The sequence below is a fragment of the Streptomyces sp. NPDC057445 genome (assembly GCF_042802855.1).
Taxonomy (GTDB): domain Bacteria; phylum Actinomycetota; class Actinomycetes; order Streptomycetales; family Streptomycetaceae; genus Streptomyces.
The window spans coordinates 56,127-112,051 of sequence record NZ_JBHVDH010000022.1 but is presented as its reverse complement, the minus strand read 5'-3'; the positions used below and the strand labels follow the sequence as shown (position 1 = coordinate 112,051).

The 55,925-nt window shown below is 71.4% G+C and carries 53 protein-coding genes, 3 tRNA genes and 1 other RNA gene (2 of these 57 cut by a window edge); 26 read left to right on the top strand and 31 right to left on the bottom strand.

What is annotated here, in order from left to right:
- Positions 1-118, bottom strand: the start of a protein-coding gene (locus tag ACFU5O_RS31455; protein WP_384245602.1) for an enoyl-CoA hydratase/isomerase family protein. Its footprint begins 722 nt before the window's first position; only the first 118 of its 840 coding nucleotides appear in the window; its start codon is at positions 116-118; its stop codon lies beyond the left edge, outside the window.
- A 72-nt stretch (positions 119-190) separates the two neighbouring features.
- A complete protein-coding gene (locus tag ACFU5O_RS31450; protein ID WP_384245601.1) occupies positions 191-1,453 on the bottom strand; it encodes a PucR family transcriptional regulator in 1,263 nt (420 codons plus the stop codon).
- Positions 1,454-1,960: 507 nt separating this feature from the next.
- Between ACFU5O_RS31450 and ACFU5O_RS31445 the strand changes: the two genes are divergently transcribed.
- The 9 genes from ACFU5O_RS31445 (at position 1,961) to ACFU5O_RS31405 (ending at position 11,589) form a co-directional block, all read left to right on the top strand.
- A complete protein-coding gene (locus ACFU5O_RS31445) occupies positions 1,961-2,845 on the top strand; it encodes a DUF2797 domain-containing protein (RefSeq protein ID WP_384245600.1) in 885 nt (294 codons plus the stop codon).
- Between the two features lie 130 nt (positions 2,846-2,975).
- On the top strand, positions 2,976-3,311 hold the full coding sequence (locus ACFU5O_RS31440; RefSeq protein WP_384245598.1) for an antibiotic biosynthesis monooxygenase family protein: 336 nt from the start codon (positions 2,976-2,978) through the stop codon (positions 3,309-3,311).
- Complete coding sequence (locus ACFU5O_RS31435; RefSeq protein ID WP_384245597.1) at positions 3,268-4,188, top strand: amidohydrolase family protein; 921 nt, start codon at positions 3,268-3,270, stop codon at positions 4,186-4,188. Before ACFU5O_RS31440 ends, ACFU5O_RS31435 begins: the two co-directional genes overlap by 44 nt.
- 78 nt (positions 4,189-4,266) lie before the next feature.
- Positions 4,267-5,010, top strand: coding sequence for a response regulator transcription factor (locus tag ACFU5O_RS31430; RefSeq protein WP_384245596.1), 744 nt, complete (start codon positions 4,267-4,269; stop codon positions 5,008-5,010).
- A gap of 118 nt (positions 5,011-5,128) precedes the next feature.
- Positions 5,129-6,649 (top strand): sensor histidine kinase, encoded by a 1,521-nt coding sequence (locus tag ACFU5O_RS31425; RefSeq protein WP_384245594.1) that lies wholly within the window; start codon positions 5,129-5,131, stop codon positions 6,647-6,649.
- A gap of 26 nt (positions 6,650-6,675) precedes the next feature.
- The gene (locus ACFU5O_RS31420) at positions 6,676-8,067 is read left to right on the top strand and encodes a glycosyltransferase (RefSeq protein WP_384245593.1); all 1,392 of its coding nucleotides are present in this window, start codon (positions 6,676-6,678) and stop codon (positions 8,065-8,067) included.
- A complete protein-coding gene (locus ACFU5O_RS31415; RefSeq protein ID WP_384245591.1) occupies positions 8,064-10,511 on the top strand; it encodes an ArnT family glycosyltransferase in 2,448 nt (815 codons plus the stop codon). The genes ACFU5O_RS31420 and ACFU5O_RS31415 overlap by 4 nt, the downstream gene beginning before the upstream one ends.
- A 29-nt stretch (positions 10,512-10,540) precedes the next feature.
- A complete protein-coding gene (locus ACFU5O_RS31410; protein ID WP_384245590.1) occupies positions 10,541-10,687 on the top strand; it encodes a hypothetical protein in 147 nt (48 codons plus the stop codon).
- Positions 10,688-10,812: 125 nt separating this feature from the next.
- Entirely contained in the window at positions 10,813-11,589 is a 777-nt protein-coding gene (locus ACFU5O_RS31405; protein WP_384245588.1) for a TetR/AcrR family transcriptional regulator, read from the top strand.
- Positions 11,590-11,724: 135 nt separating this feature from the next.
- Here the strand turns inward: ACFU5O_RS31405 and ACFU5O_RS31400 are convergent, their stop codons facing one another.
- From ACFU5O_RS31400 to ACFU5O_RS31385, 4 genes are all read right to left on the bottom strand, one after another.
- The gene (locus ACFU5O_RS31400; RefSeq protein ID WP_384245587.1) at positions 11,725-12,183 is read right to left on the bottom strand and encodes a PPOX class F420-dependent oxidoreductase; all 459 of its coding nucleotides are present in this window, start codon (positions 12,181-12,183) and stop codon (positions 11,725-11,727) included.
- Positions 12,184-12,192: 9 nt separating this feature from the next.
- A complete protein-coding gene (locus tag ACFU5O_RS31395; protein ID WP_384245585.1) occupies positions 12,193-13,005 on the bottom strand; it encodes a YceI family protein in 813 nt (270 codons plus the stop codon).
- Positions 13,006-13,115: 110 nt separating this feature from the next.
- Positions 13,116-15,584 carry an MFS transporter gene (locus tag ACFU5O_RS31390; protein ID WP_384245584.1) on the bottom strand — a complete coding sequence of 823 codons (2,469 nt, stop codon included), beginning with the start codon at positions 15,582-15,584 and terminating at the stop codon, positions 13,116-13,118.
- Positions 15,585-15,608: 24 nt separating this feature from the next.
- Complete coding sequence (locus ACFU5O_RS31385) at positions 15,609-16,085, bottom strand: MarR family winged helix-turn-helix transcriptional regulator (protein ID WP_384245583.1); 477 nt, start codon at positions 16,083-16,085, stop codon at positions 15,609-15,611.
- A gap of 205 nt (positions 16,086-16,290) precedes the next feature.
- Between ACFU5O_RS31385 and ACFU5O_RS31380 the strand changes: the two genes are divergently transcribed.
- Complete coding sequence (locus ACFU5O_RS31380) at positions 16,291-16,512, top strand: hypothetical protein (protein ID WP_384245582.1); 222 nt, start codon at positions 16,291-16,293, stop codon at positions 16,510-16,512.
- A gap of 304 nt (positions 16,513-16,816) precedes the next feature.
- On the opposite strand, the gene ACFU5O_RS31375 is transcribed toward ACFU5O_RS31380, so the two are convergent.
- From ACFU5O_RS31375 to ACFU5O_RS31335, 9 genes are all read right to left on the bottom strand, one after another.
- Complete coding sequence (locus ACFU5O_RS31375; RefSeq protein ID WP_384245581.1) at positions 16,817-17,584, bottom strand: hypothetical protein; 768 nt, start codon at positions 17,582-17,584, stop codon at positions 16,817-16,819.
- Between the two features lie 152 nt (positions 17,585-17,736).
- On the bottom strand, positions 17,737-18,621 hold the full coding sequence (locus ACFU5O_RS31370) for an RNA polymerase sigma factor SigF (RefSeq protein ID WP_384245580.1): 885 nt from the start codon (positions 18,619-18,621) through the stop codon (positions 17,737-17,739).
- Positions 18,622-18,855: 234 nt separating this feature from the next.
- Positions 18,856-19,689 carry an RNA polymerase sigma factor SigF gene (locus tag ACFU5O_RS31365; protein WP_384245578.1) on the bottom strand — a complete coding sequence of 278 codons (834 nt, stop codon included), beginning with the start codon at positions 19,687-19,689 and terminating at the stop codon, positions 18,856-18,858.
- Between the two features lie 199 nt (positions 19,690-19,888).
- The gene (locus tag ACFU5O_RS31360) at positions 19,889-20,182 is read right to left on the bottom strand and encodes a Dabb family protein (protein ID WP_384245577.1); all 294 of its coding nucleotides are present in this window, start codon (positions 20,180-20,182) and stop codon (positions 19,889-19,891) included.
- A 21-nt stretch (positions 20,183-20,203) separates the two neighbouring features.
- Positions 20,204-20,368 carry a hypothetical protein gene (locus ACFU5O_RS31355; RefSeq protein WP_361280882.1) on the bottom strand — a complete coding sequence of 55 codons (165 nt, stop codon included), beginning with the start codon at positions 20,366-20,368 and terminating at the stop codon, positions 20,204-20,206.
- A gap of 585 nt (positions 20,369-20,953) precedes the next feature.
- Positions 20,954-21,038: transfer RNA gene (locus ACFU5O_RS31350), tRNA-Ser, on the bottom strand.
- 48 nt (positions 21,039-21,086) lie between these two features.
- The gene (tadA, locus tag ACFU5O_RS31345; protein ID WP_384245575.1) at positions 21,087-21,575 is read right to left on the bottom strand and encodes a tRNA adenosine(34) deaminase TadA; all 489 of its coding nucleotides are present in this window, start codon (positions 21,573-21,575) and stop codon (positions 21,087-21,089) included.
- A 125-nt stretch (positions 21,576-21,700) separates the two neighbouring features.
- Positions 21,701-22,240: a hypothetical protein gene (locus tag ACFU5O_RS31340; protein WP_384245574.1), complete on the bottom strand. Its 540-nt coding sequence runs from the start codon at positions 22,238-22,240 to the stop codon at positions 21,701-21,703.
- A 158-nt stretch (positions 22,241-22,398) separates the two neighbouring features.
- Positions 22,399-22,596: a hypothetical protein gene (locus ACFU5O_RS31335; protein WP_384245573.1), complete on the bottom strand. Its 198-nt coding sequence runs from the start codon at positions 22,594-22,596 to the stop codon at positions 22,399-22,401.
- Between the two features lie 99 nt (positions 22,597-22,695).
- Here ACFU5O_RS31335 and upp point away from each other — a divergent pair, with 99 nt between their 5' ends.
- Positions 22,696-23,331, top strand: a complete 636-nt coding sequence (upp, locus tag ACFU5O_RS31330) for a uracil phosphoribosyltransferase (RefSeq protein WP_384245571.1) — start codon at positions 22,696-22,698, stop codon at positions 23,329-23,331.
- Positions 23,332-23,422: 91 nt separating this feature from the next.
- On the opposite strand, the gene ACFU5O_RS31325 is transcribed toward upp, so the two are convergent.
- On the bottom strand, positions 23,423-24,046 hold the full coding sequence (locus tag ACFU5O_RS31325) for a LytR C-terminal domain-containing protein (RefSeq protein ID WP_384245570.1): 624 nt from the start codon (positions 24,044-24,046) through the stop codon (positions 23,423-23,425).
- A gap of 192 nt (positions 24,047-24,238) precedes the next feature.
- Positions 24,239-24,535 (bottom strand): type II toxin-antitoxin system VapB family antitoxin, encoded by a 297-nt coding sequence (locus ACFU5O_RS31320; protein WP_006377352.1) that lies wholly within the window; start codon positions 24,533-24,535, stop codon positions 24,239-24,241.
- Positions 24,536-24,631: 96 nt separating this feature from the next.
- On the opposite strand from ACFU5O_RS31320, the gene ACFU5O_RS31315 reads away from it, so the two are divergent.
- Positions 24,632-26,251 carry a helicase HerA-like domain-containing protein gene (locus ACFU5O_RS31315; protein ID WP_384245569.1) on the top strand — a complete coding sequence of 540 codons (1,620 nt, stop codon included), beginning with the start codon at positions 24,632-24,634 and terminating at the stop codon, positions 26,249-26,251.
- 48 nt (positions 26,252-26,299) lie between these two features.
- Here ACFU5O_RS31315 and ACFU5O_RS31310 read toward each other — a convergent pair whose 3' ends face one another.
- The 7 genes from ACFU5O_RS31310 to ACFU5O_RS31280 form a co-directional block, all read right to left on the bottom strand.
- The gene (locus ACFU5O_RS31310) at positions 26,300-27,841 is read right to left on the bottom strand and encodes a M28 family metallopeptidase (RefSeq protein WP_384245631.1); all 1,542 of its coding nucleotides are present in this window, start codon (positions 27,839-27,841) and stop codon (positions 26,300-26,302) included.
- A 161-nt stretch (positions 27,842-28,002) separates the two neighbouring features.
- Complete coding sequence (locus tag ACFU5O_RS31305) at positions 28,003-28,584, bottom strand: HhH-GPD-type base excision DNA repair protein (protein WP_384245568.1); 582 nt, start codon at positions 28,582-28,584, stop codon at positions 28,003-28,005.
- 101 nt (positions 28,585-28,685) lie between these two features.
- Complete coding sequence (locus ACFU5O_RS31300; protein ID WP_384245567.1) at positions 28,686-29,447, bottom strand: class I SAM-dependent methyltransferase; 762 nt, start codon at positions 29,445-29,447, stop codon at positions 28,686-28,688.
- A 164-nt stretch (positions 29,448-29,611) separates the two neighbouring features.
- Positions 29,612-29,854 (bottom strand): hypothetical protein, encoded by a 243-nt coding sequence (locus ACFU5O_RS31295; protein WP_384245566.1) that lies wholly within the window; start codon positions 29,852-29,854, stop codon positions 29,612-29,614.
- A gap of 257 nt (positions 29,855-30,111) precedes the next feature.
- Positions 30,112-31,344 carry an RNA polymerase sigma factor gene (locus tag ACFU5O_RS31290; RefSeq protein ID WP_384245564.1) on the bottom strand — a complete coding sequence of 411 codons (1,233 nt, stop codon included), beginning with the start codon at positions 31,342-31,344 and terminating at the stop codon, positions 30,112-30,114.
- A 7-nt stretch (positions 31,345-31,351) separates the two neighbouring features.
- Positions 31,352-31,780, bottom strand: a complete 429-nt coding sequence (locus ACFU5O_RS31285; RefSeq protein ID WP_384245563.1) for a YciI family protein — start codon at positions 31,778-31,780, stop codon at positions 31,352-31,354.
- Between the two features lie 195 nt (positions 31,781-31,975).
- Positions 31,976-32,953, bottom strand: a complete 978-nt coding sequence (locus ACFU5O_RS31280) for a zinc-binding alcohol dehydrogenase family protein (RefSeq protein ID WP_384245630.1) — start codon at positions 32,951-32,953, stop codon at positions 31,976-31,978.
- A gap of 89 nt (positions 32,954-33,042) precedes the next feature.
- Between ACFU5O_RS31280 and ACFU5O_RS31275 the strand changes: the two genes are divergently transcribed.
- Positions 33,043-33,420 carry an ArsR/SmtB family transcription factor gene (locus tag ACFU5O_RS31275; RefSeq protein ID WP_384245629.1) on the top strand — a complete coding sequence of 126 codons (378 nt, stop codon included), beginning with the start codon at positions 33,043-33,045 and terminating at the stop codon, positions 33,418-33,420.
- Positions 33,421-33,422: 2 nt separating this feature from the next.
- Here the strand turns inward: ACFU5O_RS31275 and ACFU5O_RS31270 are convergent, their stop codons facing one another.
- Positions 33,423-34,289, bottom strand: a complete 867-nt coding sequence (locus tag ACFU5O_RS31270; RefSeq protein WP_384245562.1) for a nitroreductase/quinone reductase family protein — start codon at positions 34,287-34,289, stop codon at positions 33,423-33,425.
- 486 nt (positions 34,290-34,775) lie between these two features.
- Between ACFU5O_RS31270 and mutA the strand changes: the two genes are divergently transcribed.
- Genes mutA through meaB form a run of 3 tightly spaced genes read left to right on the top strand, consistent with a single transcriptional unit; the run spans position 34,776 to position 39,820 of the window.
- On the top strand, positions 34,776-36,617 hold the full coding sequence (mutA, locus tag ACFU5O_RS31265) for a methylmalonyl-CoA mutase small subunit (protein ID WP_384245561.1): 1,842 nt from the start codon (positions 34,776-34,778) through the stop codon (positions 36,615-36,617).
- Positions 36,617-38,821, top strand: coding sequence for a methylmalonyl-CoA mutase (scpA, locus tag ACFU5O_RS31260; protein WP_384245627.1), 2,205 nt, complete (start codon positions 36,617-36,619; stop codon positions 38,819-38,821). Before mutA ends, scpA begins: the two co-directional genes overlap by 1 nt.
- 6 nt (positions 38,822-38,827) lie before the next feature.
- On the top strand, positions 38,828-39,820 hold the full coding sequence (gene meaB, locus ACFU5O_RS31255) for a methylmalonyl Co-A mutase-associated GTPase MeaB (protein ID WP_384245560.1): 993 nt from the start codon (positions 38,828-38,830) through the stop codon (positions 39,818-39,820).
- 264 nt (positions 39,821-40,084) lie between these two features.
- On the opposite strand, the gene ACFU5O_RS31250 is transcribed toward meaB, so the two are convergent.
- The gene (locus tag ACFU5O_RS31250; protein WP_384245558.1) at positions 40,085-40,876 is read right to left on the bottom strand and encodes a CAP domain-containing protein; all 792 of its coding nucleotides are present in this window, start codon (positions 40,874-40,876) and stop codon (positions 40,085-40,087) included.
- Positions 40,877-41,286: 410 nt separating this feature from the next.
- On the opposite strand from ACFU5O_RS31250, the gene ACFU5O_RS31245 reads away from it, so the two are divergent.
- The gene (locus ACFU5O_RS31245) at positions 41,287-41,547 is read left to right on the top strand and encodes a hypothetical protein (protein ID WP_384245557.1); all 261 of its coding nucleotides are present in this window, start codon (positions 41,287-41,289) and stop codon (positions 41,545-41,547) included.
- Positions 41,548-41,604: 57 nt separating this feature from the next.
- Here the strand turns inward: ACFU5O_RS31245 and ACFU5O_RS31240 are convergent, their stop codons facing one another.
- Positions 41,605-42,645, bottom strand: a complete 1,041-nt coding sequence (locus ACFU5O_RS31240; protein ID WP_384245625.1) for a DUF1152 domain-containing protein — start codon at positions 42,643-42,645, stop codon at positions 41,605-41,607.
- Positions 42,646-42,854: 209 nt separating this feature from the next.
- On the opposite strand from ACFU5O_RS31240, the gene ACFU5O_RS31235 reads away from it, so the two are divergent.
- Genes ACFU5O_RS31235 through ACFU5O_RS31225 form a run of 3 tightly spaced genes read left to right on the top strand, consistent with a single transcriptional unit; the run spans position 42,855 to position 44,478 of the window.
- Positions 42,855-43,283: a hypothetical protein gene (locus ACFU5O_RS31235; protein WP_384245555.1), complete on the top strand. Its 429-nt coding sequence runs from the start codon at positions 42,855-42,857 to the stop codon at positions 43,281-43,283.
- 23 nt (positions 43,284-43,306) lie between these two features.
- Complete coding sequence (locus ACFU5O_RS31230; RefSeq protein ID WP_384245623.1) at positions 43,307-43,510, top strand: helix-turn-helix transcriptional regulator; 204 nt, start codon at positions 43,307-43,309, stop codon at positions 43,508-43,510.
- Positions 43,507-44,478: an NAD(P)-dependent alcohol dehydrogenase gene (locus ACFU5O_RS31225; RefSeq protein WP_384245554.1), complete on the top strand. Its 972-nt coding sequence runs from the start codon at positions 43,507-43,509 to the stop codon at positions 44,476-44,478. Before ACFU5O_RS31230 ends, ACFU5O_RS31225 begins: the two co-directional genes overlap by 4 nt.
- Positions 44,479-44,566: 88 nt before the next feature.
- On the opposite strand, the gene ACFU5O_RS31220 is transcribed toward ACFU5O_RS31225, so the two are convergent.
- Positions 44,567-46,003, bottom strand: coding sequence for an FG-GAP and VCBS repeat-containing protein (locus tag ACFU5O_RS31220; protein ID WP_384245552.1), 1,437 nt, complete (start codon positions 46,001-46,003; stop codon positions 44,567-44,569).
- A 602-nt stretch (positions 46,004-46,605) separates the two neighbouring features.
- A tRNA-Ser gene (locus ACFU5O_RS31215) sits at positions 46,606-46,693 on the bottom strand.
- 99 nt (positions 46,694-46,792) lie between these two features.
- Between ACFU5O_RS31215 and ffs the strand changes: the two genes are divergently transcribed.
- The 6 genes from ffs (at position 46,793) to ACFU5O_RS31185 (ending at position 55,502) form a co-directional block, all read left to right on the top strand.
- Positions 46,793-46,887: signal recognition particle sRNA small type (gene ffs / locus ACFU5O_RS31210), an RNA gene on the top strand.
- Positions 46,888-47,069: 182 nt separating this feature from the next.
- A complete protein-coding gene (locus tag ACFU5O_RS31205) occupies positions 47,070-49,289 on the top strand; it encodes a DNA polymerase III subunit gamma and tau (RefSeq protein ID WP_384245551.1) in 2,220 nt (739 codons plus the stop codon).
- A 61-nt stretch (positions 49,290-49,350) separates the two neighbouring features.
- The gene (gene purD, locus ACFU5O_RS31200) at positions 49,351-50,601 is read left to right on the top strand and encodes a phosphoribosylamine--glycine ligase (protein WP_384245549.1); all 1,251 of its coding nucleotides are present in this window, start codon (positions 49,351-49,353) and stop codon (positions 50,599-50,601) included.
- 210 nt (positions 50,602-50,811) lie between these two features.
- Entirely contained in the window at positions 50,812-52,872 is a 2,061-nt protein-coding gene (locus tag ACFU5O_RS31195) for a hypothetical protein (RefSeq protein WP_384245548.1), read from the top strand.
- 176 nt (positions 52,873-53,048) lie between these two features.
- Positions 53,049-54,515 (top strand): N,N-dimethylformamidase beta subunit family domain-containing protein, encoded by a 1,467-nt coding sequence (locus ACFU5O_RS31190; protein ID WP_384245547.1) that lies wholly within the window; start codon positions 53,049-53,051, stop codon positions 54,513-54,515.
- A gap of 72 nt (positions 54,516-54,587) precedes the next feature.
- The gene (locus ACFU5O_RS31185) at positions 54,588-55,502 is read left to right on the top strand and encodes a phosphoribosylaminoimidazolesuccinocarboxamide synthase (protein WP_384245545.1); all 915 of its coding nucleotides are present in this window, start codon (positions 54,588-54,590) and stop codon (positions 55,500-55,502) included.
- Between the two features lie 71 nt (positions 55,503-55,573).
- Here the strand turns inward: ACFU5O_RS31185 and ACFU5O_RS31180 are convergent.
- Both ACFU5O_RS31180 and ACFU5O_RS31175 read right to left on the bottom strand, forming a co-directional pair.
- Positions 55,574-55,646 (bottom strand) — tRNA-Gly (locus tag ACFU5O_RS31180).
- 22 nt (positions 55,647-55,668) lie between these two features.
- A protein-coding gene (locus ACFU5O_RS31175; protein WP_384245544.1) for a response regulator crosses the window boundary here: on the bottom strand, positions 55,669-55,925 show its final stretch. It continues 352 nt past the right edge of the window; only the last 257 of its 609 coding nucleotides appear in the window; its start codon lies beyond the right edge, outside the window; the stop codon is at positions 55,669-55,671.

The window sequence follows — 55,925 nt, the reverse complement described above, 5'->3', positions numbered from 1 at the left end:
GTGCGACCAGGTCCCGTACGACCTCGGGACCGATGAGGTTCATCGGCGGCGCGTTGAACGTGGCGGCCAGGACGTTGCCGTCCAACCTGGTCTTGATGGTTTCGTACGAGGCGGTCATCTCGGCCTTCCCGGGTTTGCCATGCTGATCCGAGTGAAGAGCTTGGTGCGACGAAGGTACGGTCGGCCATTTTCATTCGGGACCGGTGAGAAGGAGGGTCGAGCCGAGGTACTCAACGGCGAGCAGTGCGACTTCCAGGTCGGTGTGCTCCTGCTGGACCGGGTGTCCCAGGATTTCCTCGGCCTTCCGGATGCGGTACTGCACGGTGTTCTTGTGGAGAATCTGAGCGTCGGCGGTGGCGGTGTAACTGCAGCCGGTGCCCAGGAATATCTGCACGGTCTCCCTGAGCCGTGCGCTGTGCTCGTCATCGACGGCCAACAGGCCCAGGATTCCCCACACCCAAGCGCGCATGTTGTCGATGTTCTTGGCCACCAAGGCGATGGGAGCGACAGCGGAGAAGTCGGTGAACTGGGGCGCCGGACTGGCCGCTGCCGCAAGTTCCTGCGTGCACAATGCCTGTCGGTGCGTGGAGCGGAATCCCTCGATGCCGTACCCGACGATCCCGGCGCACACGTGCACGGAAGGATCGCTGCGCTCGACCACATTCGACACCTGTTTCCAGGAGACGTCGTTGCCCGGGCCGAACGGCAGCCAGGCCCAGGACGCAATTGCATCTCGGGGGACGAACAGCGGCCCGGCAGGGCAGCCCAGCTTCTGGGCGATCTCGTTGGTCACCCGGTGGAGTCGAGCCAGTCCCTCACTCTCACCCTTCAGTGTGGGCAACCAGGCCACCAGCCCGAGGTGGTGCTGCCGGAGCCGGTAACCAAGGGCTGGTTCGGCCCAGTTGAGGTCGACGTCCTTCTCGGTGAGGATGTCCCGCACGCGCGCGGCACGCGCGGCGGTCTGGCTGAGCAGCCATTGATCGCGTTCCTGCTGGTAGACCACGATGACATGCTCGGTCACGCGGTCGATGTAACCGAAGCTCACCTGCAGCATGCGCCGGTTGGTCGCGGTGGCGAGTTCCTCGTCGGCGTCCCGTCGGTTGAGTTCGTCCAGGCACCAGTGCAGAAAGCGCCAGTGGCCGATCCTGTAGGCCCTGACCATCGCGCTGAGGGGGATACCCCTCTGAGCCAGCCTCCTGGCGTACTCAAGAGCAGCTGCAGGCCCCTCGATCTTGTCCAGGGGTATGTCGTTCTCGAAAATGTGCAGCAACGTGGCGACATTTTCCGCGACGCTCGCCCGCAGGATCTTGATGACGGTTGCGTCGCCCTTGAGCTCCGGGATTTCGGCAAGAACGTACTCCCCTATGTCGCGGCTGATCTCCGTGAGGTGTGACCCTACGTTCTCCGCGACCACGGACAGTTGTTTTGCGGCCTCTGGATGCTCCGCAGCCATTTCTCAATCCTACAGAGGGTTCGTGATCCATCCGCTTCTGCGGGACGCGACAGGCCGCACTCCGGCGAGCCTGCGAATACCGCCGACGGAATGATCCATCGGCCTGGCGGCGCGCATCGCAAGGCGAAGGAAGGAGCCCACGCGATGGGGGGCACCACCCAGCGGTAGCCGGGGGACGTCGGCGACCGACGGCAACGGCGGTTCCCGTACAGCAGCGGAGTACCGCAACCACAGCGACCGCCCCCGTCCGCTAACGTCTCTTCGGGTCTTTAGGTCTTCGGGTCTTCGGGTCTTCGGGGACGCGTGCGGCCGGTATGGCCGTCACCGACCGTTCCCGCCGGAGCTACGGATCAGAGGGTTGCAGGTTCGCATCCTGCCGCGTGCAAAGAGCCGAAAGGCCCCCGGCGATGATCCGGGGGCCTCTCGCGTCGGCACGTGCAGCAGCGAAGTGTGTCTCGGTGTCTTCGATGTTTCGGTGTCTTCGGAAGTGAAGAGGAACGGAGGAGCATGGGCGGCGGCAACCGGTGGCGGTTCCGGGGGATGGGCTGGGCAGGGGACGCGTCGCCCGTGCTGCGCTGGGGCCGGGGCGGGGAACTGCGTGAGAGCCGGGTCGGGTACGGGAAGCCGCTCGGCTTCCGGGCCGTCGGGGAGCGGGCCTGCCGCGGGGCGCGGGGGAACGTGTGCCCCGTCGGGGCCGTGGTGCCGGGGCGGAGTACGGGAGGACTGTGCCCGGAATGCACGCGGCTGGACCGGGCGCACTCGGTGGCCGCCGACACCATCGCCGACGACCCTCGTCCGTACCGGGTCTATCTGGCCTGGTTCGGGCCCGGGATGGTCAAGGTCGGGATCACCGCAGAGGAGCGGGGCGCGGCGCGGCTGCTGGAGCAGGGTGCGGTCGTGTTCAGCTGGCTGGGGCGCGGGCCGCTGATGGCGGCGCGGCGTACGGAGGAACTGCTGCGCGCCGCACTGGGGGTGCCGGACCGGATCCCGTACGCGCAGAAGCGGGCGGTGCGTGCCCTGCTTCCCGCCCGGGCCGGTGAGCGGACGGCCGAGATCACGCAGCTGCATGCGCGGGCGGTCTCGCTGGAGGGGTGGCCCGAGGCGCTGAAGCGGCTCGGGTCGGGGGCGGCCGACCATATGGGGGTGTTCGGGCTCGAAGGGGCCCCCGCGGCCTCGGGCGTGGTGCGGGAGCTGGCGGACGGCGCGGCCGTCGCCGGGCGGCTGGTCGCCGCCGCCGGGCCCGATCTGCATCTGCTCGGTGCCGACGGACGGACGCTTGTCGTCGACACCCGGGTGATGGCCGGATGGGAGCTCGTCGGTTCCGATCCGCTCGGCGCTGTCACCGCGCCCGTCGACGAGCTGCCGCGAGGCGTCCAGGACGGGCTCTTCTGAGCGGCCGACAGGGAACGGCGCGGCCGTACCGTGCCGGCCGCGTGCGTCCGCGCCCGGGACGGTAAAGACTCGGATCCCTTTGGGCCGGTGGCCTGGACACCGCATCGGCGCACGTCGGAGGGTGTTCGTCATGAGCGATCACCTTGTGGCGGGGATCGAACCGCCCTATTACACCGTTGTGTTCACGTCCCGTCTGCAACCGGACCCCAGCGGCTACGACGAGACCGCCGTACGCATGAGTGAGCTGGTCGAGCAGGTGCCCGGGTTCCTCGGGTACGAGTCGGCCCGTACGCCGGGCGGGCTCGGCATCACCGTCGGCTACTTCCGGGACGAGGACTCCATCGCCGCCTGGCAGCGGGATCCGGAGCACCGGAGCGCGCAGCAGCGCGGTCGTGAGCAGTGGTACGAGCGGTACAGCGTCCATGTCGGCAAGGTCGAGCGGAGCTACGACTTTGAACGGGACTGAGGAGGGCGCGGCGGTACGCGCGTTCTGGGAGCGGCTCGGGCTGCCCGGGCTCGTCGACGTCCACACGCACTTCATGCCCGAGCGGGTGCTCGACAAGGTGTGGGCGTACTTCGACTCCGTGGGGCCGCTGACCGGGATGGAGTGGCCCATCGCCTACCGCGAGGAGGAGGACCGGCGGATCGCCCTGCTCCGGGAGTTCGGGGTGCGGACGTTCACGTCGATGCTCTACCCGCACAAGCCGGGGATGGCGGAGTGGCTCAACGGCTGGGCCGCCGACTTCGCGTCCCGCACGCCCGATTGTGTGCACACGGCGACGCTCTATCCCGAGGAGGGCGTGGAGAGCTATGTCCGCCGGGCCGTCGACAACGGCGCCCGGGTCTTCAAGTCGCATCTGCAGGTGGGGGCGTACGACGCCAACAACGCGCTGCTCGACCCGGTGTGGGGGCTGTTCGCCGAGGCGGGGATCCCGGTGGTGATGCACTGCGGTTCTGGCCCGGCGCCCGGCAAGTACACAGGGCCGGAGCCGATCGCCGGGCTCCTCGCGCGCCACCCGCGGCTGCCGCTGATCGTGGCGCACATGGGGATGCCCGAGTACACGGACTTCCTGGATCTGGCCGAGCGGTACCCGCAGGTGCGTCTCGACACCACCATGGCGTTCACGGACTTCAGCGAGCGGTTCAGTCCGTTCCCGGTGAGCGAGCGGGGGCGGCTGGCCGACCTCGCGGAGCGGGTGCTGCTCGGCACGGACTTCCCCAACATCCCGTATCCGTATCTCCACCAGCTCGAGGCGCTGGAGCGGCTGGAGCTCGGGGACGACTGGCTGCGAGCCGTCTGCTACGAGAACGGCGCCCGGCTCTTCCTCCGAGCGCGGCCCTGAGGCAGCGTCGCGAGGTTCTCAGGGAATTCACAGGTAAGGGAAAGGCCGCTCTCACGGCGGGGTTCCAGGGTGGGCACCATGACGACCACCACCTCTCCCCAGGGACGTACCGAACTGCGCAGGCCGGACGGCGGTCCGGTCCGGGTGCTCGTGGTGGACGACGAGGCGTCCCTCGCCGAACTGCTCTCCATGGCGCTGCGCTACGAAGGGTGGGAGGTGCACAGCGCCGGGGACGGCGCGGGGGCGGTGCGCGCGGCGCGCGCGTTCCGGCCCGACGCCGTCGTCCTGGACGTGATGCTGCCCGACATGGACGGGCTCGCCGTGCTCGCGAGGCTGCGGCGTGAACTCCCCGACGTGCCGGTGCTGTTCCTCACCGCGAGGGACGCCGTCGAGGACCGGATCGCGGGGCTGACGGCCGGCGGCGACGACTATGTCACCAAGCCGTTCAGCCTCGAGGAGGTCGTGGCGAGACTGCGCGGGCTGATCCGTCGGTCCGGCGCGGCGGCGGCCGCGCGTGGTGAGTCCCTGCTCGTCGTCGGGGACCTCACCCTCGACGAGGACAGCCATGAGGTGACCCGGGGCGGCGCGGGCATTCATCTCACGGCGACCGAGTTCGAGCTGCTGCGCTATCTGATGCGCAATCCGCGGCGCGTGCTCAGCAAGGCGCAGATCCTGGACCGTGTCTGGTCGTACGACTTCGGGGGCCAGGCCAATGTCGTCGAGCTCTACATCTCCTATCTGCGGCGGAAGATCGATGCCGGCCGGTCGCCGATGATCCACACCAGGCGTGGTGCGGGATATCTGATCAAACCGGGTGAATGACCGGATGCGCCGGATGAGCGGGCGCCGGCCGCACGGGACGCGCCGGACGCACGGGACGGGCCGGACGCACGGGACGGACCGGATGCGAGGGACGGGCCGTATGCGCGGGGTGCGCCGGATGCCCAGGAGGTGGTCGCTGCGGACCCGGCTGGTCGTGTCCGCGGTCGCGCTGATCGCGGTTGTGGCGGCGGTGATCGGCACGGTGACGACGCTCGCCCTGCGCAGCTATCTCTACGGGCAGAAGGACGAGCAGCTGCACGCCCTCGCCCGGCGGGCCGCGGGGCCACCGCCGGAGGCGCGGGACGCGGTGCTCCCGCCGCCCGGTGATCCGCTGAGGTTCGTGACCGGGGGCGGCGCGCCCGTCGGCACGGTCGGGGTGGAGGTGAGCGCCGACGGGACGCTCGGCGCCGGTGTCGTCTCCACGCAGCAGGACACGCAAGGGCGTGGCCCGCAGATCACGGACCGCGCGCTGTCGGAGCCGGAGAAGGCGGCGCTCGCCGCTGTCCCGCGCGGCGGTGCCCCGGGCACCGTGGAGCTGCCGGGTCTCGGCTCCTACCGCGTGACGTACGCGGACGGCGGTAACGGCACCTTCCTGGTCGCGCTGCCGCTCGCCGAGGTGCACAGCACCATCGGCACCCTTCTCGTCGTCGAGGTCTGTGTGACCTGTGCCGGGCTGATCGCCGCCGGGCTGGCGGGCGGGACGCTCGTCGGAATCGCGCTGCGCCCGCTGCGGCGGGTCGCCGCCACCGCCACGCGCGTCTCCGAACTTCCGCTGCACAGCGGGGAGGTGGCGCTGCACGAGCGGGTGCCCGACGCGGAGGCCGATCCCCGCACGGAGGTCGGGCAGGTCGGCGCGGCGCTCAACCGGATGCTCGACCACGTCCATTCCGCGCTGCACGCGCGTCAGGAGAGCGAGACACGGGTGCGGCAGTTCGTCGCGGACGCCAGCCATGAGCTGCGCACACCGCTCGCCTCGATCCGCGGCTACGCCGAACTCCCGCGCCGCAGCCGTGAGGAGACGGGCCCCGACACCCGGCATGCGCTGGGGCGGATCGAGTCGGAGGCCACGCGCATGACCGGGCTCGTGGAGGATCTGCTGCTGCTGGCGCGGCTCGACGCCGGACGCCCGCTCTCGTACGAGAGCGCTGATCTCCCGATGCTCGTCGTGGACGCGGTGAGCGATGCCCGTGCGGCCGGGCAGGACCATACGTGGCGGCTCGAGCTGCCGGACGAGCCCGTGACGGTACGCGCCGACCCGGCACGTCTCCACCAGGTGCTGGTCAATCTGCTGGCCAACGCCCGTACGCACACGCCGCCGGGGACGACGGTGACCGCGCGGGTCCGGCCGCTCGAGCGCGCGACGGCCGTGGCCCTGGAGATCCGGGACGACGGGCCGGGCATCCCGTCGGCGCTGCTCCCGCATGTCTTCGAACGCTTCGCGCGTGGCGACGCCTCCCGTTCGCGTCAGGCCGGAAGCACCGGTCTGGGGCTGGCGATCGTGCATGCCGTCGTCTCCGCCCACGGCGGGACGGTGGCCGTGGAGAGCGTGCCGGGGCGCACGGTCTTCACCGTCCGGCTGCCCCTGACCCTCGGGGCCCGCGACTCACAGACGACGCACAGCCTCACCACAATGCCGTGACAGCGGCCCTGGCGAGAGTCAGGGCCATGCGAACCGACACTGCACCGGGCACCTTGCCGGCACGGGAGCATCTGCCCGCCACGGCGGCGAGCACGCCCGTACTCGACGTGGTGATCCCCGTCCACAACGAGGAGAAGGACCTGGAGCCGTGCGTACGCCGGCTCCACGACCATCTGGCACGGACGTTCCCGTACGGCTTCAGGATCACTGTCGCCGACAACGCGAGCACCGACCGCACACCCCAGGTCGCCGCGGCGCTCGAAGCCTCCCTCCCCGGGGTGCGGGCGTACCGGCTGGAGCAGAAGGGGCGAGGCCGGGCGCTGCGGACCGTCTGGGGCGCGTCCGACGCCCCCGTACTCGCCTATATGGACGTCGATCTGTCCACCGACCTCAACGCCCTGCTGCCGCTGGTCGCGCCGCTGATCTCAGGTCACTCCGACCTGGCGATCGGCTCGCGGCTGGCGAGGTCCTCCCGCGTCGTGCGGGGGCCGAAGCGGGAGTTGATCTCCCGGGCCTACAACCTGATCCTGCGGGGCTCGCTGGCCGCGCGCTTCTCGGACGCCCAGTGCGGCTTCAAGGCGATACGGCGCGACGTGGCCGAGCGGCTGCTGCCGATGGTCGAGGACACCGGCTGGTTCTTCGACACCGAGCTGCTGGTGCTCGCAGAGCGGGCGGGACTGCGCATCCACGAGGTGCCGGTGGACTGGGTCGACGACCCCGACTCCACGGTGCACATCGTGAGTACGGCGGTCGACGACCTCAAGGGCGTGTGGCGGGTGGGGCGGGCGCTCGCGGTCGGCGCGCTGCCGCTGGACCGGCTCGCGCGGCCGTTCGGCGACGACCCGAGGGACCGGCGGCTCAGCGGCGTACCGGGCGGACTCGCCCGGCAGCTGGTCGGATTCTGTGTGGTGGGGGCGTTCTCCACCCTGTTCTATCTGCTCCTGTACTCCGTCCTCAGAGCCGGAGTCGGGCCGCAGGCGGCGAACGCCGCGGCGCTCCTGGTCTCGGCGATCGCCAACACCGCCGCCAACCGGAGGCTCACCTTCGGCGTACGCGGCCGGGAACGCGTGCTGCGCCACCAGGCCCAGGGCCTCGTGGTCCTCGCCATCGGCCTCACGCTGACGAGCGGCTCCCTCGCCGCCCTCGACGCGGCCACCGCCACGCCCTCCCACGGCACGGAACTGGCGGTCCTGATCGTCGCGAACCTCGCGGCGACGGTGCTCCGCTTCCTTCTCCTGCGCGCCTGGGTGTTCCCGGAGCGGCGCGAGGGCGCGCCCGAGCCGGGGTCCGGCGCCGCCCCGGGCGGGGGCACAGCCGCCCGCCCTGCCGAAGGCCCCGGCGCCGACGCGACCGTGCGGCTCCGTGCCCTGCCTTCCGGTGACGGGCCGACCATGACGACGACAAGGACCGACGTATGACGACGACACCGCACAACCAGCACGAAGGACCGGCGCCCTTCGGGCCCTTTCGCAGGGCGGACCACAGGGTCTCCGAGGCCGCGGCGGATCCCGTGCCCGGCGCTTCCGCGTCGGCGCGGGGCGGGCCGACGGGCGCCTCTGCGGCCGGGTCCCCTGCGGCGCACGGCGGTCCGGTGACCGGCCCGGCCGGTGACGGCGCCCCGCCCGGGCGCGGTGATGACACCGGGCCGAACGCGGGCGGCCGTGCCGCGTGGGGGTACGCACATGGCAGGCCCGGCACGACAGGCGGAGCCGCCGTGCCTCCCACCGGGCGGCTCGCCCGACTCCGGCGGGGACGGCCGGAGGACCCGGCCTGGGTGCGGCCGGCCCTGCTCGCGCTGCTGCTGATCACCGGACTGCTGTATCTGTACAACCTCAGCGCCTCCGGCTACGCCAACTCCTTCTACTCGGCCGCGGTCCAGGCGGGCAGCGAGAGCTGGAAGGCGTTCTTCTTCGGGTCCTCCGACGCCGCGAACTCCATCACCGTCGACAAGCCGCCCGCCGCGCTCTGGCCGATGGCCCTGTCCGTACGGCTCTTCGGGCTCGGATCGTGGCAGATCCTCGTGCCCGAGGTGCTGATGGGCGTGGCGACGGTGGGTGTCGTGTACGCGGCCGTGCGGCGGCGTTTCAGCCCCGCCGCCGGGCTGCTCGCGGGCGCGGTGCTGGCGCTCACGCCGGTCGCGGCGCTGATGTTCCGCTTCAACAACCCTGACGCGCTGCTGACGTTGCTCATGACCGTCGCCGTCCACTGCGTCCTGCGCGCCCTCGAGGGCGCACGGACCAAGTGGCTGGTGTGGGCGGGCGCCGCGATCGGCTTCGCGTTTCTCACCAAGACGCTGCAGGCCTTCCTGATCCTGCCGCCGCTGGCGCTGGTGTACGCGGTGTGCGCACCCACGACCGTGCGCCGGAGGCTCGGCCAACTCGCGCTCGGGGGCCTGGCGCTGATTCTCTCCGGAGGCTGGTGGGTCGCCGTCGTCGAACTGTGGCCGGCGGCCTCGCGCCCGTACATCGGAGGCTCGCAGACGAACAGCTTCCTGGAGCTCACCTTCGGCTACAACGGCCTCGGGCGCATCAACGGCAATGAGACCGGAAGCGTCGGAGGAGGTGGCGGCGGCCGTGGACAGGGTGGCGGCTGGGGCGAGACCGGAGTCGGGAGGATGTTCGGCGACAGCATCGGCGGCCAGATCTCCTGGCTGCTGCCTGCCGCGCTGATCCTCCTGGTGGCCGGGATCGTCATCACCTGGCGGGCTTCGCGCACGGACGCGGTCCGGGCCGCGTTCCTCGTGTGGGGCGGCTCCCTGCTGACGACCCTCGCGGTCTTCAGCTTCATGGCCGGGATCTTCCACGAGTACTACACGGTCGCGCTCTCCCCGTACATCGCCGCCCTCGTCGGTATGGGAGCGACGGTGCTGTGGGAGGAGCGGGCGCAGCTCGCGGCACGCCTGGCGCTGGCGGGTGCGACGGCGGTGACGGCGGTATGGGCGTACGTACTGCTCGGCCGCACGGAGGACTTCGTGCCCTGGCTGGGATCGGCGGTGCTGGTCGCCGGGCTCGTGGCGGCGGGCGCGCTGCTGTTCGCCGGGCGCCTCGGGCGACGGCTCACACTCGGTGCGGCGGGCCTCGGTCTTGCGGCCGCGCTCGCGGGGCCGACGGCGTACACCCTGTCCACGCTGGACACCGGGCACCAGGGCTCGATCGTGACGGCGGGCCCGGCCTCGATGCGGGGCGGTCCCGGTGGAGGCGGTCCCGGCGGCCAGGGTGGTCCCGGTGGCCAGGGCGGCGCGGGCGGACGCATGCTGACGCCCGGGACGGCCGGCGGTCAGGGCGGCGGGACGGGCCAGGGTCCACAGGGCGGCGCGATGCCCGGGGGCGGCATGGGGCAGCCTCCCGCAGGAGGTCAGGGCGGAATGCCCGGAATGGGGCTGGGGCAGGGCCGGATGCCCGGCATGGGTCAGCCTCCCACGGCGGGTCAGGGCGGCCGGCTGCCCGGCACGGGTCAGGGCCAGGGTCAGGGCCAGGGCGAGCGTCGCGGCGGCGGCATGGGCGGGCTTCTCAACGGTCCGGACGTCAGCGCCGCCGTCAAGGCCGAGCTCACACGGAACGCCTCCGACTACACCTGGGTCGCCGCCGCCGTCGGTTCCCAGAACGCCGCCGGATACCAGCTCGCCACCGAGGAGCCGGTCATGGCGATCGGCGGCTTCAACGGCAGTGATCCGTCCCCCACCCTCGCCCGGTTCAAGCAGTACGTGGCAGCCGGGAAGATCCACTACTTCATCGCAGGGGACAGCGGAATGCCCGGCAGGAGCGGCGGCACGAGCAGCGAGGTCTCCGCCTGGGTGGAGGAGAACTTCTCGCAGGCCACGGTAGGCGGCGCCACCCTCTACGACCTCACCGCGCGGAAATAGCGCTATACGGCGTAGGAGTGGTGGGTGCGGTGGCGGTGCTGGCGGGGGGTGTGCTCGCCGCGGTGCTGCTGCGGCGGGCCGAGCGGGGGGAGCGGGCAGAGCCGTCGGAGCCGTCGGAGCGGGTGGAGCGGGTGGAGCCACGGCAGCAGGAGTCCTCACCTCAGCAGGCCGTCTGACAGCGGGGCGGACTCGTCCCGGCAGGCGGACTCTCGCCTGATCGGCGGCATAGCATCGGGACCGGGTGGACCGTACGGACCGGCGAAATCCGGTTCGTACGCCCGGCGCGAGGAGGAGGAACACCATGGTGGCGGCAGCCGACAGCACGAAGCGTCCGGCACGGACGAGCGTGTGGCTGGAGGGCAAGGCCCCTCGAAGCCGTAAGGCCGACCAGCCGTCGGGCCTCGACCGGGACAAGATCACCGCGGTGACGGTACGGCTGCTCGACGCGGAGGGTCTGGCGAAGTTCTCGATGCGCAGGCTCGCCGCGGAGATCGGCGTGACCGCGATGTCCGTCTACTGGTACGTCGACACCAAGGACGACCTGCTGGAGCTGGCCCTCGACTCGGTCTTCGGCGAGATGCGGATGCCCGACCCGGCGGCGGAGGGAGCGGACTGGCGCGACCAGCTCGGGGAACTCGCGGGCCAGTACCGGAAGCTGATCGTCGCTCACCCCTGGGTGTCCTCCCTCATCGGCACCTATCTGAACATCGGGCCGAACTCGCTGGCCTTCTCCGCGACCGTGCAGAAGGTCGTCCGCAACACCGGACTGCCGCTGAACTGGCAGGCGGCCGCGCTGTCCGCGGTGTTCCAGTTCGTCTACGGAGTCGGCACGGTGGAAGGCAACTTCAAGAAGCGCTGCGCGGACGCCGGCATGACCATGGACGAGTACTACGCGGATGCCATGGGGGCGACCCGGGAGATGCCGGAGTTCGACGAGATGTTCAAGGACGCGGTGCAGATCATGGAGGCCCGTGGCGTCGGCACGGTCGAGGAGATGCTCGAACGCGACTTCCGGTTCGCCCTCGACCTGATGATCGCCGGCATCGAGACGATGGTGGAGCGGAACGCCGAGGCATGAGGGTGCGGGCCACGCGGGCCTTGGGCTCCTCTTGTTTCTTCCCTCGCACTGCTACGCAGGCTTCGGACCCCTCTTGTTTCTTCCCTCGCACTGCTACGCAGGCTTCGGACCCCTCTTGTTTCTTCCCTCGCACTGCTACGCAGGCTTCGGGAAGCCGCCCTTCGACACCGGCCCCCAGCGCTCCGGAGTGATCCGGATGATCGACTTGCCCTGCTCGACCATCGCCTCGCGGTACTCCGACCAGTCCGGGTGCTCACCCGAGACGGCGCGGTAGTACTCGACCAGCGGCTCGACCGACTCGGGGGAGTCGATCACCTCGGCCGTGCCGTCGATCTGCACCCAGGGCCCGTCCCAGGCGTCGCTCATCACGATGACGCCGGCCCGCTCGTCCCGCTTCGCGTTCCGCGTCTTGGCCCGCTCCGGGTAGGTCGAGACGACGATCCGGCCCGAGTCGTCGACGCCGCAGATCACCGGGGAACCCTGGGGGCCGCCGTCGGTCCGGCGGGTGAGGAGGATCGCGCGATGGCGGGGCCGGACGAACTCCAGCAACGCGTCCAGGTCCACAGGGGTGTTGCTCGCGAAATCGGCTGCCATGTCCGCACCCTAGGGCAGGGTCTCACCCTGGGCCGCCTGGACGGCCAGCTCGACCTTCAGTGTCGTGCCGATCGCCGAGATGCCCGCCTGGACCACCTGGTTGTAGTGCATCGCGAAGTCCTCCCGGTGCAGCTCCGCCGTCGCGTGGAAGGCCGCCCGCACGCCGCCCCACGGATCAGGGCCCGTACCGAGGTACGACAGCGACAGGTCCACCTCGCGCTCGACCCCGCGGAGCGACAGCAGTCCGTGCACCGTCCAGCGGTCGGGGCCGGCGGCCGTCAGGCCGTGGCTGCGGTAGGTGATCTCGGGGAAGAGCTCCACGTCCAGGAAGTCGGGCGACCTGAGGTGCTCGTCCCGCGTGCCGTTGCCCGTGTCGATCGAGGCCGCGTCGATCACCGCGTGCACACGGGAGCGGGAGAGGTCCTCCGCGATCTCGATACGGCCGCGGAAGTCGGTGAACCGCCCGTGCACGCCGGAGATTCCCAGATGACGGGCGACCGCCGCGACCGACGAGTGCGCCGGGTCCAGCGACCAGATGCCGGGTGGCGGCAGTTCGGGCCCGCCGGCGCGGGCCAGCACCACCTGGCCGATGTCGGCCCGACCGCTCGCGGTGACCAATGCGGTCGAGGCGTGCGGACCGTACCCGAGGGCCGTCACGATCGCCGTGTACGGTCCGGGCGGCAGTGCCGTCTCCGTGCGGACGGCACCGTCCGCGCCTGCCTCGGCGCGCAGCACCTGGGTGCCCGTTGCGTCGGTCAGGGTCACGACCGCGTGCTGGAGCGCCCAGCCGTCCCTGGTCCTGACGTGTGCGTTCAGTCCCATCCCGTTTCCCGTTTCTCTCCTTGCGTGGGTCGCCGGGGCGGCAGGCCGTCCCTGCCCGCCGCCCCGGCCCCGGGCGGCGCCTCCGCTCGGAGCGCCGCCCGGGGGTCGGATCACTCGCCGGGGTGGGCGAGTGCGATGTCGTGGCCGTCGATGCCGCGGCCGGTCACCGTCAGGGACCCCGCCACCGGCGGGTACCCGGCCGCGATGACGGTGTAGTCGCCCGCGTCCAGGTCGGCGAAGGCGTACGCCCCGTCGTCCCCGGTCGTCGCCGTGGCGACCACGTTCCCGGCGGCGTCGAGGAGCGTCACCCGCGCCTCGGCCAGCGGCCCCCGGCCGGCTCCCGCCCGTACGACGCCCTGGACCAGGGCGCCGGTCTGCAGGGCGACCTCGATCCTGGTCACGCCCTGGCCGCCGATCTCCACGGGGAGGGCCAGCGGCCGGAAGCCCGTCGCGTTCACGGCCACGGTCACGGCACCGGGGACCAGTTCGGCGAAGGCGAAGCCGCCGTCCGCGGCGGACGTGCCGGTGGCCAGGACGTCGCCGCGCACATCGGTGACGATCACCATGGCGCCCTCCACCGGAGCACCGCTCGCTGCGGCGAGCACGGCACCCGCCAGTCCGCTCGTGCCGACGAGGGCGATGTCGTAGGCCAGAGGTTCGTCGCCGACCAGCACCGTGGAGGCCTGCGGCTGGAAGCCGTCGGCGGAGGCGATCAGGACGTACGAGCCGGCGCCCGGCGCGTCGAGTGCGTACGAGCCGTCCGGGTGGGCCATCGTGCGGCCCAGCTGCCGTCCGCTCAGGGAGATCAGAGTGACGGCGGCCCGCTCGACGGGCGCGCCCTCCGCGCCCCGTACGACTCCGCGTACGGGGGTTCCGGCGGCGAAGGCCGCCGCGGTGACGGTGGCCCCGGACTCCGTCCCGTCCAGGGCGGCCGTGACCGGCGCCTCCGCCGGTGCGTCGGCCCGGGACTCGGGAGCGGGAACCCCGGACTCCTCGGCCGCGCCCTCGGGCTGCGAACCGCTCTTCAGCGCCACCTCCTTGATGAACAGCGTCACCAGGAACGCCAGCACCGCGAACGGCGCCGCCCACAGGAAGATGTCCGCGACACCGTGCCCGTAGGCGCTTTCCACGACCGTACGGATCGGGGCCGGCAGCGTGTCCAGATCGGGGATGCCGCCACCGCCCGTGCCGCCGTGGCCCAGGGCCGCGCCCTTCGGGCCGAGTTCGGCGAGCCCGTCCTCGACATAGCGGGTGACCCGGTTGGCGAGGACCGCGCCCAGCGCAGAGACACCGACCGCACCGCCCAGCGAGCGGAAGAAGGTGACCACGGACGAGGCCGAGCCGAGGTCCTGCGGAGCCACCTGGTTCTGGGTGCAGAGCACGAGGTTCTGCATCATCATGCCGAGACCGAGGCCCATGACGGCCATGAAGACCGCGATCCGCCAGTACTCGGTGTCGTACCGGATCATGCCCAGCAGCCCGAGGCCACCGCTCAACAGCACACCGCCGCTGACCAGCCACGCCTTCCACCTGCCGGTCTTGGTGATGACCATTCCGCTGACCGTCGAGGAGACGAAGAGGCCCGCGATCATCGGGATGGTCATGACGCCGGACATGGTCGGCGACTTGTCCCGGGCCAGCTGGAAGTACTGGCTGAAGAAGACGGTGCCCGCGAACATCGCGACACCGACGAAGAGGGAGGCCAGCGAGGCCAGCGTGATGGTGCGGTTGCGGAAGAGACGCAGCGGGATGATCGGCTCGCTCGCCCGGGACTCGATGAGAAGGAACAGCGCGCCGAGGAGGACGGCGCCGCCGGTCATGGCGTACGTCTGCCAGGACATCCACTCGTACTTGTCGCCCGCGAAGGTCACCCAGATCAGCAGCAGGGACACGGCGGCGCTGATGAAGAGCGCGCCCGCCCAGTCGACCTTCACCTCCCGCTTCACGACCGGGAGCTTCAGGGTCTTCTGGAGCACGACGAGCGCGATGAGTGCGAACGGCACACCGACGTAGAAGCACCAGCGCCAGCCGAGCCATTCGGTGTCGGTGATGACTCCGCCGAGAAGCGGACCGCCGACCGTTGCGACGGCGAATGTCGCACCGAGATAGCCGCTGTAGCGACCGCGCTCCCGAGGCGCGATCATCGCGGCCATGATGACCTGCGCGAGGGCGGTGAGACCGCCGACGCCGATGCCCTGGACGACGCGGCAGGCGATCAGCATGCTCGTGTTCTGGGCGAGGCCGGCGACGACCGAGCCGGCCACATAGATGACGAGGGCTATCTGGACCAGGAGCTTCTTGGAGAAGAGGTCGGCGAGCTTGCCCCAGAGCGGGGTGGTGGCGGTCATCGAGAGCAGGGCCGCCGTGACCACCCAGGTGTAGGCGGACTGGCCGCCACCGAGGTCGGTGATGATTTCCGGCAGGGCGTTGGAGACGATCGTCGAGGACAGAATGGCGACGAACATGCCGAGCAGCAGCCCGGACAGCGCCTCCATGATCTGCCGGTGCGTCATCGGCGAGCCACTGTCCCGGGTCTTGGCGTGGCCGCCCCGCACACCGGTCGGTGTGGTCGTAGCCATGAACTTCCTTGTCTTTCTCGTCTGTTATGTGTGCTGTGCAGGTGTGGACACGACTGTGCGGCCGGTCTGGGCCCGGCAGTCCCCGAAGGAGTCCCGGAGGCGGGCCAGCATGTCGCTGAGCCGGCCGACCTCCTCGTCGGACCAGTCCCGGAGGTGGTGGGCGAACAGGTCCGCCGTACGCCGGCCCAGGTCGTCGAGCATGTCCCGGCCCGCGGGTGTGAGCCGCAGGATGCGGGAACGGCGGTCGTCCGGATCGGGCGAACGCTCGATCCAGCCCCGCTCGGCGCCATGGGCGACGTGCCGGCTGGTCACCGACATGTCGACGGCGAGCAGCTCGGCGAGGCGGCTTATCCGCATCTCGCCGTACCGGTCCAGGAGGGCCAGTACGGCCGCGGACCCGGATGGGCACTCGGCGGGCAGCAACCGGGAGAGTCCGCGTTTCACGGCACCCACGGCGCTGATCTGCCGGGCCAGCTCCTCGTACTGGCCCCGTTCGGCCATGGGAAGGCACCCCCAGATCTTGTTGCTTAGGGCAACCATAGATTCAGATGGTTGCTGCAGGCAAACGAAAATGACCGTTGAGGAGTAAAAGAACACCAAAGGCTTTGCATATGCGAGGTCATGGTGCGGACATGTTGGGGGTATGTCGCGAGGGTGCCGGGCCGGGGGTTGGGCGGGTCACCAGGGTTCGCTAGTGTCCTGGCCCATGGCACACAACCCCCAAGCCCCCCAGGGTCCCGAGGGCAGCTACGACCCCGCGGGCAGCACGCAGATGTTCCGCGCCTTCGTCGACGAGGGTGCGCCGCCACGGCAGGCCGGCAGCCGCTCGGCCGCGCCCGCGCAGTCCGGTCCCCGGGTCGGCCTGATCATCGGGATCGTGGCGGTCGTCGCGATCCTCGGCGCGGTGGCCTGGCTGGCGCTCGCGTAGCGTCGCGCAGGTACTTTCGCCACCCAGTACCCAGTACCCAGTACCCAGTACCCGGAGGCCCCGGCCGGTGGCCGCGGGTCCGCACGGGGTTCAGCGGGGTCCAGGGCCTCTCGTTCGGATCTTGCCGGTTCGGATCTTGCCGGGCTCGCGTGCCCTGGTGGGCCGCCTCGCTGCGTTGTCGTCGGTCGCCGACGTCCCCGCAGCCACCGCAGGGAGGCGCCCCCCGCGTGGGGTTCCTTCCTCCGCCTTGCGATGCGCGCCGCCGGACCCCCGCTCACTGATCCGGCCTGATGAACGAACGACCCTAGTAGTCGGCGCGTACGTCTCGCGTCTCGATGTGCATGCCGAGCGGAACGCGCCAGGACTCGACGCACACCGTGTAGGTATGTGTGCTCGCCGCGCCGGCGGGGATCGGCGTGGGCAGCGGTTGCGCCGACTCGACGGTCGCCCAGTCGATCCCGAGGGCGCCGATGATGTGCGTCCCGAAGATGACGCTGCCGGACCGCACGGGCGAACCGCCGGTGTTCCGGAACTTCAGCGTCACCGTCTCGCACCAGCGCTTCTCCGTGCCGCCACGCAACGGCTCCCCGACGTTCAGCACCGCGGGCCCCGGCGGGGTCGCGGGCGGGGTGGTGCCCGGGCGGGGGGTCGGGGAGGGGGCCGGCAGGGTGGCGCCGCCGTCTCCGGTGGACGGGCGGGAGGGCCCGTCCGTACGGCCCGGTTTCGTGGGCGTGCCGGCGTCCGGGGCGCCGCCCGAACCTGAACCCGTGCGGGCCTCTGTGCCTGTGTCCGCTTCCGACCCCGGACCGGCGCCCGGCCGCACGTCCGCAGGGGGCGTGGCCGAGCCGCGGCCCGCGCCGCCGGGCGGGCGTGACGCCGCGTCGTCCAGCGGGACCAGCTCGACCTCTCCCGACGGCCGCACCGCGGCCGTCGGTCCCGCGTCCGGACCGGGCCCGGCGGCCCCCAGGGCCACGTACCCGGCGCCCTGCCCGCCGCCACCGCAGGCGGCGAAGGCGCCGCCCAGGCAGAGCGCGGCCCCTGCAAGTCCGTAGCCGACCTGTCGCCGTCGCATCGCGCCAGTGTGTCTGACGATCCGTCAATGAGGAACCCCGCGAAGGGGAACACCCACAACGCCTGTTCGCCCGGGGCCCTCGCAGGGTGCGCCGCGCCGACCGGTCGGTGCGGGATGGGTCGTGGGGGCCGTCAAGCCCCCACGACCGACCCTCAGTCCCCGATGAGGCCTTCGCGCAGCTGCGCCAGCGTGCGCGTCAGCAGCCGCGAGACGTGCATCTGCGAGATGCCGACCTCCTCGCCGATCTGGGACTGCGTCATGTTCGCGAAGAAGCGCAGCATGATGATCTGGCGCTCTCGCGGGGGGAGTTTGGCCAGCAGGGGCTTGAGGGACTCGCGGTACTCGACGCCCTCCAGCGCGCTGTCCTCGTAGCCCAGGCGGTCCGCCAGGGAGCCTTCGCCGCCGTCGTCCTCGGGGGACGGGGAGTCCAGCGACGAGGCGGTGTAGGCGTTGCCGACGGCGAGGCCGTCGACCACGTCCTCCTCCGAAACGCCGAGCACCGCCGCGAGTTCGGGCACCGTCGGGGAGCGGTCCAGCTTCTGGGCCAGCTCGTCGCTCGCCTTGGTCAGCGCGAGCCGCAGCTCCTGCAGCCGGCGCGGCACCCGCACCGACCAGCTCGTGTCCCGGAAGAAGCGCTTGATCTCGCCGACCACCGTCGGCATCGCGAACGTCGGGAACTCCACGCCCCGTTCGCAGTCGAAGCGGTCGATCGCCTTGATCAGGCCGATCGTGCCGACCTGGACGATGTCCTCCATCGGCTCGTTGCGGCTGCGGAAGCGGGCCGCCGCGTACCGGACGAGCGGCAGATTGAGCTCGATGAGGGTGTCGCGTACATACGTTCGCTCCGGGCTTTCCTCGTCCAGAGTGGCCAGCCGCAGGAACAGGGAGCGGGAGAGCGTACGGGTGTCGAGGGCTGCCGGGACTGCCGGTGTTGGCGGAGCTTCCGGGGACGCCGGCACGGGCACCGGAAGCACGGCGGGCGAGGGAACGCTCGGCTCGCGTGTGAGCACCTTCGAGCTGCCCTGTTCTGCGGACATGCCACCCCCTGGAGGTCGCGGACGGTCGCGTGGGCCGCGACCATCGGAGGAACGCAGCCTCCACCTGAATACCGGAGGCGGGGCCGCGGCAAACGCGGTTCCCGCAGAATGTCACATGTCGGCAACACGCTGTAGTGACATGTCGACAACGCGGAGTCAAATCCGTGCAGGAAAAAGGGGGTCTGCGGCTTTTGCGTGCTGCAAGGTGGGCTGAAAGAGGTCTACCCGTTCCGGTTACGCCTCGATCCTGTTTGCGGATCTCAATCGTGCGAAGCTTCGGGCGAGGAGCCTTGACACATGCATCTGCGACACCCCCAGTTCCGCGCTGATCTGTGACTGCGTCAGATTGCTGTAGTAACGCAGCAGAAGGATGCGCTGCTCGCGCTCGGGCAGCTGAACAAGCAGATGGCGTACGAGGTCCCGGTGCTCCACCCCGGCCAGCGCGGGGTCCTCGTACCCGAGCCGGTCCAGCAGCCCCGGCAGCCCGTCCCCCTCCTGCGCGGCTTCGAGGGAGGTCGCGTGGTAGGACCGCCCCGCCTCGATGCAGGCGAGGACCTCGTCCTCGGAGATCTTCAGCCGCTCGGCGATCTCGGCGGTCGTCGGCGACCGGCCGTGCGTCGTCGTCAGGTCCTCCGTCGCGCCGTTCACCTGTACCCAGAGCTCGTGCAGCCGGCGCGGCACATGGACGGTCCGTACGTTGTCCCTGAAGTAGCGCTTGATCTCGCCGACGACGGTCGGCATGGCGAAGGTGGGGAACTGGACCCCCCGCTCGGGGTCGAACCGGTCGATCGCGTTGATCAGGCCGATCGTGCCGACCTGGACCACGTCCTCCATCGGCTCGTTGCGGCTGCGGAAGCGGGCGGCCGCGTAGCGCACCAGGGGCAGATTCGCCTCGATCAGGGCCGCACGCACCCGTGTGTGCTCGGGGCTGCCCGGCGCCAGCTCTTTGAGCTGGGCGAACAGCACCTGGGTGAGTGCCCTGGTGTCGGCCCCCCGGCTCTGGGGTCTGGCGGGAAGGGACTCGGTCTCGTTCTGGGGCGGTACTTGAGGTGCAGTACTGGCCGGCACGGTCTCGCCACCCCTTCGCGGTTCGAACAGCGGATCGATATCGATCAACTCATCCGTCAAAAGCGGTCATAGCATCACAAGACATGTCCACTGTGTGCAAGCACCTGATAACTCCGTGTTGAGGGCGGATGGCCGCACAGGTAACGAAAAGCCCCCACCGTTGCGGTGGGGGCTTCGTGGCCGGGGGTCGGCAGGTGGCTCAGAACTCGTAGTCGGCGATCACCCACGTGGCGAACTCGCGCCACTGACCGGCGGCCGCCTGATGGTCCGGGTGCTCGATGTACCGCTTCAGGGCGTCCGTGTCCGCGACCGCCGAATTGATCGCGAAGTCGTAGGCCACCGGCCGGTCGGTGATGTTCCAGCCGCATTCCCAGAACTCCAGCTCGGGGATGACGCCACCGAGCTCCCGGAAGGCCTTCGCGCCGGCGGCGACGCGGGGCTCGTCCCGCTCGACGCCCTCGTTGAGCTTGAAAAGAACCAGATGGCGGATCAAGGGGACGCTCCTTGTGTCGACCTAGTTGACCAGCTCGGTCATGAACTCTCCGACGCCTTGAGCGGCGCTCGAAATGCCCTCGAACCCTACCTGGACCAGATCGGCGGCGCGCTCGGGAGAGTTGATGATCGTGTACAGCACGAAGACGACGACTATGTAGAGGGCGATCTTCTTCGTTTGCACCATCGGTACCTGCCTCCCCTGCGGCCCCTGCGAAGTCGCGTGAGTCTAACTGAGCCCTTTTAGGGACCAAGGTCCCGGACATCGGGGCCCTTGGTCGGGCCCGCCAAGGGTGCCCGCGGGCGCAGCATGGAAGGTGAACCCGGAGGAGCCGACAGGGATCCGACGGGTGAGGAACCGGCCTCCACAGCGGGGTCCCGCGCCGCGAGCTTCCCCCCGAGAGCGGTCCGGGTCCGGAGGCAGGCTCATCGGGGGGAGCGGTTTGTCCCCCCGGAGAGTCCGCTCCCCCCGGCCTCCTCTCCTCTCCCCTCCCCGGAAGCGAAGAGGCGGGCGAACGGCAACAGATGACAGAAGGGCCCCGGTGGCGGACACCGGGGCCCTTCCGTGTGCGGTGGGGCGGGGCGCCGGCGGCCGTGCGGGCGGTTTGCCGCGGCCGTGCCCGGCCGCCCGGGGGTGCCCGGCCGCGGCGGTGACGCGTCGAAGCGTCCGGAGCTGGCGTGACGGGCCGTCACGAGTGCTGGGGCGAACGCGGGCATCCGGCCGAACAGCGCGAAAGGGCGGTCCCGTCGGGACCGCCCTTCCGTCTGACAGCGGTAGCGGAGGGATTTGAACCCTCGGTGACTTGCGCCACACTCGCTTTCGAGGCGAGCTCCTTCGGCCGCTCGGACACGCTACCGGGAGAGAGCTTAGCCCAAGGTGGGCCGTGCTCCGAAATCCATATCGATCAGCCGTCCCCGGGACCCTCCCCGGGGCCGTGAAGGAGGCCGTCCCCGGGGCCGTTCTCGAGGCGGTCGCGGAAGAACGCCGACAGCTGCCGTGAGCACTCCTCCTCCAGTACGCCGAGGATCACTTCCGGGCGGTGGTTGAGCCGCCGGTCGCGTACGAGGTCCCACAGCGAGCCGGCCGCACCCGCCTTCTCGTCCCGGGCGCCGTAGACCACCCGGTCCACCCGGGACAGCACCAGGGCGCCGGCGCACATCGTGCACGGCTCCAGTGTCACGACGAGTGTGCAGCCGGTCAGCCGCCACTCCCCGCGCTTCGCCGCTGCCCGGCGCAGGGCGAGCACCTCGGCGTGTGCCGTGGGGTCGCCGGTCAGCTCGCGCTCGTTGTGGCCGGTGGCGAGGACCGCCCCGTCCGGGCCCAGGACGACGGCACCGACCGGCACATCGCCGGCCTGCGCCGCGCGCGCCGCCTCCGCGAGCGCAAGGCGCATGGACGCCTCCCACGGGCCTCGCACGGGATCGGGTACGGGTCCCCTGCCCCTCGCCGGCTCCGCATCCGGGACGGGCGCGGCGTCCGGCGCAGGCTCCGGCGGTACGGGATCGGGTACCGCGGTCACTAGCGGACGGTCTCCAGCACCTCGGCCGCGCCCAGCGCGTCCGCGATCTCGCCCAGCGCGTCCGTGTTCAGCGCCAGCAGCTCCTTCGTGGACATGCCGAGGTCCGCGAGAATGTCGCGGTCGCCGGCCGGACCGGCCGGGACGGAATCGGCCGCGATCGACGTCTCCTCTTCCTCCTCCTCGTCGTCGGCCACGACGGGCTCGCCGTCCTCGGTGCCGTCGAGGTCCAGCGAGTCCAGGTCGTCGGCGTCGTCGTCCTGGTCCCCGCCCAGCAGTTCCGTGGTGAGGATCTCGCCGTACGACGAGCGCGCGGCCGCGGCGGCGTCCGAGACGAAGATGCGAGGGTCGTCCTCGCCTTCCACGCGGACGAGGCCGAACCACGCGTCCTCCTGCTCGATGAAGACGAGCACTGTGTCCTCGTCCACCGAGGCCTCGCGGGCCAAGTCGGTCAGATCCGACAGGGTCTCCACATCGTCGAGCTCTGTGTCGCTCGCTTCCCACCCGTCTTCGGTGCGCGCGAGCAGTGCGGCGAAGTACACCGTGACTCTCCCACTGATCAGAGTTGTGACGACCGGCGGTGCGCTTGGTGGCCCCGCCCTTCGGAATCGTGACAGAAACAGCGGCTTCGCGAGAGGTCTTCCGGCGTTGCGTCGTGCACGCGTTCAGTCAAGAGCCCGCCCGGGGGTGTGCTCGGGGCTCACCAGCGGAAGCTTCGCATCCGCATGGCTTGGCGCATCCGGGCCGCGCGAGCACGGCGTGGCTGGACGCGCTCACGCAGTGCCTTGGCCTCGTTCAGTTCGCGGAGGAACTGGGCGCGCCGCCGCCGGCGCTCCGCGTCGCTCTCCTGCTCAGGCTGTTCCTGTTGCTGCGTGTTCTGCTGTTCCCGGTCCGGCATCGGCCACACCACCTCAGCGCTGGAATGGGTATGTCCCACCTTCCCTCCGAACCGGCCGTTGATGCCAGGGGGTGTCCGGGCCCGGCTAGTGTTGGGCCCATGCGGATCCACGTCGTCGACCACCCCCTGGTGGCGCACAAGCTCACCACCCTGCGCGACCGGCGCACCGATTCCCCGACCTTCCGGCGGCTCGCCGACGAGCTGGTGACCCTGCTCGCGTACGAGGCCACCCGGGACGTGCGCACCGAGCAGATCGACATAGAGACCCCGGTGTCACGGACCACCGGTGTCAAGCTCTCCCGCCCGCGTCCGCTGGTGGTGCCGATCCTGCGGGCCGGGCTCGGCATGCTGGACGGCATGGTGCGGCTGCTGCCGACCGCCGAGGTGGGCTTCCTCGGGATGATCCGCAACGAGGAGACCCTGGAGGCGTCGACGTACGCGACGCGTATGCCGGAGGACCTCTCCGGGCGTCAGGTGTACGTCCTCGACCCGATGCTCGCCACCGGCGGCACCCTGGTCGCGGCGATCCACGAGCTGATCAAGCGCGGGGCCGACGATGTGACGGCGGTCGTGCTGCTGGCGGCGCCCGAGGGTGTCGCCGTCATGGAGCGCGAACTGGCGGGCACGCCGGTGACGGTCGTGACGGCCTCGGTCGACGAGCGGCTCAACGAGAACGGCTACATCGTCCCGGGCCTCGGCGACGCGGGTGACCGGATGTACGGCGCGGCGGAGTAGTCCCCCGGGGCGGCAACGACGGGGGAGCACCGGCGGCGGTCTTCGAACCGCCGCCCGGCACCGCCTCGTGGCCGCCCCTCGGCATTCCTCGTCAGCACTTCCTCGCCGGCTGGGGCGGCGCGGCCAGGGCCGCCAGCGCCTTGTCCGACGCCGGTTTGGCCGTGAGCGTCTTGAAGGCCGTGCCCAGGATCAGATCGACGTCGGCGGTCTTGCGGGCGTCGACCCTGAGCTGGGAGCCCGCCAGCTGGGTGGAGAGCACCCGCAGCGATCCTTCGTGCGCGGTGGCCGCGCCGAGCAGGAGCGCGGTGCCGGGGACCTTCTTGTCGTACGCCGCCGGGGCGTTGCCCACCTTGCCGATGGCGAAGCCGCGTTTCTTCAGCTCGTCGGCGGTTGCCTTCGCGAGCCCTCCGCGCGGTGTCGCGTTGTAGACGTTCACCGTGATCTGAGCCGGTTTCGGCGGGAGGGGTGCGGCGGCGGGCGCCTGCCGGGGCTCGCAGGCAGCCGAGGTGTCGCCCTTGGCCGCGGCCTTCTTCCCGCCGCCCGTGAAGACGTCGATGAGCTGGAGCGTCCCCCAGCCGCCCAGGCCCAGAACGGCCGTGGCGGCGACGACTGCGAGCACAATCCTGCGGCGACGAGGGCGACGGCGCATACGCGGATAGGCGTTGCCCGTGATGCGGTACTTTCCGCCCATGCCGGGGGGAGTGAGCATGCTCATGGGCGCAGCGTAGTGCGGTCCCGGGACATGGGCTACTAAACGATCATCCGACGGCGTCCGTATGGGGCGGAAACCGCGCCCGTACGGGTCGGAAACGCGTTCCGTGGCGAGGGGCCCGAAAGGGTTGTTCGGGGGTCGCCGGAAGCCCGCCGGATCCGCGCGTGCGGCGTGGCGGGCCGGAGAGCCCCGGTGTCAGTCCATTTCCAGCACGCGGGCGTGCAGCACCTGTCGCTGCTGGAGCGCCGCGCGTACGGCACGGTGCAGCCCGTCCTCGAGATACAGATCGCCCTGCCACTTCACGACATGCGCGAAGAGATCGCCGTAGAACGTGGAGTCCTCGGCGAGCAGTGTTTCGAGATCGAGCTGACCCTTGGTGGTCACGAGCTGATCGAGGCGGACCGGGCGCGGCGCGACATCCGCCCACTGCCGGGTGCTTTCCCGGCCATGGTCGGGATACGGCCGCCCGTTGCCGATGCGCTTGAAGATCACACGGAAAGCCTACCGGGCAAGCGGCTGTCGGCGCAGCCACGCGACGCCGGTGCGATGCTGGTCAAAACCTCGCAAACCCGGAATAGGGGCCCTGTCATGAGTGAGCCGGAGCCGTCACCGCCCCCCGGTTCGCGCGCGTCGGGGGTGCTTCCGGCCGAAGCCGGCGAGATCGCCGCCGCGTACGCGTTCCCCGGACCGGCGCTCGATCTGGGTGCCCTGCTCTGGGACGGGCAGTGCCGCCCGGAGGCCCGGATCCGTGTCCCGCTCGGCATGCTGGGCCGCCATGGGCTGGTCGCCGGGGCCACCGGCACGGGCAAGACCAAGATCCTCCAGCTGATCGCCGAGCAGCTCTCGGCGAACGGCGTGCCCGTCTTCCTCGCCGACATCAAGGGCGATGTCTCTGGCATCTCCGCACCCGGCGAGGGCGGCGACAAGGCCATGGCCCGCGCCGCGCAGGTGGGGCAGGAGTGGCGGGCGGCGGCTTTCCCCTGTGAGTTCCACTCGCTCGGGGGAATCGGTCCCGGCATCCCGGTGCGGGCCACGGTCACCGACTTCGGGCCCGTACTGCTGTCGAAGGTGCTGCAGCTCAACCGGACCCAGGAGCAGTCCCTCGGGCTGATCTTCCACTACGCCGACTCCAAGGGCCTCGAGCTGGTGGACCTGAAGGACCTGCGGGCCGTGGTGGCCTTTCTTGTGTCGGACACCGGAAAGGCCGAACTCAAGAACATCGGCGGTCTGTCGACCGCCACGGCCGGGGTGATCCTGCGGTCGATCACGGCCCTCGAGCAGCAGGGCGCGGGCGACTTCTTCGGGGAGCCCGCGTTCGACACGAGCGAGCTGCTGCGTACGGCGCCGGACGGGCGCGGGCTCGTCTCCGTACTGGAGCTGGCGGCCGTGCAGGACAGGCCGCAGCTCTTCTCGACGTTCCTGATGTGGCTGCTCGCCGATCTCTTCGGTGAGCTGCCCGAGGTCGGTGACCTGGACAAGCCGAAGCTGGTGTTCTTCCTCGACGAGGCCCATCTGCTGTTCAGCGGTGCGTCGAAGGCGTTCCTGGAGGCGATCACGCAGACGGTGCGGCTGATTCGCTCGAAGGGGGTCGGGGTCTTCTTCGTGACGCAGAACGCGAAGGACGTACCGGCGGATGTGCTGGCACAGCTGGGCAACCGGGTTCAGCACGCGATGCGCGCCTTCACACCGGACGACGCGAAGGCGCTGAAGGCCACGGTGCGCACGTTCCCGAAGTCGGCGTACGACCTGGAGGAGGTGCTCACCTCCCTCGGCATCGGCGAGGCGGTCGTCACCGTCCTGAGCGAGACCGGCGCCCCGACCCCGGTGGCCGCCACCCGGCTCCGGGCGCCGCAGTCGCTGATGGGCCCGGTCGACGCGGCTGTGCTGGACCGGGCGGTGACGTCCTCCGCGCTGTACCCGCGCTATGCACAGGCTGTGGACCGCGAGTCGGCGTACGAGAAACTGACGGCGGAACAGCAGGCGGCAGAGGCCGCCGCCCTGGGCGCGGCCCGGGAGGCCGAGGAGGCCAGGGCCGCCGCGGAGGCGGCGAAGGCCGCCGCCCGCACCCCTCGCCGCGAGGAGGACGAATCCGTCGTCGGGCAGGTCATGGGCAGCGGCCTCTTCACGTCCCTGGCCCGCTCCGTCGGTACGCAGCTGGGCCGTGAGATCTCGCGCTCGCTGTTCGGCACGGCCCGCCGCAGACGCTGACGCCGGATACCGGCGCCGGGCCCGCGGCGGGCCGTCACACGGTGAGGCCTACTCCGTCACGTCGTGGTCGTGGCCGTCGTGGAGACCGCCGCCGCTGCCCGCGTCGCCGTCCGTCGGGACGGTGGTGACGGGCTTGCGCAGCGAGCTCAGGTCCCGGGCGTAGGTGCCGACCGCGTTGGCGATGACGTCGATGTTGACGTCGAACGCCTTCATGTCGATGTTCTTGATGTCGTCGCACTTGGCGTGGTAGCACGCGTCGTACGCGACCCCGGCCGTGCCGCCGAACATCGCGGCCTGGGCCTCGGTCTTGAGGCCCTCGGCGCCGGTGAAGGTGCCGCCGGACGCGATGCCCGCCTCGACGAACGGACCGTAGTCGGAACGTCCGGTGAAGTCCGTGCCCGCGTGCGGCCTGCCCTGCTTGTCCATGAACTCGTTGATGTCGCGCTCGAGCTGGGCGGAGCCCGCCGGGCCCGCCGGGGAACCCACGCCGTCCGAGTCGTCGCCGTCGTACACGAACAGGCCGTAGTTCGGCGACGCGATCATGTCGAAGTTCAGGTAGAGCTTGATCTCCTTCTTGCCCAGGTCGCTGAGGTTCGCGACGTAGTGCTCCGAGCCGAGCAGACCGTTCTCCTCCGCCGACCACCAGGCGAAGCGCACCTTGTTGGCGGGCTTCTTCTCGGCCTTGGCGAGCTCCAGCGCGACCTCGAGCAGACCGGCGGAGCCGGAGCCGTTGTCGTTGATGCCGGGGCCTGCCACCACCGAGTCGAGGTGGGAGCCGAGCATCACCGTGTTGGCGGCGTTGCCGTGCCGGGTCTCCGCGACGACGTTGTTGGTGGAACGCTTCTGCTGGAGCTGGCGGATCTCGAAGTTGATGCTCACCGGCCCCTTGGCGAGGTCCGCGGCGAGCTTGTCGCCCTCAGCCTGGGTGATGCCGCCGGTCGGGATCTTGCCGGCCTCCGGGGCGCCCAGGGTGCCCGAGAGCGCGCCCTCGGTGTTGTTGTAGATCACGGCCCCGGCCGCGCCCGCGGCCGCCGCGTTCTCCTGCTTGGCGGCGAAGGTGCAGCCACCGCGCTTGATCAGGGCGATCTTGCCGGTGAAGGTCCCGGACGCGAAGTCACCGGGCTCACAGCCGTTGGTGCCGTCGGCGTCGACCGGCGCGGCGACCAGATCCGCCTTGATGCCGCCGACCGATGTCGACTTGGTGTACGTCATCGCCGAGATGGTGACGTCGCGCGGCGCGGGCGAGATCACCGAGAGCTTCTCGGCCTGGGTCTGCGTGTACACGAACTCGAAGGTCTGGTACGAGACGTCGTATCCGGCCTTCTTCAGCAGCTGGTAGACGTACGCCGCCGAGGCGTCGTGACCCAGCGTGCCCGCGGCACGGTTGCCGCCGGCGCTGTCGGCTATCTGCTGGAACTTCTGCAGGTGCTTGAAAGCATCCTTGGCGGACGACTCGCGGACCAGCTTCCTGGAGAGCTTGGCCGCTTCCTTCGCCGCTTCCTCGGCAGGGTCGTGCCGGTGGGCGGAGGCGGGGGAGGCGGATGCCAGCAGAAGCGGGGTTGCGAGTGCGGCTGCGGCCATGGTGGCCACGGCTCTGCGATGGGTTGCGTTCACAGAGGTCCTTCCCGGTGCGAACGAGGTTGAGGGGAAGTTAGCGATCTCTGAGTGTTCTGTGAACACTTGTGCCGCAACTCACGCGATATTTAGCAGCATTGACCTCACGTTGTACGTCTTCGGGCGTACCTGTAGGTCTATTTGGCCGCCTTCGCCGCGCGCTTCATCTCCTGCTTGTGCGCGCGCACCTTGGCCAGCGACTCGGGGCCCGTGATGTCCGCCGCCGAGCGGTACGCACCCTGCTCCCCGTACGGTCCCGCCGCCTCCCGCCAGCCCTCTGGCCGGACGCCGGACTGCTTGCCCAGCAGCGCCAGGAAGATCTGGGCCTTCTGCTTGCCGAAACCGGGCAGTGCCTGCAGCCCGGCGAGCAGCTCCTTGCCCGTGGAGACGTCCCGCCACAGCGCCGTCGGATCGCCGTCGTACTCGTCCACCAGGTACTGGCACAGCTGCTGGATCCGCTTCGCCATGGAGGCCGGATAGCGGTGCACCGCCGGCTTCTCGGACAGCAGCGCCGCGAAGGCATCGGGGTCGTACGAGGCGATCTCGTGCGCGTCCAGATCGTCGCGGCCGAGGCGCTGGGCGATCGTGTACGGGCCGGTGAAGGCCCACTCCATCGGGACCTGCTGGTCCAGCAGCATGCCGGTCAGCAGGGCGAGCGGGCTGCGATCGAGGATCTCGTCGGCCTCGGGCTGCTGGGCCAGATGAATCTTGGGGCTCATTCCCCGATGATCCCTCCGGCGGGTGGGGGACGCACGTCCGCGGGACGGGGCGGACGCACCCCGTCCCGGCCGTCGCCCCCAGGCGGCGGAGGGGGCCGGCGTCACGCCTTCTTGCGCGCCTCGATCAGGAAGCGGGCCGTGTGGGCCACGAACGGGCCCTCGGCCTCGATACGGTCGTGGAGCTCGCGGAGGCGGCCGCGGTACTGCGCCACCGTGAAGCCCGGGACCATCCAGACGACCTTCCGCAGGAAGTAGATCACCGCGCCGATGTCGAAGAACTCGGCGCGCAGCGATTCCGAACGCAGGTCGGTGATCTCCAGACCGGCCGCCTCCGCGGCTTCCCGCGCCTCGTCGGGGTGGCGGGCGCGCCGGACGTGCTCGGGCTGCGGGCCGAGGAAGTACTCGATCAGCTCGAAGACGCTGGCAGGGCCGACCTGCTGCGAGAAGTACGTGCCGCCCGGTCGCAGGACGCGGGCGATCTCGTCCCACCACACCGTCACCGGGTGCCGGCTGACGACGAGGTCGAACGCCTCGTCCCCGAAGGGCAGCGGTGGCTCGTCGGAGTCGGCGACGACGACCGCACCGAGAGGGTGGAGGAGCTGCGTGGCCTTGTCGATGTTCGGCCGCCAGGCCTCGGTGGCGACCATCAGTGGTGGCCGCTTCGGTGCTCCGGCGAGGACCTCGCCGCCGCCCGTCTGGATGTCCAGCGCGGCGGACGCCTGCGCCAGACGTTCACTCATCAGACGCTGATAGCCCCAGGAGGGACGCTGTTCCGTCGCCCGCCCGTCGAGCCACGAGAAGTCCCAGCCGACCACGGAAACGGACTCGGCCTCGGCCACGAGGTGGTCAAAGGTGCGTGTCATGATCCGATCGTCCCAACCTGCCGGACGGGACGCCAGCCCTTATCGCCCGTCCGCCGTGAGCTCCGTGACCAGTGCCCCCGGCCGGGCCCGCGCCGCCGTGTCGTACGGGTGCGTCCGGGGCCCGGCCCTCGTCGAAGCGGTCGACGTACGTCCCCGTCACCCGGTCACCCGGTCACCCGGTCCGGCGCCGGACCCGCGATCGGCGCCGGCGGCGGCCGTACGCCCTCGTCATGCCCTCGTCCGGAGAGTCGCCGGTGATGCGCCGGATGGAGGGCGTCGACCGTGATCCTGGCGTTGGCGAGTTCCTCGGCGAGTTCCTCGGCGAGCTCGCTGCGGCAGGACGCGCCGGAGTCTTCGTAGCCGGCTTCCTCAGGCGGGGTCGCTCCAGGTCCGCCGCCGACGGCCACGTAGGTGCGGTGCGAGCCGCCCCGCGCCCCGGCCGTGGAACAGCAGGGCGGGCACCTGCCCCGTGTCAGTGATCACGTCCCCGGGCCACGCGGGCGCAGCGGTACCCGGGCGGGACGATCAGCGGCCGGCCGCCGGTCCTTCGGCGGGTGTGGCCGTGGTCGCGGGGGTCACCGCCGGTGAGGGACCGGTGGGTCAGATGGACGCCAGGCTTCGGCCAGGACGTCCTTTCCCGCTCCCCGTCGGCGCCGCCCGGCCGTCACGGCTGCAGCCGGGCCGCACGCATCTGGAGGTAGCGGGTCTCCGGCAGGCTGAGGGTGTGTCCGGCCGCCCGCTGGTAGGCGGCCCGGGCGGCCTCCCTGTCCCCGGCCCTCTCCAGCAGATGGGCGCGTACGGCGTCCAGCCGGTGATGACCCGCCAACCGGTCCTCCAGCCTTGCCACTTCGGCGAGCCCCGCGCGGGGCCCCTCGACCATCGCGACCGCCACCGCGCGCCCCAGTTCGGCCATGGGCTCGGGGGTGACGCGTACGAGGAGGTCGTAGAGGGCGAGGATCTGCGGCCAGTCGGTGTCCTCGGTCCGCGTGGCCTCGTCGTGGAGGGCCGCGATCGCCGCCTGCAACTGATACGCGCCTGCCGGGCCCTGGGAGAGAGCCTCCTCGACCAGCGCGGTGCCTTCGGTGATCGCGTCGCGGCTCCACCGGGTGCGGTCCTGCTCGTCGAGCGGGATCAGTTCACCGTGCGGCCCGGTGCGGGCCGCGCTGCGCGCCTCGGTGAGCAGCATCAGCGCCAGCAGCCCGGTCACCTGCCCTTCGCGGGGCAGCAGCCTGCGTACGGCACGGGTCAGCCGGATCGCCTCCTGCGCGAGGTCGGCCCGGTGCAGGGCGGCCCCGGAGGTGGCCGTGTAGCCCTCGTTGAAGATCAGGTAGAGGATCTGGAGCACGGCGGCCAGCCGCTGGTCGCGGTCCTCGGGGCCCGGCTGCCTGAACGGCTCGTCCTTGATCTTCGCCTTGGCCCGGCTGATGCGCTGCGCCGCCGTCGCCTCTGGCAGCAGCAGCGCCCGGGCGGTCTCGGCCGTCGTCAGACCGCCCACGGCCCGCAGCGTGAGCGCGATCTGTGCGGCGGGCGTCAGCACGGGGTGGCAGCAGAGGAACAGCAGAGTGAGGGTGTCGTCCTCCGCCGGGGCGCGGCCCTCACCGGGCGGCGGCGCGGTGAACGCGTCCCTCGGCGCGAGCTGCGCCGCCGTCTCCTCACGCCGGCGCCGCGCCTGTTCGCTGCGGAGCTGGTCGGTGAGGCGGCGCGAGGCCACCTTGATCAGCCAGCCGCGCGGGTTGTCCGGCACGCCCGTCTGCGGCCACTGCTGCGCGGCGGCGAGCAGCGCCTCCTGTACGGAATCCTCTGCGGGGCCGAAGTGTCCGTACCGGCGTACCAGCGCACCGAGGACCTGCGGCGCGTGCAGGCGCAGCAGGTCCTCGATCTCGGTCGTGCGTCTCATGCGGGTCTCATGCGCCGGACGCGCACACATCGCCTCCACCGTCGTCGATCGGACGGATGACGACCGGGTAGTCGGGTGCGCCGTCGGGGGCCGGACACCGGGCGACCCGGGCCGCGATCTCCGTGACCCGGTCCAGGCTCTCGCAGTCCAGCACCCAGTACCCGGCCAGCAGTTCCTTCGTCTCGCTGTAGGGCCCGTCCGAGATCACCGGGCGGCCGTCCTTGCCCGCGTGCACGAAGCGGGTCTGCGCCGGCTCGACCAGACCCTGGGCGTCGACGAGCTCACCGGACTCGGCGAGGTCGTTGTTGACGGCCTCCATGAAGGAGAACATCGCCTGCAAGTCCTTCTCGCTCCATGCCGGGCTGTGCTCGGAGGCCTGACCGCGCATCGCCGCGTAGTCGGCCTGGGTGCCCTGGACCATCACCAGATACTTCATGACTCGCTCCCTCGGGTGCCGTGCCGCCCCTTGTGGGCAACTTTCACAGGGGACGTCGGAGCGGAGGACGTTTTCTCGACACCTCACCCGAGATTTTTTCGCGTCACTTCCAGTCTCGTGCGTGACCAGGGGAAATGCTCCCCCGGCGAGTCCTCGGTCCCGTTTTCGGTCTCACCCTCGGTTTCCAGCCCGGTTTCACGGGACCACCTTCAGCAGGAGCTTGCCCGTCGAGGTGCGACCGCCCATCAGGGCATGCGCCTCGGCCGCCTCCGACAGCGGGAACTCCGCGGTGACCGGCAGTTCCACGATGCCGTCGGTGACGGTGCGGAAGGAGCGCTCGGCGAGGGCCCGCAGCGCCTCGGGCGCCGACCCGGCGAGGGACAGGATGGAGAAACCGGCGACTGTACGCCCTTGCGGGAACAGCTCGGCCTGGCCGACCCGCCACGGCTCGGCGCCGCTCGCATTGCCGTAGGAGACGAGCCGTCCGAAGACGGCGAGCGAGTCGAGACTGCCGCGGAAGGTGTCGCCGCCCACCGGGTCGAGCGCCAGATCGACACCGCGGCCCCCCGTGGCGCGGTGCACCCCGTCGGTGAAGGAGTCGCCGACGAACACCTCGTCATAGCCGTATGCGCGGGCGTACCCGGCCTTCGCGGCCGACGAGACCACGCCGTACACCGCCCCGGCGCCCGCCGCCCTGGCCAGCTGCCCGACCGCCGTTCCGATGCCGCCTGCGGCGCCGTGGACCAGCACGCTCTCCCCGGACCGCAGTCGCCCCACCTCGTGCAGCAGGGCGTGCGCGGTCGGGAGCACGGTCGGAAGCGTGGCGGCGGTGCGCAGGTCCACGCCTTCGGGCAGTGGGAACACGGTGGTGGCGGCCACGGCCACGACCTCGGCGTAGGCCCCTGAGGAGGTGAGCGCGGCGACCTCCTGCCCGGGGCGCAGATCCACCACGTCCGCGCCTACGGCCCGGATCCGGCCCGAGACCTCCAGGCCGGGGACGAAGGGGAGGGTCCCCACCCGGTAGCCCTCGGCCCGCGCCTTGAGGTCGGCGAAGTTCACGCCGGCGTAGGCGACGTCGACGGTGACCTCACCGGGTCCCGGATCCGGTGTGCCGGTCGTGACGGCCTTCAGCACCTCGGGACCGCCGAATTCATGGATCTCGATCGCGCGCAACGCAGCACACACCCCTCGACGAGTGTTCAATGGGAGTCGAACACTCGGAGTGTATGATCCTCATCGAACACTCGGCAAGGGGAGCGGTCATGGCGGACGGCACAGGCGGCGGCGGACACCGCGCCGCACCGGTTCACGCGAACCCCGACGAGGTCCCCCTCCAGACGGCCCTGTCGGCACTCGCCGACCCGGTACGCATCGAGCTGATCCGCGAGCTCGCGGACTCCGCCGACTGGACACGCACCTGCGGCAGCTTCGACGTGCCCGTGGGCAAGGCCGCCCTCAGCCACCACTTCTCGGTGCTGCGCACGGCGGGCCTGGTCGAGCAGCGCGACGAGGGCCCCAGGCGCGTCAACCGTCTGCGCCGCGCAGAGTTCGACGCCCGCTTCCCCGGGCTGCTCGCCCTTGTCCTGCGCACGGACGACCGCAGCCGGGAGGCCGCGCCCGACGCTCCCGGCGGCGGCTGAACTCAGCGCCCCGGCGCGTCGAGCACCGGGATCAGCTGCTCTTCCTCGTAGCGCAGATGGTCCTCCAGCTCGTCCGTGAGCCGCTCGACCTCGGTGCGCACCCGAGCCGGGTCCACGTCGTCGGCCGTGACGACGGTCCGCAGCTCGTCGAGGAGCCCGGCGATCTTCATGTGCTCGTCGCGCAACCGGTCCAGGACCGGGGCGAGATCCGGGCGGCGCTCGGCGAGGAACGGGAACATCGCGGTGTCCTCACCGGTGTGATGGTTGTGCAGTCCCTGGCAGACCGTCAGGCAGTTCACCCGGAGCTGCGCCCCGAGTCCGGCGGTCCCGGCCCCGGCGTCGGTGCCGGAGGCGGAGGCGGAGAGCTCCTGGCGTATCAGGGCGAGCTCCCGCCGGAAACCGTCGTGCACCGCCTTCACGGCCGCGCCCCATGACTTCGCCGCGATGTCCGGCGGACCGGGGATCTCCTGAAGCCTGACCACCGGGATGACCCGGTCCGTCCTGGCCTGGTAGTCGGCCCACCCCGGATCGCTCCCGACCGCGCGGGCGAAGGCGCTGTCCCGCTCGGAGCCCTCCAGGACGACCGCCTCGGCCTCGTACGTGAACACGCCGGCCTCGACCGTGACGCGCGGATCGGCCACCAGATTGTGGAACCAGTCCGGGTGCTTCGGCCCGCCGCCCGCCGACGCGATGACCAGGACGCGCCCGTCACCGTCGGGCAGGTAGCCCACGGGTGCGGTGTGGCGGACGCCCGACCGCGCTCCGGTGGTGGTCAGCAGGAGCAGTCGGCCCCCTTCGAAAGGGCCGCCGACATGGCCGCCGTTGGCGCGGAACTCCTCGATGACCTGCTGGTTGAAATCGTTCGGCATTCGCTGCTTTCTTCTCGGACGTGCGAACCCGCGCTCCGTGCGCGGGACATGACGAGGCGCCACGGGAGCGCCGCGGTCGGCGGTGAGCCCGTGGTGCGGGGGAACCCGGAAACGGGAAGTCGCGGACCGGGGCGCGGGAGGAGAAGAGCACCTCGCGCGGAAACGGCGCGGAGCCGCGCCCGGCGTGCGGAGAGCCGCACTTCGGTACACGCGAAAACAGGGGAAAACAGAAGAAATCAGAGAAAGGCGGGCCTCTCGCCCGCCCGGCGGTCACGCCAGGGCCGGGTACCCCACTCGCTCTTGGCCCAAGGCCGACCCGGCAGTCACGAAACCGAACCTACCGGGAGGAACATGCCCCGGCAACGGCGTATCGGCTGCCGTCGCGGCCGGATGAGCGCTCCCGGTGAGGGAGGGGCAGGTCACAGAGGGGAAGGTCACATCCGGAGCCTCTGCTGCCCATCCGTGCGCCTGACCTAGCATCCGAGCATGACGGTTGTTCCCGATGACGGGCTTTCGCTCGCTGCCGATTTCCCGGACGCCACCCATGAGCAGTGGCAGCGCCTCGTGGAAGGCGTCCTGCGCAAGTCGGGCAAGGACGTGTCGGGCGCGGCGGCCGAGGACGCGCTGGCGACAGCGATGGACGACGGGCTCGTGGCCCGGCCCCTCTACACCGCGCGGGACGCCGTGCCCGACACCGGATATCCGGGCTTCCACCCTTATGTGCGCGGCGGCAGGCCCGCGGGCGGCTGGGACGTACGTCAGCGGCACGAGCGACCGGATCCCGTGCGCGTCAACGAGGCGGTGCTCGCGGACCTGGAGAACGGCGTCACCTCGGTGTGGCTCGCCGTGGGCGGTTCCGGTGTGCCGGTGGCGGGCATGGCCCAGGCCCTGGACGGGGTCTATCTCGACCTGGCGCCGGTCGTGCTCGACGCGGGCCCGGAAACCGGCCCTGCCGCGCACGAGTTGCTGCGGCTGTACGACGACAAGGGCGTCTCCCGCGAGGCCGCGCGCGGCAACCTCGGCGCCGACCCGCTCGGAGCCGAGGCCCGTACCGGCCGGCCCGGCGACCCGGCCACCGCCGTCGAGCTGGCCCGCCGGTGCCACGCGGAGTACCCGGGGCTGCGGGCGCTGACCGTGGACGCACTGCCGTACCACGAGGCCGGGGCCTCCGCCGCCCAGGAACTCGGCGTCTCGCTCGCGACCGGAGTGGCCTATCTGCGGCTGCTGACCGAGGCGGGACTGCCCGTCGAGGCGGCCTGCCGGCAGCTGGAGTTCCGTTATGCGGCCACCGCCGACCAGTTCCTGACCGTTGCCAAACTCCGCGCGGCCCGCCGTCTGTGGGCCCGGGTGGCCGAGGTGTGCGGGGCCGGCGACGCGGGTGCGCAGCGCCAGCACGCCGTGACCTCGCCCGTGATGATGACCCGCCGCGATCCGTACGTGAACATGCTGCGCACCACGATCGCCTGCCTGGGCGCGGGCGTCGGCGGCGCCGACGCCGTGACGGTGCTGCCGTTCGACCATGAGCTGGGCCTGCCGGACGCCTTCGCCCGCCGGATCGCCCGCAACACCTCGTCGATCCTGCTGGAGGAGTCGCACCTCGGCCGGGTCGCGGACCCCGCGGGCGGCTCCTGGTACGTGGAGCGGCTGACCGACGAACTCGCCGACGTGGCCTGGGCGTTCTTCCAGGAGCTGGAGCGGGCTGGCGGCCAGGAGGCGGCCCTGCGGTCCGGTCTGGTCGGCGAGAGGCTCGCGTCGACCTGGAAGGAGCGCAAGCAGCGCATCGCCCGCCGCCGCGAACCCGTCACGGGCGTCAGTGAGTTCCCGAACCTGGCGGAGAAGCCCGTCGAGCGGGAGCCGTCCGCCGCGCCGGCGGGCGGCGGACTGCCCCGGGTGCGCCGTGACGAGGACTTCGAGGCGCTGCGCGCCCGCTCCGACGCCCATCTCGCAGTCACCGGCGCGCGGCCGCGTGTCTTCCTCGCCGCGCTCGGCCCGGCCTCCGCCCACACCGCGCGGGCCGCGTTCGCCGCGAACCTCTTCCAGGCCGGCGGCGTCGAGCCGGTGCACGACCCCGTATCGGTGGACGCGGCGACGGCTGCCGACGCCTTCGCGCGCAGCGGGGCGAGCGTGGCGTGCCTGTGCTCCAGCGACGCGATGTACGAGGAGCAGGCCGAAGAAGTCGCCGAGGCCCTCAGGTCGGCCGGCGCGCAGCGGGTATATCTCGCGGGCAGGCCCGGTGACCACGCCGGCGTCGACGAGTACATCTTCGCGGGCTGCGACGCGGTGAGCGTCCTGTCCTCCGTCCTCGACCGCATGGGAGTTGCGGCGTGATGCAGATTCCCGACTTCTCGGAGATCGCCCTGGGCTCCGGCTCGCCCGCCGGGGCCACCGAGGAACAGTGGCGCGCGGCCGTGAAGGAGTCGACCGGCAGCAGCGCCGACGATCTGCTCTGGGAAACCCCGGAGGGCATCGCGGTCAAGCCGCTGTACACCGGCCGTGACGTGGAGGGCCTGGACTTCCTGGCCACCTACCCCGGTGTCGCGCCGTATCTGCGCGGCCCCTACCCGACGATGTACGTCAACCAGCCGTGGACGATCCGCCAGTACGCGGGCTTCTCCACCGCCGAGGAGTCCAACGCCTTCTACCGGCGCAATCTTGCGGCCGGACAGAAGGGCCTGTCGGTCGCCTTCGACCTGCCGACGCACCGCGGCTACGACAGCGACCACCCGCGCGTCACCGGGGACGTCGGCATGGCAGGCGTCGCCATCGACTCCATCTACGACATGCGGCAGCTGTTCGACGGCATCCCGTTGGACAGGATGACCGTGTCGATGACGATGAACGGCGCCGTGCTGCCGGTGCTCGCCCTCTACATCGTCGCGGCGGAGGAGCAGGGCGTACCGCCCGAGAAGCTCGCGGGGACCATCCAGAACGACATCCTCAAGGAGTTCATGGTCCGCAACACCTACATCTATCCGCCGCGCCCCTCGATGCGGATCATCTCGGACATCTTCGCGTACACCTCGCAGAAGATGCCCCGATACAACTCCATCTCCATCTCCGGCTATCACATCCAGGAGGCGGGCGCGACGGCCGACCTCGAGCTGGCGTACACGCTCGCCGACGGTGTGGAGTATCTGCGGGCAGGGCGGGAAGCGGGCCTGGACGTCGACGCGTTCGCACCCCGGCTCTCCTTCTTCTGGGCGATCGGCATGAACTTCTTCATGGAGATCGCCAAGATGCGGGCGGCCCGGTTGCTGTGGGCCAAGCTGGTCGACCAGTTCGAGCCGAAGAACGCCAAGTCGCTCTCGCTGCGCACCCATTCACAGACCTCGGGCTGGTCGCTGACGGCGCAGGACGTCTTCAACAACGTCACGCGTACCTGCGTGGAGGCGATGGCCGCCACCCAGGGCCACACCCAGTCGCTGCACACCAACGCCCTCGACGAGGCGCTGGCGCTGCCCACCGACTTCTCCGCCCGCATCGCCCGCAACACCCAGCTGGTGCTCCAGCAGGAGTCCGGCACCTGCCGGGTGATCGACCCCTGGGGCGGCAGCGCGTACGTCGAGAAGCTGACGTACGACCTGGCGCGCAAGGCGTGGCAGCACATCCAGGAGGTCGAGGCGGCCGGCGGCATGGCGCAGGCCATCGACGCGGGCATCCCGAAGCTGCGTGTCGAGGAGGCCGCCGCCCGCACCCAGGCCCGAATCGACTCGGGTCGGCAGCCCGTCATCGGCGTCAACAAGTACCGGGTGGAGAACGACGAACAGATCGACGTCCTCAAGGTCGACAACTCCTCGGTGCGCGCCCAGCAGATCGCCAAGCTGCGGCGGCTGCGCGAGGAGCGCGACGAGGCCGTCTGCCAGGACGCGCTGCGGGCGCTGACGGAGGCCGCAGGCCGGGGCTCCGGGCCCGGTATGGAGGGCAATCTGCTGGCGCTGGCGGTGGACGCGGCCCGCGCGAAGGCGACGGTCGGTGAGATCTCGGACGCCCTGGAGCAGGTCTACGGACGCCACGCGGGCCAGATCCGTACGATCTCCGGCGTGTACCGCAACGAGGCAGGGGAGTCCCCTTCGGTGGACCGCACCCGCGCACTGGTCGACCGGTTCGAGGAGGCGGAGGGCCGCCGTCCGCGCATCCTCGTCGCCAAGATGGGCCAGGACGGACACGACCGGGGCCAGAAGGTGATCGCGACCGCCTTCGCCGACCTCGGCTTCGACGTGGACGTCGGCCCGCTGTTCCAGACCCCGGCCGAGGTGGCCCGGCAGGCCGTCGAGGCGGACGTGCACGTCGTGGGCGTCTCCTCGCTCGCGGCAGGCCATCTGACCCTCGTCCCCGCGCTGCGCGAGCAGCTCGCGGAGGAGGGGCGTGACGACATCATGATCGTCGTGGGCGGTGTGATCCCGCCGCAGGACGTGCCCACGCTGCTGGAGATGGGTGCGACGGCGGTCTTCCCGCCCGGCACGGTGATCCCCGACGCGGCGTACGACCTGGTACGAAGGCTCGGCGCGGCGCTGGGCCACGACGAGCTGTAGCCGCGGATGGCCATCGACCTCGACATCGACAGCTATGCGAAGGGTGTGCTCGACGGGAAGCGGGCGTTCGTCGCCCGCGCCATCACTCTCGTCGAGTCCACCAGGCCCGATCACCGAGCCCTGGCGCAGCGGCTGCTGACCGAACTGCTGCCGCACACCGGCAGGGCGCGGCGGATCGGCATCAGCGGGGTTCCGGGGGTGGGCAAGTCCACCTTCATCGACGCCTTCGGCACGCAGCTCACCGGTATGGGGCACCGCGTCGCGGTGCTGGCCGTCGATCCGTCGTCCACCCGCACCGGCGGCTCCATCCTTGGCGACAAGACCCGCATGGAACGCCTCGCCGTGGACCCGGCGGCGTTCGTCCGTCCCTCGCCCAGCGCGGGCACCCTGGGCGGCGTGGCCAAGGCGACCCGCGAGTCCATGGTCGTGATGGAGGCGGCGGGCTACGACGTGGTGCTGGTGGAGACCGTCGGCGTCGGACAGTCGGAGACCGCGGTCGCGGGCATGGTCGACTCGTTCCTGCTGCTCACCCTCGCCCGCACCGGCGACCAGCTCCAGGGAATCAAGAAGGGCGTCCTGGAACTGGCCGACGTCATCGCCGTCAACAAGGCGGACGGTCCGCACGAGCGCGATGCCCGTGCCGCGGCCCGGGAACTCGCGGGCGCGCTCCGGCTGATGCACCCCGCCGACGCCGCCTGGACCCCGCCGGTGCTGAGCTGCAGCGCCCGTGAGTTCAAGGGTCTCGACACCGTCTGGGACCGGCTGGAACAGCACCGGACGCTGCTGGACGCGGGCGGCCGCCTCGCCGCCAAGCGCCGTGACCAGCAGGTCGACTGGGCCTGGGCCATGGTCCACGACGACCTTCTCGGCCGGCTGCGCTCCCATCCGGCCGTACGGGGTCTCGCCCCCGGCCTCGAGCAGCAGGTCCGCGACGGGGAGCTGACACCCACCCTTGCCGCCGAACGGATCCTGGAGGCCTTCGGGCGCCAGGAGGGCTGACGCGGCGGTGATGCGGCGGTGATGCGGCGGTGAAGTGCGGCATCGACGGCGGCACAGCCCATGCCGCCACCACCTGTGCCGGCACACCGACGCGCCCTGCGGCCCAGAAGGCCCTTCGGGGCCCGGCGCGGGACACGGCAGGCTCCTGCCCGAAGGCCCCGGCCGGTGCACGACACCGGTCGGGGCCTTTCAGCGGGCGGAGGGCACGGCAGGGGCGTGCGCCTGCGACGCAATCACCGGGTGTTGTGCCCGGTGAAGGGCGGTCTATCGGGCTGTGCCGAAGTCCTGCGTCCAGTAGTCGTTGGGCTGGGCGATACCGACGCCGATCTCCTTGAACTCACAGTTGAGGATGTTGCGCTTGTGGCCGGGGCTGTCCATCCAGCCCGCCATGACGCTCTCGGGAGAGCCGTAACCGTAGGCCACGTTCTCGCCGTAGGTGCTCCAGTTGTAGCCGGCGCGCGTGATCCGCTGGCCCGGGTCCGAGCCGTCCGAGCCCGTGTGGGACATGTTGTTGTGTGCAGCCATGTCCTTGCTGTGGTCCTGTGCGGCCTTGCTCAGCTTGGCGTTCAGGGTCACCGGGGAGCAACCGACCTTGCTGCGCTCGCTGTTGACCAGCGCCACGATGCGGGCGACATCACCGGACGCCGGGGCGGAGGTGGCCGGCGCCGCGGGCTTGGGGGCGGTGGTCTTGGGCGCCGAGGGCTTGGGGGCCGCGGGCTTCGGAGCGGCGGGCTTGGGGGCCGCGGGCTTGGGCGCCGCGGGCTTCGGAGCGGCGGGCTTCGGAGCGCTCGGAGCCTCGGTGGGCGTCTGCGACGCGGGTGCCGTCGGCTCCTTGCCCCACTTGGACCCGTGCCAACGGTGCTCGGACTTGTCCCAGGTCCACCGCTGATCGGAATGCGCACGCTTCCACTGGCCGTGGGCCCGGCTCTCCTGCGTCTGCTGGGTCTCCTGCGGGTCCATGCAGGCCATGGCGACGGAAGGCACCGCCACTGCGGCCGTGGCGACGGCGGCGATGGTTATCTTCCGGTAGTGCGACTTCCTGCGGTGCTTGCTCATGCGTGACCTCACTCGTATTCGCGGAGCGCCCCCGAGAGCGGTTGGCCCGGGCACAATCTGTGCCTGAGCTGCGGAGACGCCTTTGCGGGCCGCCATTGTTAAAACCGCTGGGTGCAGAGGGCAACGAGCGTCGGTACTACCCCGCCTCGTAGCCTCGGAGGGCCCTTGCCAGGGGCGCGGGCGCGTGCAGACCCGGATCAGGGACCTTCCGGTGTTTCTGTTGCTCCGTCAGAAGTCGTTGGTGACTTGACGAACGGGCGAAACGGCCGAGCGGGCCGAATGCGATCAAAACCTGTGCGAGGTATGTCTGTGCCAAGACGGACAAATCTCTATATGTCGCCGACCGGGCATCTACTATTCGGAGCCTTAGTGCCGGAAATGGCTGTGTCGGATGTCACGAAACTCCGGGCATGATCCGGTCGTCCGCCCCCCGGTGCCCCGACGAGGTGCACGCGCTCGTCGGCGGCCTGCTCACCGCTCCCGCGCCGACGGCAGCCTGTGCCGCGACGGTGCTGTGCGCCTTCCGCGGCAGGAACGGGGAACGCCTCACACCGGTGCGTACGCGCGACTACGGTCCCGTCGAGTGGCTGCTGCGTGCGGCCACGAACCCGACCGTCCCCGCCCGGGAGCGCCCCGCCGGGCGGCACCTGGACCGTCAGGTCCGGCGATGACCGGTGCCTGCGCGGACGGCGGACGTACGAAGGCGCCGCTCTCGCCGCCCTCCGCACTCACGCGTAGGCGGGGATGCGCCAGAGCGGGGCCGCGTACTGCTCCGGGCGGCTGCTGATCAGAAGGTCCCTCAGGGCCTGGCGCTGGGCGCCGCTGAGCCCGAGGGCCTCGGTGATCCGGCGGAACGTCGTATGGCTGACGCCACGGGTACGGGCCTCGGCCTCGAACTGGTCGAGCTGGCGCAGCGTGTGATCCGGGTCCAGCGTCTGTTCCGGCAGGCCGCAGAGCCAGTCGGCCTTCTCGCGTTCGTAGTCGATCTCGGAGTATCCGCAGACCTCCCGGCTGTACCGCTCGGCCTCTTCGAGCGTTTCGGTCTCGAGGAGGGCCCGGGCGAGCTCGTTGCGGTCGAGGGCGGCGTCGAGGTCGCTCTCGTGGACCGTGGGTCCTTCGTCGGTGAGCGGTACGGGCATGCCGGCGTCCCTGACTTCGCACAGTCCCCGTACGCCCCGGGCTGTCGCGGCGAGCATGGCCGTGGCCTCCGACGGGTGCCAGTCCAGTACCGGGCCGATCGGCCGCACATGGTCGGCGGTGAGTGTCAGCACCGGGTCGCCCAGACGGTCACGCAGATCGTCCGCGAGCAGTTCACCGTCCAGTCCGGGGCCGGCGATCAGGAGTCTCACCGGGGCGTTGACCTGGCAGCAGGCTGCGAGCGTGAGGGCGTCCGCGAGCGGGCTGCAGAGGGTGGGTTCGTCGCCCCTGGCCAGGATGTCCCCGCCGACGTCCAGGAGGTCCACGGAGTCGGGAGCCAGATGCCGGACGAGTTCCTCCAGCTGGCGCGTGATGCCCTCCGCACCGTGGTGCGGATCGATCAGGGCGAAGGTGTGCGGCAGCTCGGCGGCCAGCCGGGGCAGTGTCGAGCCCGCCGGGGCGACCGGCCTCGCCCCACCCGGCACGGACTGGACGCTTCTGGTGAGCGGACGCAGCCCGGTGAAGTCGGCCGGCCCTCGCGGGCCCGGCACCGGGTCGATCAGCAGCCGGTCCCACGCGTAGGTGAGCACCACCGCGGGGGCCCCGTTCCCGTACATCGCGGCGTCCAGCATCGCGGCGGCGACAGCGTCGCCTCCCCCTCCGGCTGCCACGATCAAGCGCGTCACCCTTCCCAGCGTACGGCGTGGCCGGCCTTCGCCCTCGACCTCCCGCTGACGGAGAGAGGGCGTCGTACTGCCCGGCGATGTAAAGAATGCTTGACTTCGTGTACGCATCGCCTTACATTCCGAGTGTCAAGTTTGTTTTACAGGGGGGAGTGGCAGTGGCATTCGAAGAGAAGCGCGCGTGGATCATGGGGGTGGTCGCGGTCGGCGCGTATCTGACCTACCTCGCCGTCGTTCTCGGGCGGGCGGAGGACACCCCGCTCGCAGAGGTGTCGTACGTGTCGGCGCTGCTCTGGACCATCGGCGCCGCGATCGCCGTGTCGATCGCGCTCAGCATCGCGATCGCCGCCGCGTCGCCCGGCGATGCGAACAAGAAGGACCAGCGCGACAGGGAGATCTTCCGGTTCGGCGAATACGTCGGCCAGTCGTTCCTCGTCATCGGCGGAGTGGCCGTACTCGGCATGGCGTTGGCCGAGGTCGACCACTTCTGGATCGCCAACACCATCTACCTGGCATTCGTCCTGTCGGCAGTCCTCGGGTCGGTCGCCAAGATCGCCGCCTACCGGTGGGGTTTCCAGCCGTGGTGAAGCCGACCAGAGTCACGAACACGATCCGGGCCCTCCGCTTCGCGCACGGAGAGATGACCCAGGCGGAGCTGGCGGATCGCATCGGCGTGACCCGCCAGACCGTCATCGCCATCGAGAAGGGCCGCTACTCGCCCTCGCTCGAGATGGCCTTCGAGATCGCCCGCGTGTTCAAGGTCTCGCTCGACCAGGTGTTCCAGTACCCGGGCAGTGAAGGAGAGACACCATGAAGGCGATCGTGCACGACACGTACGGCTCCTCGGACGTGCTGGAACTCAGGGACATCGACAAGCCGGCGGTCCGGGACGGCGACGTGCTCGTACGGGTCCATGCCGCCGCCGTCGACGCGGGCGTCCGGCACCTGATGACGGGCCTGCCCCTTCTCCTGCGCCTCATGGGCTACGGCCTGCGCGCGCCCAAGGTCCCCGTCCGGGGCAGGGAGGTCGCCGGCCGGGTCGAGGCCGTCGGCGCCACAGTCACCAGGTTCCGGCCGGGCGACGAGGTGTTCGGCTTCTGCGACGGCGCCTTCGCCGAGTACGTGAGCGCTCCGGAGGACAGGTTCGCAGCGAAGCCGGCCGGCCTCACACCCGAGCAGGCCGCCGCCGTACCCATATCCGCGGTCACCGCACTCCAGGCCCTGCGCGACGCGGGACAGGTGCGGCCCGGGCAGAAGGTCCTGGTCATCGGCGCTGCGGGAGGGGTGGGGACCTTCGCGGTGCAACTGGCCAAGGCATACGGGGCAGAGGTCACCGGTGTCTGCAGCACGACGAAGACGGACCTGGTCCGGTCGATCGGAGCGGACGACGTCATCGACTACACACGCGAGGACTTCGCCGACGGGGCGCGTCGCTACGACCTCATTCTCGACGCCGCCGGCAACCGAAGCCTCTCGCACCTCCGGCGAGCCCTCACCCGGCGGGGAACCCTGGTGATCGTCGGGGGCGAAGGCGGCGGCCGCTGGCTCGGCGGCACCGACCGTGTGCTGCGGGCGGTGATGCTCTCGCCGTTCGTGAGCCACCGGCTGCGGGGGCTGTTCTCGGCGGAACGCGGGGAGGACCTCGAGACGTTGCGGGAACTCATCGAGGCGGGCAAGGTGGCGCCGGTCATCGACAGGACGTACCCGCTGAGCGGGGTTCCCGAGGCCATGCGCCATCTGGAGAAGAACCACGCACGGGGCAAGGTCGTCATCGTCGTGTGAGGGCCGCCGTGTCAGGCGCCGTCGGCCGCGTGCGCGGGAACGGTGAGGGCCCGGACCGTCCGACGGTCCGGGCCCTCACCGGCATATGTCAGCCGGCGAAGCGGTAGCCGAAGTTGCCGCCGCCGACGGGGCCGCCGAGGGCGCCCAGGCCGAAGCCGGCGGCACCGGTGCCGGTGACACCGGAGGCACCCGTCAGGAGCTTCCAGACCCGGCCCTTGTAGCCGTCCTCGCCGTTTCCGCCGACGTAGACCTCGGGGCTGCCGTTCCTGTCGGTGTCGAGCACGGCCGTCGCCGCACCGAAGGAGTCGTTGTTCTCGGAGGTGCTGGGGATACCCGCGGCGTTCTGGGTGAAGGACGTGGCTCCGGTGGTGGTGATCCCGGAGGCGCTGCCGCGCAGCACGGTGATCGCGCCCGACCTCGAGGTGGTCGCCGCGTCGGAGCCGGTCTCGTAGGAGGCACCGATGATCAGGTCGGCGTAGCCGTCCTGGTCGGTGTCGCCGACGGCCACCGCGGAGCCGAACTTGTCGCCCGCCTCGTCCGTTCCCGGGACGCCGCTGCTGGCCTGGGTGTAGGCGCGGGAACTGCTGACGCCGTTGGTGCCGCCGTACGCCACGTAGATCTTGTTCTGGTCCGGGTAGCCGGTGACCAGGTCCTGGTGGCCGTCCTTGTTCAGGTCGCCGAAGGCGGCGGGGTAGCTGTTGCCGTGCTCGTACGGGCCGCCGAACGCGCTGCCCTTGACCAGGCCGTTGGCGGAACCCTTGAGCACCACGCCGCCGGGTGTCCCGTTGCCGAGCACGACGCCGCCGCTGACGACGATGTCGTCGATCCCGTCCCCCGTCATATCGCCCACATAGGTGGCGGAGGTCTGGACCTTGTCCAGCTTCGGGGTGTCGCGGTGCCACAGTCCGGCCGGCTTGGCCGTGTCGCGGTCGAGCGGTCCGAGCAGGACGGAGACGCCGTACGAGTAGCCGTCGTTGGCCCGGCTGACGAAGTCGTCCACGCCGTCGCCGTTGACGTCGCCCACGCCGAAGCCGCCGCCGAGCAGCTTCGGGTCGGTGGGGGTGTAGTTGCCTGTCGGCAGGGCGGTGGCCGTGCCGGTGATGCCGTCCTTGCTGCCCCAGAGCACCATGTTCTTCTCGACCCAGCGGACCACCAGGTCGTCGTACCCGTCGCCGTCCAGGTCGCCGAAGCCGCTGACCTCCCGCCACCTGCCGTCCTCGACGGGGTCGCCCGGGACACCCGGTGTGGCCTGGCTGACGACCGAGGCGGTGTCGTAGGTGAGGCCGGTCGCCGAGCCGTAGGCGATGGTGACGACACCGGCCCGCTTGACCGCCCCCACGGTCGCGGTGTGGGCGCCGATGGCGAGGTCCGGGTAGCCGTCGCCGTTGAAGTCCGCGTGATTGCCCGTCAGGGCCGCCGGCGCGGCGACGGCGGACGGCGCGGAGACGGCGGACGGCGCCAGGGCGGTGATGCCGCCGAGGGCGGTCGCGCATACGGCGGCCACGGTCAGATTTCTTCTGGACATCAGAACCCCCCGGTTCCGGAGGCGGCCCCGGGAGGCCGCCGAAAGATCGAACACCTGGCGGATACTACGGGCCGGTGGGGGAGCGTTTCCCGCTCCCCCACCCTGTGCGGGGAAGGCGGGTCACGAGCCGGATCCACGGACCGGGACGATGCCGCCGGCCACGAGGGGCCGACGGCGTTCCCACTGTCGGTGCCCGGCTCACGTGTCATTCGTACGAGCCGACGATTCGTTTCCATACGAGCCGACGATGCCGCTGGGCGGGGTCGCGTCCATTGCACCTGACTGCCGAGCAGGGGTGTATGCAGATGCACCCCCGTGCCCCCGGCGCGCACGACGACGTGGGCGCCCGGCTCGGACCTTCGCCCCTTCGCCGGTCCTGCTGACCGTCGAAGAGGCTTCGTGGCGCACGTCACACCTCGACGACCGTGCCGCTCCTCCCCGGCGTCCGGGACGGCGTCGTGGACGCGATCACGGGCGGGGAGCCTCGGCCAGCCCCCGGGGAGTCTCCGAAGGCCGACCAGGCCGTCGACCAAGGCCGGAGCATGACGAAGGCCCCGACCGCGGACGGTCGGGGCCTTCGTCAAATTGCCCGGTGAAGGCAATGGCGGAGGATACGAGATTCGAACTCGTGAGGGGTTGCCCCCAACACGCTTTCCAAGCGTGCGCCCTAGGCCTCTAGGCGAATCCTCCGCGGCAAACAATACAAGACGTCGAGGAGTGCTCGCGAACCTGTTCCGGTGCCGCACCCCTCGGGTGTCCGACCACCCCCGTCCATCGGGTAACCTGGGCGGAGCCCCTCACGTGGCGCTATCTGACTGAACTCCCCCAGGGCCGGAAGGCAGCAAGGGTAGGTCGGCTCTGGCGGGTGCGTGAGGGGCGTCTGCGTTCCGGGGCGCGGCAGGTGCGAGCCCGGGTTCGGGCGCCCGGCCGGGCTCGGCTGCGTGCCCGGGTTCAGGCGCGGGCCGGGGACTTCCGGCGGCGGGGCCGCCCACGGGCTCCCGGTGGTGGGGCCGCGGGCTTCCGGTGGCCTCCGTAATTGTCGGCGGGCCCCGATAACCTCGTATGCGTGTCGTCCCTTGCGCTGTACCGCCGCTACCGCCCCGAGTCCTTCGCCGAGGTCATTGGGCAGGAGCATGTCACCGACCCGCTGCAGCAGGCGCTGCGGAACAACCGGGTCAATCACGCGTACCTGTTCAGCGGTCCGCGCGGCTGTGGCAAGACGACGAGTGCGCGCATCCTCGCGCGGTGTCTCAACTGTGAGCAGGGACCCACGCCGACGCCCTGCGGGGAATGCCAGTCCTGCCGGGACCTCGCGCGGAACGGGCCGGGGTCGATCGATGTCATCGAGATCGACGCCGCCTCGCACGGTGGTGTGGACGACGCCCGTGAGCTGCGGGAGAAGGCATTCTTCGGGCCCGCCTCCAGCCGCTACAAGATCTACATCATCGACGAGGCCCACATGGTCACGTCGGCGGGTTTCAACGCCCTGCTGAAGGTGGTCGAGGAGCCTCCGGAGCATCTGAAGTTCATCTTCGCCACCACCGAGCCCGAGAAGGTCATCGGGACCATCCGCTCCAGGACGCACCACTATCCGTTCCGGCTGGTGCCGCCAGGGACGCTCAGGGAGTACCTGGCGGAGGTGTGCGGCCGTGAGGGCATTCCCGTGGAGGACGGGGTGCTGCCGCTGGTCGTGCGTGCCGGGGCCGGTTCCGTGCGTGACTCGATGTCCGTCATGGACCAGCTGCTCGCCGGCGCCGCGGACGACGGTGTGACATACGCCATGGCGACGTCTCTGCTCGGATACACGGACGGGTCGCTGCTGGACTCGGTCGTGGACGCGTTCGCGGCGGGGGACGGCGCCGCGGCGTTCGAGGTCGTGGACCGGGTGATCGAGGGCGGGAACGATCCGCGCCGTTTCGTCGCCGATCTGCTGGAGCGGCTGCGCGACCTGGTGATCCTCGCCGCGGTGCCGGACGCGGCGGAGAAGGGGCTGATCGACGCCCCCGTGGACGTGGTCGAGCGGATGCAGGCGCAGGCCCAGGTGTTCGGCGCCGCCGAGCTCAGCAGAGCAGCGGATCTTGTCAACGCCGGGCTCACGGAGATGCGCGGTGCGACCTCGCCCCGGCTGCAGCTGGAGCTGATCTGCGCCCGCGTGCTGCTGCCGGCGGCCTTCGACGACGAGCGCTCGCTGCAGGCACGGCTCGACCGGCTGGAGCGGGGCGTCAGCTTCCCGGCCGCCGGACAGGGCCCGGCCATGGGGTACGTCCCGGCCTCGGACGCCCATATGCCGCCAGGGCCCGTGGGCGGCGGGGTCGCCGCCGCGCGTGCGGCGGCGCGGGGACCTGCCCCCGAGCCCCAGCCCCAGACGCAGCCCCAGACGCCCCAGACGCACCCGCAGCCGGAGCCCGTCCAGGCCCCGCCCCCCGCCGCCTCCGCACCCGTGGCTCCCACGGCGCCGGAGGCGCAGAGTCCGCCTGCCCCGGAACAGGAGTCCGCCGCGCCGCGCCCCGGGGCATGGCCCGGGGCCACCGGCCCCGGAGCGCCGGCCGCCCAGCGTCCCGGCGCGTGGCCGTCCGCCGCCGCCCCCGGCCAGGGGCGCCCGGCCGAGGCCGCGGCCCCTGCCCAGGCGCCCGGCCGGGAGCAGGCCCCCGCTCCTGCCGCCCCCCAGCCCCAGGCGGTCGCGCCGGCTGCCGCCCAAGGCGCCGCCCAGGTGCGGAACATGTGGCCCGACATCCTGGAGGCGGTCAAGAACCGCCGCCGCTTCACCTGGATCCTGCTCAGTCAGAACGCCCAGGTCGCGGGCTTCGACGGCACCACACTCCAGATCGGCTTCATCAACGCGGGTGCCCGGGACAACTTCGCGAGCAGCGGCAGCGAGGACGTGCTCCGGCAGGCGCTCGCGGAGCGGTTCAACGTCCAGTGGAAGATCGAGGCGATCATCGACCCGTCGGGCGGTGCCGGTCAGCCGCCGGCCGGCCCCGGCGGCGGTGGTGGATACGGCGGACGGCCCGCACCGGGCCAGGGTCCCGCCCAGCCCTCCTCGTACGCCCCGTCGGCCGCCCCCTCGCGCCCGTCCCCGCCGGAGGCCGTGGCATCCGCTCCGCAGCAGCCGCCGGCTCCCGAGCCCCCGCGTGCTGCAGCCGCGCCCGCCCCGCAGCCCGTCGCGCCCGAGGACGACATCCCGGAAGAGGACGATCCGGATCTTGTGGACTCCGCGCTCTCCGGCCACGACCTGATCGTCCGGGAGCTCGGCGCCACGGTCGTGGAGGAATACACGAACGAGTAGGGGCGCCGGCTTCGGTGGCCCGCACAAGGCCGGCGGGGTCGCGCGGGCTACCCTGGCTGCCGTGAAGGTCCTTGTCATCGGCGGCGGCGCCCGCGAACACGCCCTGTGCCGCTCTCTCTCCCTCGATCCCGACGTCACCGCACTGCACTGCGCGCCCGGCAACGCCGGAATCGCCGGGGTCGCCGAGCTGCACCCGGTCGACGCCCTCGACGGCGCCGCCGTGGCCGCGCTCGCCACCGAGCTCGGGGCGGACCTGGTCGTCGTCGGCCCGGAGGCGCCGCTCGTCGCCGGTGTCGCCGACGCCGTGCGCGCCGCGGGCATGCCCTGCTTCGGCCCGTCCGGTGAGGCCGCTCGGCTGGAGGGCTCCAAGGCCTTCGCCAAGGACGTGATGGCCGCGGCGAACGTGCCCACGGCCCGTTCGTACGTATGCACCACCCCCGAAGATGTCGACGAGGCGCTGGACGCGTTCGGCGCTCCCTACGTCGTCAAGGACGACGGGCTCGCCGCCGGCAAGGGCGTCGTCGTCACCGAGGACCTCGCCACCGCCCGCGAGCACGCCCTCGCCTGCGGCCGCGTCGTCATCGAGGAGTACCTGGACGGCCCCGAGGTCTCCCTCTTCGCCATCACCGACGGCGAAACCGTGCTCCCCCTCCAGCCCGCGCAGGACTTCAAGCGGGCGCTGGACGGCGACGAGGGCCCGAACACGGGTGGCATGGGTGCGTACTCCCCGCTTCCGTGGGCCGACCCCAAGCTGGTCGACGAGGTCCTGGAGACCGTGCTCCGGCCCACCGTTGACGAGCTGCGCCACCGCGGCACCCCGTTCTCCGGTCTGCTCTACGCCGGTCTGGCGATCACGAGCCGCGGCGTACGGGTGATCGAGTTCAACGCCCGTTTCGGTGACCCGGAGACCCAGGTGGTCCTGGCCCGTCTCAAGACCCCGCTCGCGGGCGTCCTGCTCCACGCGGCGAACGGCACTCTCGCCGACGAGGCCCCGCTGACCTGGCGTGACGACGCCGCCGTCACCGTCGTCGTCGCCTCGCACAACTACCCGGGTACGCCGCGCACCGGCGACCCGATCGAGGGACTGGACGTGGTCGCGGAGCAGGACGCCCCGCACGCGTACGTCCTGCACGCGGGGACCAGGAAGGACGGCGACGCGATCGTGAGTGCCGGCGGACGAGTGCTGTCGGTGACCGCGACGGGCAAGGACCTGACGCAGGCGCGCGAGCGTGCGTACACGGCAGTCGGCCGTATCCGGCTCGACGGCTCGCAGCACCGTACGGACATCGCCAGGAAGGCCGCCGGAGCCTGAACCGGGAGTGACCTCTGCCCGTCATGACTTTGCCCAACGCCATTCCATCGAGTGACGGCTGACCCATCCGGATGACGGTCACCTGAGCCCCAACTAGGGTGCGGCGCAAGCATTCCGGCACTTGGCCCACCGGCATTGCGATGTCGGTGACGGGTGCCACAGTGGGGGAGTGAGCTACAGCGCCGCAGGGCAGAGGGGGTGAGTCCGGCCGTGTCCGGAACCGGTACCGGTGAGGAGGCGGGCGCGCTTGCCGCGCGCTCCCGGGCCCTCGCCCTGCTGCGCATCCGCAGCAGGGCGCTGGCCCTCGCGCTGCTGCCCGCGGCCGTCGCCGTCGTGCTGCTGGCCGGGGAGGCCACAGGACGGATCGGCGGCGGAAGCTGGGATGCCGCCCGCTGGGCCGTGACCTCGGCCGCCGTCGTCGTGCTGCTCGCCGCAGCGGCCGTCGCCACGGTGATAGCCCGGGCGAGGCCCGCCGTCAGCCCGACGGTGGAGCTGGCAGAGGAGACGGCCCCGGATCTGTACCGGCTGGTGGCGGACCTGGCGGACCGGCTGGACGTACCGATGCCGTCCGCCATAGCCCTCACACCGGACTGCGACAGCTGGCTCGAGGACCGTACGCACCCTGCGACGAAGCCCAGGACTTCCAAGAGCCCCGGGAGCCCCGGGAGCCGCGGGCGCCTGCGGACGTCCCGGCAGCCCGAGCACCTGAAGGACCCGGACGGCCCGGAGGATCCACAGCGCCCGGGACACCGGAGCGCGGCCGACCCCTCTGCCCACCCCGCGCAGGCGATATCGGGCGGTCCCCGCCGTGCCTCCACCGCGCCCGTGCTGGTCATCGGCTCCCCCTTCCTGTGGTGGATGCGTGTCGCCGAACTGCGGGCGGTGCTCGCCCCGGTCGTCGCGGGTACGGGTCCGTCCGCGCAACCGGACATAGCCGCGGCCCGCCGCTTCGTGCGCGGGCTGGACGCCGCCGTGGGAGCCGCCGGCCGCCCGGGCCTCGGACCGGTGCGCGGCCCGCTGCTCGGTGTGGCAGGCCGGGTGGCCAGAATCCTTCTGCGCAGCTGCCGGGGCCACGCCGCCGAGATGGAGAGGGGCGTCGCCGCCGCCGCGTCCGAGCGTGCACAGGCTGTGGACTACGGTCTGCGGATCGTCGCCCAGGAGCAGGTCGGCCTCGCCTACGCGGGCTGGGATCGGCTGCTGACCCGGGTGGCGCTGCCCGCCTGGAGGATGGGCCGCTGGCCTTCCCGCCTCGACGCCGGGGTGGTCTCGGCGCTGACCGAGCTGTCCCGCCGCGACCGGCTCGCGGAGGGCTTCGCGTCACGGCTGGGCGAGCGTCCCGCCTGCGATCTCCTGGAGGAGCCCGGCCTGGTCGACGAGGCCGCGTCGCTGCTGGCGGCTCGCCTCTTCCACGGCGGCCCCGCCGAGGGCGGCGCCGACTGGTCGCCGGTGGACTGGACCGCGTATCCGGAAGAGGTCGTGGACCGGAAGTGGCGCACGGAAGCGGCCCGCCTGCACCGGGTTCTGGACGCGATGGGCATCCGTCCGGCCGCCACGCCCCCCGGGCCGAACCTCGCCCGGGTGGTGGACTACCTCTCGGGTGGACGCGCCGATGGCGGGGCCGCGGCGGAGGCCCTCTGGCCTGCCGGGGCCGACCGCGCCCCCGGTGCCCCGGGCGCCCACACCGCCTCCGCTGCCGACACCGCCTCCGCCTCCGCCTCCGCCTCCACCTCCGCCCCCCGCACCACCTCCACCCCCGACGACGCTGTCGGGCCCGGGGACCCCGGACCGGGCGTTCCCGGATCGGAGGACGACCCCGGTCCGGAGGGTCCCGGAGCCGCCCTCGCCGCCGGGATCAGCGCGGAGGTCGCCCGTGAGGAGGCCGCGCGTGAGCGGCCCGCCGGGGCCGTGGTCCCCACGGGAGCCGCAGGTTCGGGCGCCGGGTGTCCCGTTGCCCCCGCCGCCGAGGCCATGGGCGACGCCGCATGGGGTACGGATCCGCTCCCGCTCTTCCCGCTCCAGCCGCCGCGTACCGCACGCGAGTTGCTCGCCGACCACGTCACCGCGATGGTCTGCTGCGCGGCCGTCGACACCGCGGGCGCCGTTCCCGGGCTCGACTGGCTCGACGGCCCTGCCCTCCTCATCGGCGGCGAGCGCAGTGCGGACCTGGGCGGCCGGGTGATGAGCCTCGTCGAGGACGGCGACCCGGAGCCCCTGCGCCACTGGTTCACGGTGGTGGGACTCCGGCCCGAGAAGCCGGTCCGCCTGGTCTGAGCCTCTGCACCGCGGCACCTCGAGACGCGACACCTGAACGGAATGCGCTTTCCGTTCACGTTAATTCGCGACGAACGGTGACGGAGTGCGTGCGTAATGTGATGTGCTGGGACTGGCGCTGACAGCGGGCGTCTTCATCAACAGTGGTCCCAGGGGGAGCCGAGGAGGGGCGCGACATGGGGGCGGAGCAGGTCCGGCGGTGGGAATCGGGCGCCCTCGCCCACGCGGTCAGCGACCCCTTCGGCCAGGGCCCGTTGCCCTGGCTGCGCGGCAGCGAGCAGTACTTCGACGACACCGGCCAGGTGGTCCCCTGGTACGCGGACCCCGACCCGGGCCGGTGCGGGAGCACCCGCGGCCGTCCCCGCACCGCCGACGACGTGCGCCGCCAGATCAAGGGGTTCGCGTCCACCGGAGCGGTCGCCCCTGGCGAGGCCATCGACTTCCATGTGACGGTCGATCCGCCCCAGCAGTTCTCCGTCGACATCTACCGCATCGGTCACTACGGGGGCGACGGCGCCTCCAAGATCACCACGAGTCCCCGCCTCTCCGGCATCGTCCAGCCCGCCCCCCTCACCGCCGACCGGACGGTCTCCTGCCACCACTGGTGGCTCTCCTGGCGACTGCAGGTCCCGTCCTACTGGGCGGTCGGGGCGTATGTCGCCGTCCTCACCACCGCCGACGGGTACCGCTCGCACATCCCCTTCACCGTCCGCGACGACCGTCCGGCCGACCTGCTCCTGCTCCTTCCCGACATCACCTGGCAGGCCTACAACCTCTACCCGGAGGACGGGCGGACGGGCGCCAGCCTGTACCACGCGTGGGACGAGCGAGGCCGGCTCCTCGGGGAGGAGGAAGCCGCGATCACGGTCTCCTTCGACCGCCCGTACGCGGGCGCGGGCCTCCCCCTCCACGTCGGGCACGCCTACGACTTCATCCGCTGGGCCGAGCGCTACGGCTACCACCTCGCGTACGCCGACACCCGTGATCTGCACGCCGGCCGTATCGACCCCACCCGGTACCGGGGCCTGGTCTTCCCCGGCCACGACGAGTACTGGTCGGCGCCCATGCGGCGCACGGTGGAGCTCGCCCGCGACCAGGGCACGTCCCTCGTCTTCCTCTCCGCCAACACCATGTACTGGCAGGTCGAGCTCGGGCCCTCACCGTCCGGTGTCCCCGACCGCCTCCTCACATGCCGCAAGCGCCGGGGCCCCGGCCGGCCCGCCCTGTGGCGCGAGGTCGACCGTGCGGAGCAGCAGCTGCTCGGGATCCAGTACGGGGGCCGGGTCCCCGAGCCCCACCCCCTGGTGGTGCGCAACGCGGAGCACTGGCTCTGGGAGGCGACCGGCGCGGGCGACGGCGACGAGATCCCGGGACTGGTCGCGGGCGAGGCCGACCGCTACTTCCCGCGCACCCCGCTCCCCCGGCACGAGGGCCGCATCCTCCTCGCCCACTCGCCCTACCAGGACGGCGACGACGTCACCCGGTACCAGGAGACGTCCGTCTACCGAGCCCCGTCCGGCGCCCTCGTCTTCGCCTCCGGCACGTTCGCCTGGTCGCCCGCGCTCGACCGCCCCGGTCATGTGGACACCCGGATCCAGCGGGCGACCGCCAATCTCCTCGACCGGATCTGCAAGCGGGACTGACCCCGTCCGTGCCGGTCGATTCCGCGTACGGGAGAATCGAAGGGCTCCTGGATCAACCTACGCGGAGGAACCGTGTCCGGATTCGTAGAAAAGCCCGAGCCGCTCCAGGTCCCGGGCCTGACGCACCTGCACACGGGCAAGGTGCGTGATCTGTACCGGACCGAGGGCGGCGACCTCGTGATGGTCGCGAGCGACCGTGTGTCCGCGTACGACTGGGTGCTGCCCACCGAGATCCCCGACAAGGGACGGGTTCTCACCCAGCTCTCCCTCTGGTGGTTCGGGCGCCTGGCGGACCTGGTTCCCCACCATGTGATCTCCACCGACCTCCCGGCCGGGGCCCCCGCCGACTGGGCGGGCCGCACCCTCGTCTGCAAGTCGCTGGACATGGTGCCGGTCGAGTGCGTCGCCCGCGGATATCTGACCGGTTCGGGACTCGTCGAGTACGACGAGTCCCGTACGGTCTGCGGCCTCGCCCTCCCCGAGGGGCTGGTCGACGGCTCCGAGCTCCCCGCCCCGATCTTCACCCCCGCCACGAAGGCCGCGGTCGGCGACCACGACGAGAACGTGTCGTACGAGGAAGTCGCCCGCCAGGTCGGCGTGGAGACGGCCGCGCTGCTGCGCCAGAAGACCCTCGCCGTCTACGGCCGGGCCCGGGACATCGCCCGCGAGCGCGGGATCATCCTCGCGGACACCAAGTTCGAGTTCGGCTGGACCGCCGGAGCCGGGGAAGACGCCGAGCTCATCATCGCCGACGAGGTGCTGACGCCGGACTCCTCGCGCTTCTGGCCCGCCGACCAGTGGCAGCCCGGCCGCGCCCAGCCCTCCTACGACAAGCAGTACGTGCGCGACTGGCTGACCTCGCCGGCCTCCGGCTGGGACCGCAGGAGCGAGCAGCCGCCGCCCCCGCTTCCGCAGAAGGTCGTGGACGCGACGCGCGCCAAGTACGTGGAGGCGTACGAGCTGCTGACCGGCACCCGCTGGTCGTAGTCACGGCGTCGTGGACACGGCTGCGTGGACACGAAGAAGCCCCGGCCGTTGGGCCGGGGCTTCTTTCTCGGAGCGGACGACGAGGCTCGAACTCGCGACCTCAACCTTGGCAAGGTTGCGCTCTACCAACTGAGCTACGTCCGCATGCGCCGTAGCGCGGAGCCCACTATACCCAACCTCGCTCGCGCGCGAGACGCACCGCTGTGTGCCGGTTCTCGGCGCCCAGCTTCGCCGCGGCCGACGACAGATAGTTACGCACGGTGCCCTGGGACAGCGAGGCCCGCTCGGCGATCTCCGCGATGGGTGCACCGTCCCCGGCCAGCTCCAGGACCTCCGCCTCACGGGCGGTGAGCGGCGAGTCGCCCGCGGAGATCGCGTCGGCCGCCAACTCCGGGTCCACATAGCGGTTTCCCTGGTGGACGG

Bases quoted from the DNA above. Each gene is read 5' to 3' on its own strand.
- ACFU5O_RS31450 (WP_384245601.1), bottom strand. From the start codon at position 1,453: ATGGCTGCGGAGCATCCAGAGGCCGCAAAACAACTGTCCGTGGTCGCG.
- ACFU5O_RS31445 (WP_384245600.1), top strand. From the start codon at position 1,961: ATGGGCGGCGGCAACCGGTGGCGGTTCCGGGGGATGGGCTGGGCAGGG.
- ACFU5O_RS31440 (WP_384245598.1), top strand. From the start codon at position 2,976: ATGAGCGATCACCTTGTGGCGGGGATCGAACCGCCCTATTACACCGTT.
- ACFU5O_RS31435 (WP_384245597.1), top strand. From the start codon at position 3,268: ATGTCGGCAAGGTCGAGCGGAGCTACGACTTTGAACGGGACTGAGGAG.
- ACFU5O_RS31430 (WP_384245596.1), top strand. From the start codon at position 4,267: ATGACGACCACCACCTCTCCCCAGGGACGTACCGAACTGCGCAGGCCG.
- ACFU5O_RS31425 (WP_384245594.1), top strand. From the start codon at position 5,129: ATGCCCAGGAGGTGGTCGCTGCGGACCCGGCTGGTCGTGTCCGCGGTC.
- ACFU5O_RS31420 (WP_384245593.1), top strand. From the start codon at position 6,676: ATGCGAACCGACACTGCACCGGGCACCTTGCCGGCACGGGAGCATCTG.
- ACFU5O_RS31415 (WP_384245591.1), top strand. From the start codon at position 8,064: ATGACGACGACACCGCACAACCAGCACGAAGGACCGGCGCCCTTCGGG.
- ACFU5O_RS31405 (WP_384245588.1), top strand. From the start codon at position 10,813: ATGGTGGCGGCAGCCGACAGCACGAAGCGTCCGGCACGGACGAGCGTG.
- ACFU5O_RS31400 (WP_384245587.1), bottom strand. From the start codon at position 12,183: ATGGCAGCCGATTTCGCGAGCAACACCCCTGTGGACCTGGACGCGTTG.
- ACFU5O_RS31395 (WP_384245585.1), bottom strand. From the start codon at position 13,005: ATGGGACTGAACGCACACGTCAGGACCAGGGACGGCTGGGCGCTCCAG.
- ACFU5O_RS31390 (WP_384245584.1), bottom strand. From the start codon at position 15,584: ATGGCTACGACCACACCGACCGGTGTGCGGGGCGGCCACGCCAAGACC.
- ACFU5O_RS31385 (WP_384245583.1), bottom strand. From the start codon at position 16,085: ATGGCCGAACGGGGCCAGTACGAGGAGCTGGCCCGGCAGATCAGCGCC.
- ACFU5O_RS31380 (WP_384245582.1), top strand. From the start codon at position 16,291: ATGGCACACAACCCCCAAGCCCCCCAGGGTCCCGAGGGCAGCTACGAC.
- ACFU5O_RS31375 (WP_384245581.1), bottom strand. From the start codon at position 17,584: ATGCGACGGCGACAGGTCGGCTACGGACTTGCAGGGGCCGCGCTCTGC.
- ACFU5O_RS31370 (WP_384245580.1), bottom strand. From the start codon at position 18,621: ATGTCCGCAGAACAGGGCAGCTCGAAGGTGCTCACACGCGAGCCGAGC.
- ACFU5O_RS31355 (WP_361280882.1), bottom strand. From the start codon at position 20,368: ATGGTGCAAACGAAGAAGATCGCCCTCTACATAGTCGTCGTCTTCGTG.
- tadA (WP_384245575.1), bottom strand. From the start codon at position 21,575: ATGCGCCTTGCGCTCGCGGAGGCGGCGCGCGCGGCGCAGGCCGGCGAT.
- ACFU5O_RS31335 (WP_384245573.1), bottom strand. From the start codon at position 22,596: ATGCCGGACCGGGAACAGCAGAACACGCAGCAACAGGAACAGCCTGAG.
- upp (WP_384245571.1), top strand. From the start codon at position 22,696: ATGCGGATCCACGTCGTCGACCACCCCCTGGTGGCGCACAAGCTCACC.
- ACFU5O_RS31325 (WP_384245570.1), bottom strand. From the start codon at position 24,046: ATGAGCATGCTCACTCCCCCCGGCATGGGCGGAAAGTACCGCATCACG.
- ACFU5O_RS31315 (WP_384245569.1), top strand. From the start codon at position 24,632: ATGAGTGAGCCGGAGCCGTCACCGCCCCCCGGTTCGCGCGCGTCGGGG.
- ACFU5O_RS31305 (WP_384245568.1), bottom strand. From the start codon at position 28,584: ATGAGCCCCAAGATTCATCTGGCCCAGCAGCCCGAGGCCGACGAGATC.
- ACFU5O_RS31300 (WP_384245567.1), bottom strand. From the start codon at position 29,447: ATGACACGCACCTTTGACCACCTCGTGGCCGAGGCCGAGTCCGTTTCC.
- ACFU5O_RS31290 (WP_384245564.1), bottom strand. From the start codon at position 31,344: ATGAGACGCACGACCGAGATCGAGGACCTGCTGCGCCTGCACGCGCCG.
- ACFU5O_RS31285 (WP_384245563.1), bottom strand. From the start codon at position 31,780: ATGAAGTATCTGGTGATGGTCCAGGGCACCCAGGCCGACTACGCGGCG.
- ACFU5O_RS31275 (WP_384245629.1), top strand. From the start codon at position 33,043: ATGGCGGACGGCACAGGCGGCGGCGGACACCGCGCCGCACCGGTTCAC.
- ACFU5O_RS31270 (WP_384245562.1), bottom strand. From the start codon at position 34,289: ATGCCGAACGATTTCAACCAGCAGGTCATCGAGGAGTTCCGCGCCAAC.
- mutA (WP_384245561.1), top strand. From the start codon at position 34,776: ATGACGGTTGTTCCCGATGACGGGCTTTCGCTCGCTGCCGATTTCCCG.
- scpA (WP_384245627.1), top strand. From the start codon at position 36,617: ATGCAGATTCCCGACTTCTCGGAGATCGCCCTGGGCTCCGGCTCGCCC.
- meaB (WP_384245560.1), top strand. From the start codon at position 38,828: ATGGCCATCGACCTCGACATCGACAGCTATGCGAAGGGTGTGCTCGAC.
- ACFU5O_RS31250 (WP_384245558.1), bottom strand. From the start codon at position 40,876: ATGAGCAAGCACCGCAGGAAGTCGCACTACCGGAAGATAACCATCGCC.
- ACFU5O_RS31245 (WP_384245557.1), top strand. From the start codon at position 41,287: ATGATCCGGTCGTCCGCCCCCCGGTGCCCCGACGAGGTGCACGCGCTC.
- ACFU5O_RS31240 (WP_384245625.1), bottom strand. From the start codon at position 42,645: ATGCTGGACGCCGCGATGTACGGGAACGGGGCCCCCGCGGTGGTGCTC.
- ACFU5O_RS31225 (WP_384245554.1), top strand. From the start codon at position 43,507: ATGAAGGCGATCGTGCACGACACGTACGGCTCCTCGGACGTGCTGGAA.
- ACFU5O_RS31220 (WP_384245552.1), bottom strand. From the start codon at position 46,003: ATGTCCAGAAGAAATCTGACCGTGGCCGCCGTATGCGCGACCGCCCTC.
- ACFU5O_RS31190 (WP_384245547.1), top strand. From the start codon at position 53,049: ATGGGGGCGGAGCAGGTCCGGCGGTGGGAATCGGGCGCCCTCGCCCAC.